Here is a 57,311-nt window from a genome sequence, read left to right on the forward strand (position 1 = left end):
CATCAAGGTCGAGCTGCAGGAGCGCCTCGAATACCTGCGCAGCCAGAACAAACTGGTGGAAGCCCAGCGTCTGGAGCAGCGCACCCGTTTTGACCTGGAAATGATGCTGGAGCTGGGCTACTGCAACGGTATCGAAAACTACTCGCGCTACCTGTCGGGCCGTCCGTCCGGCGCGCCGCCGCCGACCCTGTTCGATTACCTGCCCCCCGATGCCTTGCTGGTGATCGACGAATCCCACGTCAGCGTGCCGCAGGTCGGCGCGATGTACAAAGGTGACCGTTCGCGCAAGGAAACCCTGGTTGAGTACGGTTTCCGTCTGCCATCGGCACTGGATAACCGGCCGATGCGCTTCGACGAGTGGGAGGCGATCAGCCCGCAGACCATTTTCGTCTCGGCGACTCCGGGTAACTACGAGGCTGAGCATGCCGGGCGTATCGTCGAGCAGGTGGTGCGTCCGACCGGCCTGGTGGACCCGCAGATCGAGATTCGTCCGGCGCTGACCCAGGTAGACGATCTGCTGTCGGAAATTCACAAGCGTGCTGCGCTTGAAGAGCGGGTGCTGGTCACCACGCTGACCAAGCGCATGTCCGAGGATTTGACCGACTACCTGAGCGACCACGGGGTGCGCGTACGTTACCTGCACTCGGACATCGATACGGTGGAACGTGTCGAAATCATCCGCGACCTGCGCCTGGGGACGTTCGATGTGCTGGTGGGCATCAACCTGCTGCGTGAAGGTCTGGACATGCCTGAAGTGTCACTGGTGGCGATTCTCGATGCCGACAAGGAAGGCTTCCTGCGCTCCGACCGTTCGCTGATCCAGACCATTGGCCGGGCGGCACGGAACCTCAACGGCCGGGCGATTCTGTATGCCGACCGGATTACCGGCTCGATGGAGCGCGCCATCGGCGAGACCGAGCGACGTCGCGAGAAACAGATCGCCTTCAACCTGGAACATGGCATTACGCCCAAAGGCGTATTCAAGGACGTCGCCGACATCATGGAAGGCGCCACCGTGCCCGGCTCGCGCAGCAAGAAGCGCAAAGGCATGGCCAAAGCCGCCGAAGAAAACGCCCGCTACGAAAACGAACTGCGCTCGCCGAGCGAGATCAACAAACGCATTCGCCAACTGGAAGAAAAAATGTACCAACTGGCCCGCGACCTGGAATTCGAGGCCGCCGCACAAATGCGCGACGAAATCGGCAAACTGCGCGAGCGGTTGCTGGCGGTTTGATTGGCTGGCCGACGCTGCGTCAATCCGCGTTGATCATCGTGCCAATGCTCCGCGTCGGCATGCCGGTCATGGTGCTCTGCGTCACATCTGTGCCGCAGCGCAATGTCCATGCCTTACACGCAGCCGCTGCCGGCGCAATGCTTTTCAATCGCGATGGCACAGACGACGTAGAGTGCGACGTTAGTGACGGCTGAGTCCTGGCGCTGATCCGGGGGTAGCCTGGCAGGACGCCAGGCTAGCCGCACCGCGCCATGGATGGCGCGTTGCGGCGACCCCCGGATCAGTGACAGGGCGAAGGAACCCGACGAAGTCGGGCCGGAAACCGGAGCGAGGGGGTTTGCCTACTTTGGCCCCATCAAAGTAGGTCGCCGAGGGACGAAAAGGTGACCTGAGCCGAACCTCAATCCACCTGACGGCGCATAGCCGTCGTGTGACGCAGAGCGTCACGAACTGCATTACCACGCGGAGCGTGGGAACGATATCCACGCCGAGCAGGGACTTTGCTCACTTTGGTCCCTCAAAGTGAGTCGCCGAGGGGCGAAAAGGTGACCTGAGCCGAACCCCAATCCACCTGAAAAAGAAAAACCGCCGTGTGACGCAGAGCGTCACGAACTGCATGCCAACGCGGAGGATTGGCACGATAATCAGCTGAATTTGTTTACAGCTCCGGGCGCGGAGCATGCGGAACGAGAGGCGTCCGGGCAATTGCCTTTCTTGCTGGAGCCCCATGCCCCCGGCCTGTTAACATTCCGCGCTTGATCGACCTAATTCGGGATTTTCCATGACCACCGTTCGTACCCGCATCGCGCCATCGCCCACAGGCGACCCCCACGTCGGCACGGCCTACATCGCGCTGTTCAACTACTGCTTTGCCAAACAGCATGGCGGCGAGTTCATCCTGCGCATTGAAGACACCGATCAACTGCGCTCTACCCGCGAGTCCGAACAGCAGATCTTCGACGCACTGCGCTGGCTGGGCATCGACTGGAGCGAAGGCCCCGACGTCGGTGGTCCTCACGGCCCCTACCGCCAAAGCGAGCGCGGCGACATCTACAAGAAATACGCGCAGCAACTGGTCGACATGGGCCATGCCTTCCCGTGCTTCTGCACAGCCGAAGAACTGGACGAAATGCGCGCCGAACAGCAGGCCAAGGGCGAAACCCCGCGCTATGACGGTCGCGCCTTGCTGCTCTCCAAGGAAGAAGTCCAGCGCCGCCTGGATGCCGGCGAGCCACATGTGATCCGCATGAAAGTGCCGACCGAAGGCGTCTGCGTCGTCCCTGACATGCTGCGTGGCGAAGTCGAAATCCCGTGGGACCGCATGGACATGCAGGTCCTGATGAAGACCGACGGCCTGCCGACCTACTTCCTCGCCAACGTCGTCGATGACCACCTGATGGGCATCACCCACGTATTGCGCGGCGAAGAATGGCTGCCATCGGCACCCAAACTGATCCTGCTGTACGAATACTTCGGCTGGGACAAGCCGCAGTTGTGCTACATGCCGCTGCTGCGTAACCCCGACAAGAGCAAGCTGTCCAAGCGCAAGAACCCCACCTCGGTGACTTTCTACGAGCGCATGGGCTTCATGCCCGAGGCGATGCTCAATTACCTGGGGCGCATGGGCTGGTCGATGCCTGACGAGCGCGAGAAGTTCTCCTTGCAGGAGATGGTCGACAACTTCGACCTGTCGCGTGTTTCGCTGGGCGGGCCGATCTTCGATATCGAGAAGCTTTCCTGGCTCAATGGCCAATGGCTGCGTGATCTGCCAGTCGAGGAGTTTGCCTCGCGTCTGAAGACCTGGGCGCTGAATCCTGACTACATGATGAAGATCGCACCGCATGTGCAGGGCAGGGTAGAGACGTTCAGTCAGGTTGCACCGCTGGCCGGCTTCTTCTTCTCGGGTGGCGTCACGCCTGATGTGAAGCTGTTCGAACACAAGAAGCTGTCCCCGGAGCAGGTTCGTCAGGTGATCCAGTTGATCCTGTGGAAGCTGGAATCGCTGCGTCAGTGGGAGAAGGAGCGGATCATGGGTTGCATCCAGGCGGTGGTCGAACATCTCGAACTCAAGCTACGTGATGCCATGCCTCTGATGTTCGCTGCGATCACCGGTCAGGCCAACTCGGTGTCGGTGACCGATGCGATGGAAATCCTCGGTCCGGACCTGACCCGCTTCCGGCTGCGTCAGGCCCTCGATTTGCTGGGCGGCGTTTCCAAGAAAGAAAACAAGGAATGGGAAAAGCTTCTGGGCTCTATCGCCTGAGGCGTTACCTGTTCCTGTGAATCGCCCCCGGTTTTCCGGGGGTTGAATGGTAAGTGGTTGTATTACCGACAAAAAAGTTTGCAGATTGTAGAAAATAAATTTGACAGCCCTGTCACTCACGCTTAATATGCGCCCCGTCCACTGATGTGGGGCTTTAGCTCAGCTGGGAGAGCGCCTGCATGGCATGCAGGAGGTCAGCGGTTCGATCCCGCTAAGCTCCACCAAATTTAGCGTTTCAGAGTGCTGCTACACTGCTCTGGAATGATGTGAAACAAGCGGATCCAGCGACCGTTTTTTTTGCGAGAAGGTTTTGTCCCCTTCGTCTAGTGGCCTAGGACACCGCCCTTTCACGGCGGTAACAGGGGTTCGAGTCCCCTAGGGGACGCCAGTTTCACCGAGTGATGCCGGAAGGTTGATCTCCGCCGAGAGGCGTAAATCCGGGGCTTTAGCTCAGCTGGGAGAGCGCCTGCATGGCATGCAGGAGGTCAGCGGTTCGATCCCGCTAAGCTCCACCAATTTTGCCAGGGTTCATCGTTCGATGAACCTGACTGAAGGTTTTGCGTCCCCTTCGTCTAGTGGCCTAGGACACCGCCCTTTCACGGCGGTAACAGGGGTTCGAGTCCCCTAGGGGACGCCACGATTTCCCGCTCTGCGGGACCAAGGGTCATTCGATTATTGAATGGCCCTTTTGTTTTTTCAGGGTTTGAAAACCCCTCCTTTCTGTTTTTATCTATTGCCACACTCAACTGTAACCGACTCTCGTGCCGATACTGCGTTGGCATGCCGTTCAGGACACTCCGCGTCCTCTATGCGTTCGCAACGCAGTGCGCCGCGAACTGCATCCTTGCGCTGCAGCCCTCTTGGTTATACACAAGTCTTGTGGGGGCGAGCTTGCTCGCGAAGAGGCCGGTATAGCCCCCAGGAAATAGGGGTTGGATGCATCGTCTTCGTGAGCAAGCTCACTCCCACAGGTCTGTGACCAGTCTGCACGTACGGTTCCAGGCCTTTTATCCGGGCTTATCCAGACTTGTGTATGACTCTGAGCGCTGTAGCGTGAAGAGCAAAAGGCGTTCGGAGGGGCGCTTTTCATGCCAACGCGTGTGAACGCGCGCCATGACCCGCTACACTCCCGCCAATCACATCCACTCAAGCAGGAGCACGCATGGTCTGGGACCGGGCAACGCCGTTTGTCATCGATCTGAATGTCGCCGCCGAAGACATCGACGGGCTGGGGCACGCCAATAACGCCGTCTATGTGTCCTGGCTGGAACGCTGTGCCTGGCGTCATTCGCAGTTCCTCGGGCTGGACCTCACCGAATACCGACGCCTCGACCGTGCAATGGCGGTGGTCAGGCATGAGGTCGACTACCTCGCCAGCGCCTACGAAAACGACGAACTGCAACTGGCGACCTGGATTGTCGACTGGGACCGCCGGCTGAAAATGACCCGCTGTTTTCAGCTCAAGCGTCCTGCCGACAACCTGACCTTGCTGCGCGCGCAAACCACCTTTGTCTGCATCGAACTGTCCACTGGTAAGCCCAAGCGTATGCCTGCCGAGTTCATTGAGGGCTATGGCGCAGCCATCTCTGACAGCGCCGTTCCCAATCCGCACGTCGGGCAGTAAACTGCCGGACTTTTTTTCGAGTGTGACCCATGCAAATTGCTCTGGCGCCCATGGAGGGGTTGGTCGACGACATCCTGCGTAATGTGCTGACGAAAGTCGGCGGCATCGACTGGTGCGTGACCGAATTCATCCGGGTGTCCGAGCGTTTGATGCCGGCGCATTACTTCTACAAGTACGCATCGGAGTTTCACCAAGGCGCGAAAACTGACGCAGGCACGCCGTTACGCCTTCAATTGCTGGGCTCTGACCCCGTGTGTCTGGCCGAGAACGCCGCGTTCGCCTGCGAATTGGGCGCCCCCGTGCTGGATCTCAACTTCGGCTGCCCGGCCAAGACGGTCAATCGCTCGCGTGGCGGCGCAATCCTGCTCAAGGAGCCGGAATTGCTGCACTCGATCGTCAGCCAGGTACGCCGTGCCGTGCCCAAACATATTCCTGTCACCGCCAAGATGCGCCTGGGTTACGAAAACACCGACGGCGCGCTGGATTGCGCCCGGGCCTTGGCTGACGGCGGGGCAGAGCAAATCGTCGTTCATGCCCGGACCAAGGTCGACGGCTACAAGCCGCCGGCGCACTGGGAGTGGATTGCGCGCATTCAGGAAGTGGTCAAGGTCCCGGTGGTTGCCAACGGGGAAATCTGGACCGTTGAGGATTGGCGCCGTTGCCGCGAAATCTGTGGCGCGCGGGACATCATGATCGGTCGCGGGCTGGTGGCGCGTCCTGATCTGGCCCGGCAGATCGCTGCGGCGCAGAAGGGCGAAGAGGTCGTGTCAATGACCTGGGCCGAGCTGCAGCCGATGCTGCGGGTCTTCTGGCACGACTGTCTGGCGAAGATGACGCTGATTCAGGCGCCGGGCCGGCTCAAGCAGTGGCTGGTGCTGCTGACTAAGAGTTATCCCGAGGCGACCCTGATGTTCAATACGTTGCGCCGCGAGACCGACTGCGATCGCATCAGCGTATTGCTGGGCTGCGCGCCCGGTTGCTTACCCAGAAGCTGACCCCGACGAACGGTCAAAAAAAATCTGAAAAAAACCTCTTGAAAAGCGAATGGCCGTCCCTATTTTCGTGATCAAGCGATGCCGAAAGCGGGTCGCGTAAACCACTCGCTGATAAACAGGAGAATTGTTATGGCTACTGCATTTTCTCTGGCTCCACTGTTTCGCAACTCAGTGGGATTCGACCGCTTCAACGACCTCTTCGAGTCGGCGGCACGAAATGAGACAACCAGCGGCTACCCGCCCTACAACGTCGAGCGGCACACCGATGACCATTATCGAATCGTGATTGCTGCAGCAGGCATGCAAGAGCAGGATCTCGAGTTGCAGGTTGAAAAAGGCGTGCTGACCGTGATCGGCAACAAGCGCGAGCAAGAAGCCGAAAACGTGACGTATCTGCACCAGGGTATTGCCCGGCGTGAATTCAAGCTGTCATTCAGGCTGGCGGACAATATCGAAGTCAAAGGGGCCGATCTGTCTCACGGCCTGCTGAATATTGACCTGGTGCGCAACGTGCCGGAAGAAGCGAAACCAAAGCGTATTCCGCTCAATAGCCAGAAAGCGCTGGAAAACTGATCCGTCAGGTGATGTTGAGTCAGCGGCACGTAACAAAGAAGGCGCCTGCGGGGCGCCTTCTCTTTTTTTAGTCCTGATGTGCGGTTTGCTGCGCAGGCCGCTTGAGCTGCAGCAAGGACTCGAACTGCGGGCCTGGCAGCGGTTCGCTGAACAGATAGCCTTGATAGGTGTAGCAGCCGACTTTTTCCAGAAATGCCAACTGCTCCGAGGTTTCCACGCCTTCCGCGATCACGTTCAGGTTGAGGCTCTGCGCCATGGCGACGATGGCGCGGATGATTTCTGCGTCATTGGGGTCGCTGGTGGCATCCTGGACGAAGGACTGGTCGATCTTCAGCGTATCCACCGGCAAACGCTTGAGATAGGTCAGGGACGAATAGCCGGTGCCGAAATCATCCATCGCAAAGCTGACGCCCAGCGCCTTTAAGCTGAGCATCTTGAGGATGGTGTCGTCCAGGTTCTGGATGACGATACCTTCGGTGATTTCCAGCTTGAGCATGGACGCAGGCAACTGATTCAGGGTCAGGCTGCGTTCCACGCGCTCGATGAAATCGTGCTGGAGAAACTGTCGCGGGCTGATATTGACGCCCATCAGGAATCTGTTTTCCGGGATCAGCCCCTGCCTTAACAGCAGGCCGCCGGTTTTGCATGCTTCGTTCAGAATATGGCTGCCGACCTCCAGAATCATTCCGCTTTCTTCAAGTATCTGCACGAACTGATCAGGCGCCAGCAAGCCGTATTCGGGGTGTTGCCAGCGCAGCAGGGCCTCGGCCCCGGTGATGTATTCGTTGCGACAGTCGACCTGGGCCTGGAAGTGCAGGTGAAATTCGTTGCGGGTGAGGGCCAGGCGCAAGTCATTTTCCAGGCGCAGACGCTGGCTGACGGCCTGTTGCATGGACACATGGAAAAACTGTGAAGCGTTGCGCCCGCAATCCTTGGCCCGATACAGGGCAATATCGGCGCGCTTGAGCAGATCGGCCGGGGTCAGGCCATCATCCGGAATCAGCACCACGCCAATGCTCGGGGTGACCTGCAGGCGATGGCCGTCGAGAAACATCGGTTCGGCCAGCAGGTTGCGCAGGTTGTCGGCCAGCTCCCGCACTTGCCGGGTGACCTCGTCCTGCGAGCCTTCCAGGCCACAGATCAACACCACGAATTCGTCGCCGCCCAGGCGGGCCACGGTGTCTTCCTGGCGCACGCTGGCTTCCAGGCGCGCGGCGATGATGCTCAGGACGCTGTCGCCTACCGGATGGCCGAGCGAGTCGTTGATGTGCTTGAAATGGTCCAGATCGAGAAACAACAGGGCGCCGCGCAGGTTCTGGTGCTGAAGCAGCGACACTTGCTGGCTCAGGCGGTCGAGCAGCAGTGCGCGGTTGGGCAGCCCGGTCAGCGGGTCGTGATAAGCCAGGTGCTGAATCTGCGCCTGGGCATTTTTAAGCGCGCCGATGTCGCGGGCGTTCATCAACAGGCAGGCGGTGTTGTTCAAGGTAATGAACTCGACCGATATATCCAGCACCAGCGGCGCGCCATGCTTGTCTCGACCGTCCATTTCCCGGTGATGCACGCGGCCTTTCTGGCGCAATTCTTCAAGCATGTGTTCGCGCTGCAAGGTGTCGGTCCAGATACCGACTTCATGCGCTGTACGGCCGAGCACTTCCTGGGCGCTGAAACCGGTCAGGCGACTGAAGCCGTCGTTGACCTCGACATAGCGGCCCGAGTCGATTTCAGTGATGGTGATCGAGTCGGGGCTTGAATGAAACGCCTTGGCAAATTTCTCCTCGCTGGCCTCCAGGGCGACCTGAGCACACTGTTGGGTAATGTCCATCAGGGTGCCGGCCAGCCTGACAGGCTGGCCCCGTTCATCCCGATAAATCCGCGCGCGACCTTCAAGCAGGCGTGACGTGCCGTTCTTCAACTGAAACCGGTAGGTGACTTGCAGGCAGTCCTGCCCGGTTTCGAGTGCCGCGGCATAGAGTGCGCGCATTCGACGACGTTCTTCGGCGGGCAGGCTGCCGAAGAACTGCCCGCCAGGCTCATCGAAGGGCCGTGCCGGCATGCCGTGCAACAGCGCCGCGCGTGCCGAAGCCTGCAGCCGGTTGCGGACGATATCCAGATCCCAGGTGCCCATTTGCGCCAGGTCCAGTGCCAGCTCCAGGCGATCACGGGTTTCCTGCAGGGCCTGCTCTGCGTCTTTCAGCGACAGCCTGGCAGAGGCCGTCTGTGCGGTGGCTTTCGGCGCGGCGTTATCCGGTGGGTTGGGCATGGTATCCGAGCCTTTGATCGATGGAGCCGCCAGAGCGATCTGTCTGCGGCCTGCAGCCTCTATTCACTGTGTCTGCGCATCGAGCAGTTTCATGAATGCCCGTGCCGCATTCGATAGCGTGCGTTCGGTGTGCAGGATGTAGCCTAGCTGGCGATTGAGCTGCACGCCCGGCAGCGGAATGCGCGCCACCTGCTCGTCGAGCATGGTGCGCGGCAGAACGCTCCAGGCCAGGCCGATGGAAACCATCATCTTGATGGTCTCCATATAGTTGGTGCTCATGGCGATGTTGGGCTTGAGGCCCTGGGCCTCGCACAAGCCGCTGACAATGTGATGGGTAAACGTGTTACCGCCGGGAAATACCGCCGGATAGCGCACAATATCCTCCAGCTTCATCGGGCCGCTGTTGGCCAGCGGGTGCTCGGGTGCAGCGACGAAATCCAGCGGATCGTCCCAGACGGGCACGGCGCGGATCAGTGCATGCGGCTCGGGCGCCAGTGTAATGACTGCCAACTCGGCGCGCCCGTGAAGAATTTCTTCATAAGCGATTTCCGAATCCAGGAACTGAATGTCCAGTGCAACCTTCGGGTAAGTACGGGTAAAGGCCCGCAATATCGGCGGCAAACGGTGCAGGCCGATGTGATGGCTGGTCGCCAGAGTCAGTCGCCCGGTGACTTCCCCGGTCAGATTGGTCAGTGCCCGGCGGGTGTCATCCAGCACGTTGAGAATCTGGTAGGCGCGCGGCAGCAGGGCGCGTCCGGCCTCGGTCAGACTGACTTCGCGGCCCAGGCGATCGAACAGGCGCACGTTGAGTTGCTGCTCCAGACCGGCAATGCGCTTGCTTATGGCCGGTTGGGTCAGGTAAAGGCGTTCGCCTGCCCCGGAGAAGCTGCCGGTCTCGGCGATGGCGATAAAGGCATTGAGGTTGGCCAGGTCCATGGTCGGATTCCAGTTGGTTATCCAAAGTATGAAAATTATGAATTTGAGTTATTTAAGCATATTCCATAGGATGACCGCACAAGCCAAAGGGTCATCGCCACGATTGCCCAAGGCATAGAAAGAAGCTGATGAGGAAGTACGTCCGATGGCCGGGAAAACGCTCTACGACAAGCTCTGGGATTCGCATTTGGTCAAACAGCGCGACGACGGTTCGGCGCTGATCTACATTGACCGTCATATCATCCACGAAGTGACCTCGCCGCAGGCGTTCGAAGGTCTGCGGCTGGCGAAGCGCAAGCCGTGGCGGATCGACTCGATCATCGCCACGCCTGACCATAACGTGCCGACCACCGCGGAACGCAAGGGTGGCATCGGTGCCATCGAGGATCAGGTGTCGCGCTTGCAGGTGCAGACCCTCGATGACAACTGCGACGAGTACGGCATCACCGAATTCAAGATGAATGACCCGCGCCAGGGCATCGTCCACGTGATCGGCCCGGAGCAGGGCGCAACCCTGCCAGGCATGAGCGTGGTCTGCGGCGACTCGCACACCTCGACCCACGGCGCATTCGGTGCGCTGGCCCACGGTATCGGCACTTCCGAAGTCGAGCACGTGCTCGCCACCCAGTGCCTGGTCGCCAAGAAAATGAAGAACATGCTGGTCTCGGTCGAAGGGCAATTGCCGTTCGGCGTGACGGCCAAGGACATCGTACTGGCGGTGATCGGCAAGATCGGCACCGCAGGCGGTAACGGTTACGCCATCGAATTCGCCGGCAGCGCGATTCGCGACCTGTCGATCGAAGGGCGCATGACCATCTGCAACATGTCCATCGAAGCGGGCGCGCGGGTTGGCATGGTGGCCACCGACGAGAAGACCGTCGAGTACGTCAAAGGCCGTCCGTTCGCACCCAAGGGCGCGGAGTGGGACCTCGCTGTCGAAGCCTGGAAGGACCTGGTGTCCGACCCGGACGCTGTGTTCGATACCGTGGTCAAGCTGGACGCCGCACAGATCAAGCCGCAGGTCAGCTGGGGCACTTCACCGGAAATGGTTCTGGCGGTTGATCAGAATGTGCCGGACCCTGCGCAAGAGCCGGATCTGGTCAAGCGTGGCTCCATCGAGCGTGCGCTCAAGTACATGGGCCTGAAAGCCAATCAGCCGATTACCGATATCCAGCTGGACCGGGTATTCATCGGTTCCTGCACCAACTCGCGCATCGAAGACTTGCGTGCCGCTGCGGACGTTGCCAAAGGTCGCAAGGTGGCTTCAACCATCAAGCAGGCCATCGTGGTGCCAGGCTCGGGGCTGATCAAGGCGCAGGCCGAGAAGGAAGGGCTGGACAAGGTGTTCATCGAAGCCGGCTTTGAGTGGCGTGAACCGGGCTGCTCCATGTGCCTGGCGATGAACCCGGACCGCCTGGGTTCCGGCGAGCACTGCGCGTCGACGTCCAACCGTAACTTCGAAGGTCGTCAGGGGGCCGGTGGCCGCACGCATCTGGTGAGCCCGGCGATGGCCGCTGCCGCTGCGGTGAATGGCCGTTTCATCGATGTTCGCGACCTGATCCAGCACTGAGGAGTCCCGTATGAAAGCCTTTACCCAGCACCATGGCCTGGTCGCTCCTCTGGATCGTGCCAATGTCGACACTGACCAGATCATTCCCAAGCAGTTTCTCAAGTCGATCAAGCGCACCGGCTTCGGCCCGAACCTGTTCGATGAATGGCGTTATCTGGACGTGGGGCAGCCGTATCAGGACAACTCCAAGCGCCCGCTGAACCATGATTTCGTCCTCAACCACGAGCGTTACCAGGGTGCCAGCGTGTTGCTGGCCCGGGAAAACTTCGGCTGCGGGTCGAGCCGCGAACACGCGCCGTGGGCACTGGAAGAGTACGGTTTCTGCGCAATCATTGCGCCGAGCTACGCGGACATCTTCTTCAACAACAGCTTCAAGAACGGCTTGTTGCCGATCATCCTGTCCGAGGAAGACGTCGATCAACTGTTCAAGCAGGTAGAAGCCGAGCCCGGTTATCAGTTGAGTATCGATCTGCAGGCGCAGACCGTGACCCGTCCGGATGGCAAGGTCCTGAGCTTTGAAATCGATGCGTTCCGCAAGCATTGCCTGCTCAATGGTCTGGACGACATTGGCCTGACGCTGATGGACGCCGAGGCCATCGCCGGTTTCGAGAGCAAGCACCGCGCCAGCCAGCCGTGGCTGTTCCGCGACTGATCGATCTCCAGCGGATGCATGTTTGCCAGTAAGGTGCAATTGCCCCTTGCTGGCAAAAGTGTTTTCGCGGCACGCTAAATTTTCTGTGGTATCGAGCGTTTCAAGCAGGCGTTGTCAAAGACGCCGATGCACAAAATCGAGGATGTTATGAGCAAGCAGATTCTGATTCTCCCAGGTGATGGTATTGGTCCGGAAATCATGACCGAAGCGGTCAAGGTGCTGGAACTGGCCAACGAAAAGTATCAACTGGGCTTTGAATTGACCCACGACGTGATCGGCGGCGCGGCCATCGACAAACACGGTGTGCCGCTGGCCGATGAAACCCTGGAGCGTGCCCGTGCGGCCGATGCCGTGCTGCTCGGCGCCGTCGGCGGCCCGAAATGGGACACCATCGAGCGCGACATCCGTCCTGAGCGCGGTCTGCTGAAAATCCGTTCGCAACTGGGCCTGTTCGGCAACCTGCGTCCGGCGATCCTTTATCCGCAACTGGCCGATGCGTCGAGCCTTAAGCCGGAAATCGTCGCCGGCCTGGATATCCTGATCGTTCGCGAGTTGACCGGTGGCATTTATTTCGGCGCGCCACGCGGCACGCGCGTGCTGGATAATGGCGAGCGTCAGGCCTACGACACGCTGCCGTACAGCGAAAGCGAGATCCGCCGCATTGCCAAAGTCGGTTTCGACATGGCCATGGTGCGTGGCAAGAAGCTCTGCTCGGTGGACAAGGCCAACGTTCTGGCGTCCAGCCAGCTGTGGCGCGAAATCGTCGAGCAGGTCGCCAAGGATTACCCTGAAGTCGAACTGAGCCACATGTACGTCGACAACGCTGCCATGCAGCTGGTGCGTGCACCCAAACAGTTCGATGTGATCGTGACCGACAACCTGTTCGGCGACATTCTTTCCGATCAGGCGTCGATGCTCACCGGCTCCATCGGCATGCTGCCGTCGGCCTCGCTGGACACGGCCAACAAGGGCATGTACGAGCCATGTCACGGCTCGGCGCCGGACATCGCCGGTAAAGGCATTGCCAACCCGTTGGCGACCATTCTGTCGGTGTCGATGATGCTGCGTTACAGCTTCAATCTGACCGATGCGGCCGACGCCATCGAAAAGGCTGTCAGCCTGGTTCTGGATCAGGGTATCCGCACCGGCGACATCTGGTCGGAAGGCAAAGTCAAAGTCGGTACGCAGGAAATGGGCGATGCTGTAGTCGCCGCGCTGCGGAATCTGTAATCTCTCTGGCCCGCCGCCTGCTGTGTACGCGCAGAGCGGCGGTCCCACTTTTATTCAAGGTGTAGTTGCGATGAAACGTGTAGGTCTGATCGGTTGGCGTGGCATGGTCGGTTCCGTGCTCATGCAGCGGATGCGGGAAGAGCAGGACTTCGATCTCATTGAGCCGGTGTTCTTCACTACTTCCAATGTCGGTGGCCAGGCGCCTTCGGTGGGCAAGGATGTTGCGCCCCTGAAAGATGCCTACAGCATCGACGAGCTGAAAACCCTGGACGTGGTGCTGACCTGCCAGGGTGGCGACTACACCAATGAGGTGTTCCCCAAGCTGCGCGAAGCGGGCTGGCAGGGTTACTGGATCGATGCGGCGTCCAGCCTGCGCATGCAGGATGACGCGGTCATCGTGCTGGACCCGGTGAACCGCAAGGTCATCGACCAGCAACTGGACGCGGGCACCAAGAACTATATCGGTGGCAACTGCACCGTCAGCCTGATGCTGATGGGCCTGGGTGGTCTGTTCGATGCCGGTCTGGTCGAGTGGATGAACGTCATGACCTATCAGGCGGCCTCCGGCGCCGGCGCGCAGAACATGCGTGAGCTGATCCGGCAAATGGGCGCGGTGCATGCTTCGGTGGCCGATGATCTGGCCAATCCGGCCAGCGCCATTCTGGACATCGACCGCAAGGTGGCTGAAGCCATGCGCAGCGAGTCGTTCCCTACCGAGAACTTCGGCGTGCCGCTGGCGGGCAGCCTGATCCCGTGGATCGACAAGGCGCTGCCAAACGGCCAGAGCCGCGAAGAGTGGAAAGGCCAGGCCGAGACCAACAAGATCCTCGGTCGCTTCAAGAGCCCGATCCCGGTGGACGGCATCTGCGTGCGCATCGGTGCGATGCGCTGCCATAGCCAGGCGCTGACCATCAAGCTGAACAAGGATGTGCCGATTGCGGACATCGAAGGCTTGATCAGCCAGCACAACCCGTGGGTCAAGCTGGTGCCGAACAACCGCGAAGCCAGCATGCACGAACTGAGCCCGACGGCGGTAACCGGCACCATGAGCATTCCGGTGGGGCGTCTGCGCAAGCTGAACATGGGTTCGCAGTACCTGGGCGCTTTCACCGTGGGTGACCAGCTGTTGTGGGGCGCTGCGGAGCCGCTGCGTCGCATGCTGAGAATCCTGCTGGAGCGTTGAGACTTCGGTTTCACAGCAAACCCGCTTTCCGAAAGGGAGGCGGGTTTTTTAATGGCTGATACTTTTGATTGATCGTCCTTTGTCCCTATATATGGGATTGAAATTTACATATTGAGATAAGTGTAACAACAGGTTTATAGTCGTCCTGCACTCACTTCCAAAAAAACAACAGGTGACGCAATGCAGGCGCAATTGATCGCGCTCGATTGGGGGACAACCTCACTTCGTGCTTATCGACTTGGCGAACATGGCCAGGTACTGGAACAGCGCGCATTGAGCGCGGGCATCATGCAGTTGCCAACCACGCCGCGGCTGATCGCGGGGCAGTTCTGCAGTGACGGTTTCGAACTGGCCTTTGACCAGGCGTGCGGCGACTGGCTCGATGCCCAGCCGGATCTGCAGGTGATTGCCTGTGGCATGGTCGGCAGCGCACAGGGCTGGCGCGAGGCGGCTTACCGGGAAACGCCGGCCAGCGTCAACGAACTGAGCGCAGCGTTGCAGACGGTACGCAGCGTGCGCGGCGTGACGGTACACATCATCCCCGGCGTCCTGCAGCGTTCGACCCTGCCCAACGTAATGCGTGGCGAAGAAACCCAGGTGCTGGGTGTGCTGGCGGGGCTCGAAGAAGGGCAGGGCAGCCAGTCTCTGCTGATCGGTCTACCGGGCAGCCACTCCAAATGGGTGCAGGTAGAGCGCGGGCGCATCGTTCACTTCGACACCTTCATGACCGGCGAGGTCTACGCCGCGCTCTGCGCCCACACCATTCTCGGACGCACCATGCAGCCTGCCGAGGCGTTCGACGAGCAGGCGTTTGACCGCGGCTTGTCGATTGCCCTGTCCGACGCGGGCTCCGCGGGGCCGCTGTCGACCATTTTCAGCACGCGAACGCTCGGCCTGACCGGGCAATTGGCTGCCGGTGCGCAACCTGACTATCTTTCCGGCCTGTTGATTGGCCATGAACTGGGCGCCATCGCCAGGCTGCATCTGCACAACCATGAACAATTGCCTGCGGTGATCCTCATCGGCAGCGATTCGCTGTGCACGCGCTATGCACGCGGGCTGGCCGTTTGTGGCTTTCCCGGGGTGACATTGGCCGAGCAGGCGACCGAGCGCGGCCTGTGGCAGGTCGCCGTGCAGGCCGGCCTGGTCGCGCGCCGCTCGTCCCAACACATTCGAGAGGTTTGACATGCTCAAGCAAGCACTGAAAGAAAATGGTCTGGTCGCGATTTTGCGCGGCCTGCGTCCCGAAGAAGCGCCTGCCGTGGGCGATGCGCTGTACGAAGCGGGGTTTCGGGTCATCGAAGTGCCGCTCAACTCCCCGCAACCGTTCGACAGCATCCGCCTGTTGCGTCAGCAATTGCCTGCCGATTGCCTGATCGGTGCTGGCACTGTGCTCACCGCTGAGCAGGTGACTCAGGTCAAGGACGCCGGCGGGCAGGTGATCGTCATGCCGCACAGTGACGCCAAGGTACTGCGTGCGGCCAAGGCGGCCGGGCTGTTCCTGTCGCCAGGGGTCGCAACGCCGACCGAAGCCTTTGCCGCACTGGCCGAAGGCGCCGATGTGCTCAAGTTGTTTCCTGCCGAGCAGATGTCGCCTGCAGTGGTCAAGGCGTGGCTGGCGGTGTTGCCCAAGGGCACGATCCTGCTGCCGGTCGGGGGAATTTCGCCGGACAACATGAAGGTATTTCTCGATGCGGGCGTGAAGGGGTTTGGCCTGGGCTCCGGGCTGTTCAAACCCGGCATGAGCGTCGCAGACGTCACCGAGCGTGCCCAGGCCTATGTGGCGGCCTGGAAGCAGCACAGCGCAGCGCTTGCAAACTGACCGGCGCAGCAGACGCCGCCGTTCAGTAGCCGCTATCCAACAAGAGAATCAACAAGAGAAACCGCACCCATGAAAATCACCAAACTCACCACGTTCATCGTTCCGCCGCGCTGGTGCTTCCTCAAGGTCGAGACTGACGAGGGCGTTGTCGGCTGGGGCGAGCCAGTGGTCGAAGGCCGCGCGCACACGGTCGCTGCCGCTGTGGAAGAGCTTTCCGATTACCTGATCGGCAAAGACCCGCGCAACATCGAAGACATCTGGACCGTGCTGTACCGCGGCGGTTTCTACCGCGGCGGCGCGATTCACATGAGTGCGCTGGCCGGCATCGATCAGGCGTTGTGGGACATCAAGGGCAAAGCGCTGGGGGTGTCGGTCAGTGACCTGCTCGGCGGTCAGGTGCGTGACAAGATTCGCGTCTACTCGTGGATTGGCGGTGATCGGCCCGCCGACACGGCGCGCGCCGCCAAGGAAGCGGTGGAGCGCGGTTTTACTGCGGTGAAGATGAATGGCACCGAAGAGTTGCAGTTTCTCGACACCTTCGACAAGGTCGACCTGGCGCTGGCCAACGTGGCCGCCGTGCGCGATGCCGTGGGGCCGAATGTCGGCATCGGTGTGGACTTCCACGGCCGGGTCCACAAGCCGATGGCCAAGGTGCTGATGAAAGAGCTGGACCCATACAAGCTGATGTTCATCGAAGAGCCGGTGCTCAGCGAGAACTATGAAGCACTGAAGGAACTGGCGCCGCTGACCAGTACGCCGATTGCGCTGGGCGAGCGGCTGTTCTCGCGCTGGGACTTCAAGCGCGTGTTGAGCGACGGCTACGTCGACATCATCCAGCCGGATGCCTCACACGCCGGTGGCATTACCGAAACCCGCAAGATCGCCAACATGGCCGAAGCCTACGACGTCGCGCTGGCGTTGCATTGCCCGCTGGGGCCTATCGCGCTGGCGGCGTGCCTGCAACTGGACGCGGTTTGCTACAACGCCTTCATCCAGGAGCAGAGCCTGGGTATCCACTACAACGAAAGCAACGACCTGCTCGATTACGTCAAGCACCCGGAAGTCTTCGACTACGACAAAGGCATGGTCAAGATCCCCAACGGCCCCGGCCTGGGCATCGAGATCAACGAAGAGTACGTCATCGAACGCGCCGCCATCGGCCACCGCTGGCGCAACCCGATCTGGCGTCATGCGGATGGCAGTTTTGCGGAGTGGTAGAACAGCAAATCCGCTAGCCATCGTTTCGGCGCTCTGCGCTCATCGCCATACATAAGTCCTGAAGAGCCTGGAAAATGGGCGTTCAGGCTTCTGCCCGCAGGGCGTAGGCGAACTTGTTCGCGAACAGGCTTACTTGTTCTCTGAAAATGTTTCGTTTGAACAATTGTCTTCGCGAACAAGTTCCTACGGCCTTCGGCCAGAATCAAAAGCGCACTTGCGTATAACGATGAGCGCTCTGCGTGGGAACGAGAGTCGGCGTGCCTTCAGCTCGGTTATATCGAAACACAGACCTCAATAAATCCAACAAGAGGCTACACTCCATGCGCACTCGAACTCTGGAGGGTGCGGCATCCCTGGTGACGCCGTCCCGCAAACGTTTCTTTATCATGGTGCTGCTGTTCATCACCGTAGTGATCAACTACCTGGACCGCAGCAACCTGTCGATTGCCGCACCAGCGCTGACCTCCGAACTGGGCCTCGACCCGGTGCATGTCGGGCTGATCTTTTCCGCGTTCGGCTGGACCTACGCCGCCATGCAGCTGCCCGGGGGCTGGCTGGTAGACCGCGTGCCGCCACGCATTCTCTATACCGCAGCCCTGCTGCTGTGGTCCATCGCGACCATCATGCTCGGTTTCGCCGCCAGCTTCATCGCCCTGTTCGTACTGCGCATGGCGGTCGGTGCGCTGGAAGCACCTGCTTATCCGATCAACAGCCGCGTTGTCACCACCTGGTTTCCCGAGCGCGAGCGAGCCACCGCCATCGGCGTCTATACCTCCGGGCAGTTCGTCGGTCTGGCATTTCTGACCCCGGTACTGGCCTGGTTGCAGGCGCACTACGGCTGGCACATGGTGTTTGTCGCCACCGGTGGAGTCGGCGTGTTGTGGGCGCTGATCTGGTACACGGTGTATCGCGAGCCACGTGATTTCAAAGGCGTCAATCAGCAGGAAATCGAGCTGATTCAGGAGGGCGGCGGGCTGGTGGACATCCAGAAGGATGTCGAAAAACAGAAGCAGGCGTTCAGCTGGCTGGACCTGGGTATTGTGTTGAGCAGGCGCAAGCTATGGGGTATCTACCTGGGGCAATTCTGCCTGAACTCCACGCTGTGGTTTTTCCTGACCTGGTTCCCGACCTACCTGGTGAAATACCGGGGCATGGACTTCATCAAGTCCGGCCTGCTGGCGTCGTTGCCGTTCCTCGCCGCATTCGTCGGTGTGCTGTGCTCGGGCTTCTTTTCCGACTGGCTGATCCGTCGCGGGCATAGCGTAGGCTTTGCACGCAAGTTGCCGATCATTGCCGGGCTGCTGATCTCGACCTCGATCATCGGTGCCAACTTCGTCGACTCCACGCCGCTGGTGATCACCTTTCTGGCGCTGGCGTTCTTCGGCAACGGTCTGGCGTCGATCACCTGGTCGCTGGTCTCGACCCTGGCACCGGCGCGCCTGCTGGGCCTGACCGGTGGCACGTTCAACTTCATCGGCAACCTCTCTGCCATCGCCACCCCGATAGTGATTGGATTTCTGGCGTCGGGAGACTCGTTCGCGCCTGCCATCACTTACATTTCGGTCCTGGCGCTGCTGGGCGCGCTGTCGTACATCCTGCTGGTAGGGAAAGTGGAGCGTATCGAGCTCTGATGTCGACGCATCCGGACGCAGGCGGCGATAATGCCGCCGGTTTTCGATCCGAACCCTTTTGATCCGAGCAAGGCCTCTCATGCACAACGATTCGATCACCCCTGAAAAGATTACCGGCAAGGACTCCGTACCCACCGGGACTCAGACCTTGCTGCGCGGGCTGGGGGTGGTGCAGGCGGTTGCCGGTGGCGCACGGGACCTCAAGGAGATCGCCCGGCTGATCGGCACCACGCGCAGCACCACGCACCGTCTGGCCAGTTGCCTGGTCGAGGAGCGTTACCTGCGTATCGTTCCTCAGGTGGGCTACCTGCTTGGGCCGAAACTGATCGAGCTGGGGTTTCAGGCGCGTGAAGAGGTGCCCCTGGCGATGCTGGCCCGGCCGTATCTGGATCGCTTGTCCGAGCTGACCGGCGATACCGTGCATCTGGCAGTACGGGAAGGGGACGACGTGCTCTATCTGCACAAGAATCCCGGTCGCAATGGGCCGGAAATGCGTTCGCGGGTCGGGCATAGGATGCCGCTGGTACGCACCGGTATCGGCAAGGCGCTGCTGCTGGACAGTGCTCAGTCCGAGTGGCAACGGCTGTATGACATCAGCATGCCGAGCACAGGCAGACATCCGCTATGGCCTGCTCATGAGCAGCAAACCTGGGAGCAGTTGAAGGCGCGGCGGGAGGAGTACGTAGAAGGAGGGTATGCATTCGATCTGGAGGACAACGAACCGTCGATACGTTGTGTCGCAGCGCCGGTACGTGATGCCAGCAAACAGATCGTTGCCGGCATCAGTGTCGCCAGTACCGTGCCCTACATGCCGCTGGAGAAGATGGCCGAGCTGGTTCCGTTGATCAAAACCATCGCAGCGGAACTCTCGGCCGATCTCGGCGGCTGATCGGCAGTCGATCAGGCCTTCAGCGTGGCCATGTCGATCACGAAGCGGTACTTCACGTCACCAGCCAGCATGCGCTCGTAGGCTTCGTTGATGTTGCGGATATCGAGCATTTCGATGTCGCAGGTGATGTCGTTCTCGGCGCAGAAATCCAGTACTTCCTGAGTTTCCGCGATACCGCCGATCAACGAACCGGCCAGCACGCGGCGGCTCATCACCAGATTGGCTGCGTGTACTGGCGGCTCGATCGGCTCGATCAGGCCGACCAGAATGTGGGCGCCGTCGAAACGCAGGGTTTCCAGGTAGGGGTTCAGATCGTGCTGCACCGGAATGGTGTCGAGCAGGAAGTCGAAGTGCCCTGCAGCAGCCTTCATCTGTTCAGCGTCGGTGGAGACGATCACATGATCGGCGCCTTGACGATGTGCTTCCTGAGCCTTGGCGGCGGAGCGGGTGAACAGGGTCACTTCAGCGCCCATGGCCTTGGCGAACTTGATGCCCATATGGCCCAGACCGCCCATGCCCAGAATGCCAACCTTGTCGCCCGCCTTGACGCCGTAGTGCTTGAGCGGCGAATAGGTGGTGATACCCGCGCAGAGAATAGGCGCAGCAGCGGCTGGGTCGAGTTTTTCCGGGACGCGCACGACGAAGTGCTCGGCGACCACGATGCTGTTCGAGTAACCGCCCATGGTGTTACTGCCGTCCACGCGGTCCGGCGTGGCGTAAGTCATGGTCGGGCCTTCCAGGCAGTACTGCTCGAGGTCCGACTTGCAGGCCGAGCATTCGCGGCACGAATCGACCATGCAGCCGACACCGACCATGTCACCGACCTGGTACTGGGTTGCACTGCTGCCGGTGGCAGTGACGCGACCGACAATTTCGTGGCCCGGCATCAGCGGGTAGACGGCGATGCCCCATTCGTTGCGTGCCTGGTGAATATCAGAGTGGCAGACGCCGCAATAAAGGATTTCGATGGCAACGTCGTCGGCACGCAGAGCGCGACGTTCGAAGGTCATCGGGGCGAGGGGAGCGGTAGCTGACTGTGCGGCGTAACCGATAGCTGTGTACATGTTTGACCTCGCAAGATGTAACGGAAGAGAGGCGAACCATTGTCCTGATACGGGCCCTTCGCGGCTATGGTGAATCCTCCGTGTTTCATGCCTATTCCTCCGGCCTGATATTTCAGGGTCGGCGCTGAGGCGCAAATCTGCGATGATACGGCTGTCTGTTTCTCTGTCAGGCTGTGCCCATGACCTCACCTGTTGTGCCGGATGGCAATGCCACCCTCGTTTCCCTGATCCAGCCGCTGGCGGTGCGGCCCGGGTTTGTCGCTACGCCGTTGCCGGAGGTCCGCGTGCTTTCGGCGTTTGGTTATGTCGCCAGCAGCCCGCAGATCTACGAGCCGAGCCTGATGATCGTGGTGCAGGGCAGCAAGGTCGCGTGCCTGGGGCCGCGCACGTTCGAATACGGCACCGGGCATTACCTGATTCAGGCGCTCTCTGTGCCATTCAAGTGCGAAACCTTCGCCACTCCGGAAAAGCCGCTTTACGGTGTTTCAGTGGCCATCGACCGCGTATTGCTCGGTGAGCTGGTGCAGGCGATGGGCCCGGTCACCGGGCACGAGAGTCAGTTGCAGACGCCGGAGTCCATGACCTCGGTGCGCATCGACAACACCATGCGCGACAGTGTCGAGCGTCTGCTGCGTTGTCTGCATGATCCGCTGGAGTGTCAGGCCATGGGCCAGGCACGGATTCGCGAGGTGCTGTACACCGCGCTGCGCGGACCGCAGTCGGGGGTGTTGCGTGCGCTGGTCGAACAGCAGGGGCAGTTTGCACGAATTGCCTCGGCGGTGACCTACCTGCATGAGCATTATGACCACGCGCTGAACGTCGACACGCTGGCCAGTTGCGCGAACATGAGCACGTCGACCTTTCATGAGCATTTCAAGCGCAGCACGCTGTTGTCGCCGGTGCAGTACCTCAAGCGCCTGCGCCTGCTCAAGGCTCAGCAATTGCTGGTGGCCGAGGGTCTGGGGGTGGCGCAGGTCGCGTTGAAGGTCGGCTATCAAAGCGCGTCGCAGTTCAGTCGTGAATACAAACGTTACTTTGAGCGCAGACCGGGCGAAGAGGGATGTAGGGGTTAGCTGCAAGCTTCAAGCCGCAAGCTTCAAGATCAAAGCTTGTAGCTTGTAGCTTGTAGCTTGTAGCTTGTAGCTTGTAGCTTGTAGCTTGTAGCTTGTAGCTTACAACTTGCAGCTGCTTCACCTCACATATTCGGGTAGGTCGGGCCGCCAGCGCCTTCCGGTGCCACCCAGGTGATGTTCTGCGACGGGTCCTTGATGTCGCAGGTCTTGCAGTGCACGCAGTTCTGCGCGTTGATCTGGAAGCGTTTCTCGCCGTCTTCCTTGGTGATGACTTCATACACGCCAGCCGGGCAATAACGCTGAGCCGGCTCGTCATACAGCGGCAGGTTCTTGCTGATCGGGATGCTCGGATCGGTCAGCTTCAGGTGGCAGGGCTGTTCCTCTTCATGGTTGGTGCTGGAGAGGAATACTGAACTGAGCTTGTCGAAGCTTAGCTTGCCGTCGGGTTTCGGGTAGTCGATCTTCTTCGAGTCGGCTGCCAGCTTGAGGCAGGCGTAGTCCGGCTTGGTGTCATGCAGCGTGAACGGCAGCTTGCCACCGAAAATGTTCTGATCGATGAAGTTGAATGCGCCGCCCTTGATCGCGCCGTACTTGTGGATCGCCACGCCAAAGTTACGGCTGGCGAACAGTTCTTCATGCAGCCAGCTGGCCTTGAAGGCGTCCACGTAGGCGTTCAGCACGTCGCCGCCTTCCTTGCCGGCGAGCAGCGCGTCGGCTACCGAATCGGCAGCCAGCATGCCTGACTTCATCGCCGTATGGCTGCCCTTGATCTTGGCGAAATTCAGCGTGCCCAGATCGCAGCCGATCAGCGCGCCGCCGGGGAAGACCATCTTCGGCAGGGAGTTCAAGCCGCCCTTGGCAATCGCGCGGGCACCGTAGCTGATGCGCTTGCCGCCTTCCAGGTATTGCTTGACGACCGGGTGATGCTTGTAGCGCTGGAATTCGTCGAACGGCGAGAGGTACGGATTGCTGTAGGACAGGTCGATGATCAGGCCGACCACCACCTGATTGTTTTCCAGGTGGTAAAGGAACGAGCCGCCCGGATTGTCATCGTCCAGCGGCCAGCCGGCGGTGTGCACCACCAGCCCCTGTTCATGTTTAGCCGGATCGACTTCCCAGATTTCCTTGAGGCCGATAGCGTAATGCTGAACGTCGGCTTCGTCGTCGAGCTTGAAGCGCTTGAGCAGCTGCTTGCCGATGTGACCACGGCAGCCTTCGGCGAACAGCGTGTACTTGGCGCGCAGTTCCATGCCGGGGGTGTACAGGCCTTCCTTCGGATTGCCTTCGCGGTCGACACCCAGGTCGCCGGTGACGATGCCGCGTACTACACCGTTTTCGTCGAACAGCGCTTCCTGGGCGGCAAAGCCCGGATAGATTTCGACACCGAGGTTTTCAGCCTGCTGCGCCAGCCAGCGGCACAGGTTGCCCAGCGAGATGATGTAGTTGCCATGGTTGTGCATGGTCTTGGGGACGAAAAAGTCCGGTATTTTCTGAGCTTTTTCGGCATCGCGCAGCACGTAGATGTCGTCGCGCTTGACCGGCGTGTTGAGCGGAGCGCCCAGTTCCTGCCAGTTGGGGAACAGTTCATTCAGTGCGCGGGGCTCGAACACGGCACCGGAGAGGATGTGTGCACCGACTTCGGAGCCTTTTTCCACCACGCAGACGCTGATTTCCTGGCCAGCTTCAGCGGCCTTCTGTTTAAGGCGGCAAGCGGCAGAAAGCCCGGACGGGCCGGCTCCGACGATAACGACGTCGAATTCCATGTATTCGCGTTCCACAGGCTATCTCCTACTCTCAAGGCTCACGGTGTTTTTATGGGCACTGCTTTTTTAGTCGCTGCAGGCCGACGCATGGAGGTATTGAACCGCCCCGTCTTTTAATGGTTCGCATTATATCTACACCACTGCGCGGGTCCAATACAAACGTTTGTTTGAATCGGCCGCAGGCCAGATAAATCAAAGACGCCAGACTCGGAACTGGCCGATTTGGCGTATTGACCGGAAAAGGCGTTGCGGTCAATATACGGGCGGTTTTGCGTTTGCCGTAGGCTGAAACGAGGTTCCCGGATTGCGGGCAATCTCTCAAAAGGCATCAGGCAGACGCGCTGCAGGCAACAGGTCAACGTCGCACGGCGCATTTTACACACCCAGCCGCTGCTTGACGGGTGACTCCCGGCTTTTATATGGCTTTTTAAAGCCGTCCGAATGGCCTGCACGCATAGCGATTGCTTGTTGAGGACACATATCGATCGCCTGGTGCCGCCGGGCGACTTCTTTTCACCGGAGAGTGAGGAATCCATGAAGGTTCTTGTAGCTGTCAAACGAGTGGTCGACTACAACGTCAAGGTTCGCGTCAAGGCGGACAACTCCGGCGTCGATCTTGCCAACGTCAAAATGTCCATGAACCCGTTCTGCGAAATCGCCGTTGAAGAGGCGGTTCGTCTTAAAGAGAAGGGTGTAGCCACCGAAATCGTCGTCGTCACCATCGGCCCGACCACCGCTCAGGAACAACTGCGTACCGCCCTGGCACTGGGTGCCGACCGTGCCGTGCTGGTCGAGTCCGCCGAGGAACTGACTTCTCTGGCCGTGGCCAAGCTGCTCAAGGCCGTGGTCGACAAGGAGCAGCCACAACTGGTGATCCTTGGCAAACAGGCCATCGACAGTGATAACAACCAGACCGGCCAGATGCTGGCTGCGTTGAGCGGCTACCCGCAGGGTACGTTCGCATCCAAGGTTGAAGTGACCGGTGACAAGGTCGCCGTAACCCGTGAAATCGACGGCGGCCTGCAGACTGTTTCCCTGAGCCTGCCAGCCATCGTGACCACGGACCTGCGTCTGAACGAGCCACGCTACGCTTCGCTGCCCAACATCATGAAGGCCAAGAAGAAGCCGCTCGAAGTGCTGACCCCGGATGCACTGGGCGTTTCCACGGCCTCGACTAACAAGACCCTCAAGGTCGAAGCGCCGGCTGCACGCAGCGCCGGCATCAAGGTCAAGTCGGTGGCTGAACTGGTCGAGAAACTGAAAAACGAAGCGAAGGTAATCTAAATGACGATCCTGGTTATCGCTGAACACGACAATGCGACCGTAGCCCCGGCTACGCTCAATACCCTTGCTGCTGCCCAGAAGATCGGCGGTGACATTCATTTGCTGGTGGCCGGTTCCGGCGTGAGCGCCGTTGCCGACGCCGCCGCCAAAATTGCCGGTGTGACCAAGGTCCTGGTGGCCGACCACGAAGCCTACGCGCACCAACTGCCTGAAAACATCGCACCGCTGGTCGTGGAACTGGCTGCGGGCCATAGCCATGTTCTGGCTGCGGCAACGTCCAATGGCAAGAACATCCTGCCGCGTGTCGCTGCGCAGCTGGATGTCGACCAGATCTCCGAGATCGTTTCGGTGGTTTCCGCCGACACCTTCACTCGTCCGATCTACGCCGGTAACGCCATCGCCACCGTGCAGTCGACGGCTGCGGTCAAGGTCATCACCGTACGTGCCACCGGTTTCGACCCGGTGGCTGCAGAGGGGGGCTCGGCCGCTGTCGAGGCGGTGTCGGCTGCTCACGATGCCGGCAAGTCCAGCTTCGTCGGTGAAGAGCTGGCCAAATCCGATCGTCCGGAGCTGACAGCAGCGAAGATCGTCGTTTCCGGTGGTCGCGGCATGCAGAACGGTGACAACTTCAGGCACCTGTACACGCTGGCCGACAAGCTCGGTGCGGCAGTGGGCGCTTCCCGTGCTGCGGTCGATGCCGGTTTCGTACCCAACGACATGCAGGTCGGTCAGACCGGCAAGATCGTTGCTCCCCAGCTGTACATCGCGGTCGGTATTTCCGGTGCCATTCAGCATCTGGCCGGTATGAAGGATTCCAAGGTGATCGTTGCGATCAACAAGGATGAAGAGGCGCCGATCTTCCAGGTCGCCGATTACGGTCTGGTGGCTGACTTGTTCGAAGCCATCCCCGAGCTGGAGAAGCTGGTTTAAGCCACGCGCTTCCACTATAAAGAGAACCCGTTCCATTCGGGGTTCGCGCACCGTCGATTTGCGGTGCGCCTGCCCGGATCGAACGGGTTTTTTATTGGGTATCGAAAGGACTTTTCATGGTGCATTCCCGGCTGCTGTCTTCGCTTCTCTTCGGGCTCATCGCGCTGCCGACGCTGGCCTTCGCCGCAGGCAAGTGCGAGCGTCTGATCGTGACTGGCAGCCCGGACGCGCCGCCTTATCTGTGGCGTGATCCCCAGGACCCGCGTCACCTGATGGGCGCCAATGCCGATCTGCTGACTCAGGCAGCGGGCGAGCTGGGTATCAAGGTCGAATTTCTGTATGGCGGCAAGCGCAGTCAGGCACTCGAAGAGGTGCGCACCGGGCGCCTGGACCTGCTGGCTGATGCGCCGTTGAACGCGGCTCAACTCGAAGCGCTGGATTACATTCATCCGCCGATCGTGCAGAACGAGATCATGGTCTGGACGCGTCACGATCACAGTGTGCCGTTCAATGCCGTCAGCGAGTTGCAGGGTCATCCCGGCGCCATGTCGGAAAAGACCCGCCTGACGCCATCCTTTGATGCGCTGGCCAGACAGAGTCTGACCCTGGAGAGGGTGCCTGCACTTACGCCCGCGTTCCAGAAGCTGGCCCTGGGTGAGGTGGATTACGTGCTTGCCGGGCGCTATGCCGGTCTGGTCATGGTGCAGACCCTGGGGCTTTCCAAAGACCTGATAGCGCAGCCTCTACCGGTCGATAAGCCGGGTTTTTATCTGGCCTTGTCGTTCAACTCGGCCTGCAATGAACCATGGTTGCGCGGACAGCTGGCGAAAAAGATGACAGAATCGGCCGCCTCTGGCCTTGCGGGCGATGTCATCAGGCACAACCTGGAGTTGTGGAAAGCCCAACTGCTGCAACCTGCCAGCGCCAGCGCACCCAACAAGTAGGGATGTTTTTGTGAGTATTCGTTTTTCAATTGCCGTCATGGCAATCGCCACGCTGGCCGGTTGCGCCAGTGATCCGGTACCAACCGAGCAGTTCAAACTGACCGAGCAGGCGCTGGAGCAGGCCAAGGCGGTCGGTGCAAGTGACGATCAGCCCGAGATGGAAGTCGCCCAGGCCGGATTCGCCGAAGCCCGCGCCTCCATGGCAAGCCACGCCTACAAGGACGCGCGCATGAAAGCCGAGCAGGCCGAACTTGATGCGCGCCTGGCCGAAGCGCGAGTGCTGACCCTGAAGAGCCAGGAGCAGGTCAATCAGTTGAATACCCGCCTCAATCGCTTGCGCAAGCAGCTGGGGGAGGCGCAATGAACCGTATTCCTAGTGTCCTGAGTGTGTGTCTGTTGCTGGGGTCGGCTGGCCTTTACGGTTGTGCCGGTCACAAGGACAGCGGCCAGGCCTTGCAGCAGGCCAGTGCCGACTTCCAGAAGGTCAGGGAAGATACCGATGTGCTGCGCAGTGCGCCCAAAGATGTCATTCGCGCCGGTGAGTCGCTGGCCCGCGCCGAGCGTCTGTCCAGTTACCTGGGGAGCGGTGCCGATGTCGCTCACTACGCCTACCTCAGCAGCCGTTACAGCGAAATCGCGCGTGAGCACAGCAACCTGATGCTGAGTCAGGAGCGTCTGGCAAAAATGGACATGGAGCGTCAGCGTATGCAGCTGGCACTGCGTGAAGCCAAGCTGGCCAGCGCCCAGCAGCAGGGCCGTTGGCTGGAGGATCAGATCCTCAGCCTGGCCACCACCGAAACCGACCGCGGCCTGGTCATGACCCTGGGTGATGTGCTGTTCGACGCCGGACATGCCGAGCTGAAAAACTCCGCCAGCCGTACCATTCTCAAGGTTGTGCAGTTTCTGCAGATCAACCCGCGCCGAGTGGTCCGGATCGAAGGTTATACCGACAGCACGGGCGATCGTCAGGAGAACCTGAAGCTCTCGAAAGACCGGGCACAGGCCGTCGCTGACGTGCTGATGGACCTGGGTATCGATGAAAAGCGTATTCATGTCGAAGGCTATGGGCAGGAGTTTCCTGTGAATGCCAATACCTCCGAGCGGGGCCGCGCACAAAACAGGCGTGTCGAGATCGTTTTCTCGGACGAAAAAGGTCAGCTGGGCGCAGCTCGCTGATAAAAAGCCGATAAAAAGCCCGACGCCGGAAACGGCCTCGGGCTTTTTTGTCTTTAATCACATTGATTATGGCGTTTCTGCCCGCGTTTATTTTCACTCAGCAATCATCAATGCTGGCCTGATTTCAAACTGTTCCCGTACACTTCCGATCTGTGCCGGTTATTACGCATCTGTATTTTCAAAAATAATAAATCACCGGTCTTTTGAGGCTGTGTCATGACCAATCTCTTGCTCTACCAGCGTATCGCTCAGCAGTTGGCCGAAGACATCCGTCGTGGTGTGTATCAGCCCGGCGAGCGTGTGCCGTCCGTCCGCAAAATGAGTTCGCAGCTCAACGTCAGCCATGCCACTGTATTGCAGGCTTACGCGAACCTTGAAGACCAGGGGCTGATCCGGGCACGGCCCCAGTCCGGCTACTACGTCCATCAAACGCCCGCGCTGACAGCTTCGACCCCGGATATCGCGCGGGTCGAGCGGCCCGGCCTTGTCACGCGCAGCAGCATTATCCAGCAGGTGCTCGAAGAGTCCCGCCGCGAAGGTGTATTCGCCCTCGGGGCTGCGGTGCCTCATGTGGATTACTTGCCGGTGCGCGCGCTGCATCAGCAACTGGCCAAGGTCACGCGTTTTCACAGCCCGCGGGCCTTCAGTTACATGTTCAGTCCTGGCTTCGAACCCTTGCGCAGGCAGGTCGCCATCCGCATGCGCGACGCCGGTGTGGTGGTCGACCCGTCTGAGGTGGTGATCACTCACGGCTGCGTGGATGCGCTGCAGATGGCCCTGCGGGTGCTGACCCGGCCTGGCGATCTGATAGCCGCCGAATCGCCAGCCTATTACGGGCTGCTGCAACTTGCCGACCTGCTGGGTTTGAAAGTCATCGAAATCCCCAGTGATCCGGCCACCGGCATCAGTCTTGAAGCCTTGCAACTGGCGGCCAATCAATGGTCCATCAAGGCTCTGGTACTGACCTCGCGGCTGAGCAATCCACTGGGCGGCACCATGCCGGAGGAGCGGCAGAAAAACCTGCTGCGGCTGACCTCGGATTTCGATATCCAGGTGGTTGAGGACGACGTCTACGGCGAGTTGATGTTCGAAGTAGGGCGGACCAAGGCGCTCAAGGCCTTCGACCGGCTGGGGAGGGTGATTTACTGCTCGAGCTTCTCCAAGACCTTGTCACCGGGTGTGCGCATCGGCTGGATGATAGCCGGCAAATACCAGGCGGAAATTCAGCGCCTGCAGACCTTCAGTACTCACTCGGCGTGCAGCGTGACGCAAATGGCCGTCGCGGCTTACCTCGAAAACGGCGGCTACGATCGGCACCTGCGCTTCATTCGTCTGGAATACCGCAAGAACCTCAGTGCCTACCAGCTGGCGGTGCAGCAGTTCTTCCCCGAAGGCACGCAAATGAGTCGTCCCGCAGGGGGCTTTATCCTGTGGGTCAGTCTGCCGGGCAGGGTCAATACCCAGGAATTGCACGTGCGTGCGCTCGAGCAGGGCATCAGCATCGCGCCCGGGCTGATTTTCAGCAATACCGAGCAGTTCAACCACTGTATTCGTTTGAATTGCGGCATGAAATGGAACAAGGAAGCCGAGCGCGCATTGATGACATTGGGGATTCTGGCCAAGCAGTTGTGTCAGGAGGCTGTTCAGGCTTATTGATTGGCAAAGATATTTGTCAATTCTTCGGAACTCTTGTCTTGTCAGGTTGGCCTCAAAAGGACAGCATGTGTTTCTTTCCGGCTTTTTGCCACTGTCTTGCCTGACTTTTTGCCTATGAATGTTTTTCGCTGTCTCGGATTGCTTGTCGTCGTACTTCTGAGTGGTTGTGACGCTCCGGATACCTCTGTGCCCAAACCCAAGACCGAGGCGGTCATCACCGCGCCGGTATCGCCCGAGGTGCATCTCAAGACTGAGGCACCTGCGCAGGCAGTCGCCACCGATGCCAAGCAAATCAAGGCGCCGGACACCATGCATCAGCTGATGCCGGGCGTGCCAGTCGTGCCCGTGGTGGTCGGAAAGGAAAAATCAGAACCTGCAGCACCTCAGAGCGTCAAATCGGCGACTTCCGAAAAAGCCTCTTCCAGGGTTGCGGCAGCCAAGGCACCTGCGAGCAAGCGCAAGAACGCCAAGGATGCCAAGACCGCCAGCGTCAAGGATGTGCGAATCAAAGCACCCAAGCTGGACCTGAGCCTGCCTCCCGAGCTAGTCAAGGAGCTCGACCCGCCTGCCAAGGTGATTACCAACAAGCGCAAGCCGATATTGCCGCAGATGTTCAGCGACAAGGGCGATTCTGCGAACCCCGGCCCGTTCGAGCTCGAGGGGCGATTGCTGACCAACGAAATGCAATTGCAGATGCGTAATGACAACCGCCGCGATGTAGAAGGCGCTGCGCTGGACTTCAAATTCAAGCAGTAAGTCCTGCCTGTCGTCCGATACGGCGTTTTCAAACAGACGTTTTGACGGTTAATATCCTTTCTCTTTTTCAATTTTTCAAACAAGGGTGTCTGGTCATGGACTGCCGTTCCGGTTGTGGTGCGTGCTGCATAGCGCCTTCCATCACGTCTCCCATACCCGGTATGCCTGACGGAAAGCCTGCTGGCGAGCGCTGTCTGCATCTGTCGGTCGAATTTTTGTGCGCCTTGTTCGGCAGGGCTGAGCGGCCCGCGGTGTGCAGTCAGTTCAAGGCGGCAGAGGATGTCTGCGGTGCCGACCAGGCGGATGCCATTCGCCTGATCGGTTGGTGGGAAAAAGCCACTGCTGTGGCCTGAAAAAGTGTTTTCGAGCACAAATGCTTCTTCGGAACTTCAAAACAAGGAATAAAACAATGGGTCCGCTGTATCGCATGGCTGTTGCTTGTGGCTTCACTGTAATGCTTGCCGGAACGGCGCAAGCTGAAGAGTGGAAAGAGGTCAAGAATCAGGATGGCATCAAGGTCTCGTTGAGCGACGTGCCTGGGTCCGATTACAAGGCGTATCAGGGTATTGCGCTGATCAACGCCAGCGTGAGCAAGTTGCGTGCCCTTCAGGAGGATGTCGCGGGGGCCTGCGCCTGGATTCATGAGTGCAAGTTGCAGAAAGTGCTCAAGCACGAAGGCAACAAGACCTGGACCTACAGCCAGTTCAATACGCCCTGGCCAGTGACGCCTCGCGATTCCGTGTTGTTGATCACCACTCAGGAAGGTGCTGACGGGAGTGTTACCCGTAACCTCGAAGAGCAGCCTTCGTATATCCCCGAGGAGAAGGGCTATGTGCGGGTGACCGAGGTCAAAGGCTTCTGGAAAATGGTGCCGAAGGGGCCGAACCAGACTGAAGTGACCTATCAGGTTCACACCGAGCCGGGTGGCAGTGTGCCGTCGATGCTGGCCAACAAGTTCGTTGTCGATGCACCGTACAACACCTTGAAAGCGCTCAGGGAGCGTGCCGCGCAAACCAAATGATCCGCACTGGATAGCGCGCACAAAAAAGGGCTGCCAATGGCAGCCCTTTTTTTGCGCGTGGCGCTTACTTGCGGTCTTGCAGGGCGACGATGTCGCGTTGCACGTTGCCGGTGTACAGCTGACGAGGGCGACCGATCTTGTAAGGGCTGGAGAGCATTTCCTTCCAGTGCGAGATCCAGCCGACAGTCCGCGCCAGGGCGAAGATCACGGTGAACATGCTGGTCGGAATGCCGATGGCCTTGAGGATGATGCCCGAATAGAAGTCGACGTTCGGGTACAGCGAGCGCTCGATGAAGTACGGATCGGTCAGGGCGATCTCTTCGAGGCGCATGGCCAGTTCGAGTTGAGGATCGTTGGTGATGCCCAGCTCTTTCAGCACTTCGTCGCAGGTCTGCTTCATTACGGTGGCGCGCGGGTCACGGTTCTTGTACACGCGGTGACCGAAGCCCATGAGCTTGAACGGATCGTTCTTGTCCTTGGCCTTGGCAATGAACTTGTCGATGTTAGATACATCGCCGATTTCATCGAGCATGGTCAGTACCGCTTCGTTGGCGCCGCCGTGGGCAGGGCCCCAGAGCGCTGCGATACCGGCTGCGATGCAGGCGAACGGGTTGGCGCCCGAAGAGCCTGCCATACGCACGGTAGAGGTCGAAGCGTTCTGCTCGTGATCGGCGTGGAGGATAAAGATCTTGTCCATCGCCTTGGCCAGCACCGGGCTGATCGGTTTGATCTCGCACGGGGTGTTGAACATCATGTGCAGGAAGTTTTCCGCGTAGCTGAGGTCGTTACGCGGGTACATCATGGGTTGACCCATGGAGTACTTGTAGACCATCGCTGCCAGGGTCGGCATCTTGGCGACCAGGCGGACCGCGGAAATCTCGCGGTGCTGCGGGTTATTGATGTCCAGCGAGTCGTGGTAGAACGCTGACAGGGCGCCGACTACGCCACACATGACGGCCATCGGGTGGGCGTCGCGGCGGAAACCGTTGAAAAAGGTCTTGAGCTGTTCGTGAACCATCGTGTGGTTCTTGACCACGGCCACGAACTGGGCTTTCTGCTCGGCGGTGGGCAGTTCACCGTTGAGCAGCAGGTAGCAGGTTTCGAGGTAGTCGGACTGCTCGGCCAGTTGTTCGATCGGGTAGCCGCGGTGTAGCAGAATGCCATTATCACCATCGATGTAGGTGATCTTCGAATCGCAAGAGGCCGTGGACATGAAACCAGGGTCAAATGTGAAGCGGCCGGTGGCGGTCAGGCCGCGTACGTCGATCACGTCCGGACCCACTGTACCGGTCAGAATTGGCAGCTCGACGGGGGCAGCGCCCTCGATGATCAACTGCGCTTTTTTGTCAGCCATGTGGCCTCCTATTTATGCTTCAAATCATCAGACAGGCCCCCCACGCAGGGCCCGCATCACTATAGTGAGATAAATTCTAAAGTCAATTTGCCTAAAGTCGTGTTCCGCAAGGGCTCGGCCGTGGATTTTGCAGACGGTTTACTGCCGTTTACGCCTTTTGTCGCGGCAACGCAATCCGCTATTGGCGGTACGTCTGCGCGTTGTCATTAGTAACCTAACTGTCTATACTCGGCGTCCGACCGCCAGAGGCTTTTGGCCTGTTTCAAGGGGGTCGTCACTTCCTGGGTGGTGGGTACCTGACCAGTGCACTTCCCAACAACTTGCCCTGATTGTTAGGGGCTCTTCAGTGTGAAAAAAAGCCGTGAATAGCCAACGACCTGTAAATCTAGACCTAAGGACCATCAAGCTCCCAGTCACCGCTTACACGTCCATCCTTCACCGCATCTCCGGTGTCATCCTCTTTGTCGGTATTGCAATCATGCTGTATGCAATGGACAAGTCGCTGGCCTCCGAAGAGGGATTTGGTGAAGTCAAGGCGTATATGACCAGTCCGCTGGCCAAGCTGATCATCTGGGGACTTCTGTCTGCCCTGCTGTACCACCTGGTGGCCGGTATTCGTCACCTCATCATGGACTCGGGGGTAGGCGAGACGCTTGAAGGCGGCAAGCTGGGCTCCAAAATCGTTATCGCGGTCTCCGTGATTCTGATTCTTCTGGCGGGAGTATGGATATGGTAACCAACGTCACCAACCTGTCGCGTTCGGGCCTCTATGACTGGATGGCTCAGCGTGTTTCCGCAGTCGTGCTCGCGGCTTATTTCATTTTCCTGATCGGTTACATGGTCTTTCACCCGGGTCTGAGCTACGCCCAATGGCATGGTCTGTTCGCTCACAACGGAATGCGTATCTTCAGTCTCCTGGCCCTCGTTGCCCTTGGCGCTCACGCCTGGGTCGGCATGTGGACCATCGCGACCGACTACCTGACGCCGATGGCGCTGGGCAAGTCCGCAACTGCAGTACGTTTCCTGTTCCAGGCGGTATGTGGCGTTCTGATGTTCGCCTACTTCGTCTGGGGCGTGCAGATTCTTTGGGGTATCTGATCCATGGCTAACATTAATGCGCTTTCTTTCGACGCCATCATCATTGGTGGTGGCGGTGCCGGCATGCGCGCTGCGCTGCAGCTCGCCCAGGGCGGTCACAAGACTGCCGTGGTCACCAAGGTCTTCCCGACCCGCTCGCACACCGTATCCGCCCAGGGTGGCATCACCTGTGCAATCGCTTCCGCCGATCCGAACGATGACTGGCGCTGGCACATGTACGATACCGTCAAGGGCTCCGACTACATCGGTGACCAGGACGCTATCGAATACATGTGTTCCGTAGGTCCGGAAGCGGTCTTCGAGCTCGAGCACATGGGCCTGCCGTTCTCCCGTACCGAGCAGGGCCGTATCTACCAGCGTCCGTTCGGTGGCCAGTCCAAGGACTTCGGCAAGGGCGGGCAGGCTGCCCGTACCTGCGCTGCCGCCGACCGTACCGGTCACGCGCTGCTGCACACCCTGTATCAGGCCAACCTGAAGGCCGGCACTGTATTCCTCAACGAATACTATGCAGTTGATCTGGTGAAGAACAACGATGGCGCCTTTGTCGGCATCATCGCGATCTGCATCGAGACGGGCGAAACCTCGTACATCCGCGCCAATGCAACCGTGCTGGCGACCGGCGGTGCAGGCCGTATCTACTCGTCGACCACCAACGCCCTGATCAATACCGGTGACGGTATCGGCATGGCGCTGCGTGCCGGTGTACCGGTTCAGGACATCGAAATGTGGCAGTTCCACCCGACCGGTATTGCCGGCGCAGGTGTACTGGTCACCGAAGGTTGCCGCGGTGAAGGCGGTTACCTGATCAACAAGCACGGCGAGCGTTTCATGGAGCGTTATGCTCCGAACGCCAAGGACCTTGCCGGTCGTGACGTTGTGGCGCGTTCCATGGTCAAGGAAATCATTGCCGGTAACGGCTGTGGTCCCGATGGCGATCACGTGATGCTCAAGCTCGATCACCTTGGTGAAGAAGTGCTGCACAGCCGTCTGCCAGGCATCATGGAGCTGTCCAAGACCTTCGCTCACGTCGATCCTGCAACCGCGCCGATTCCTGTCGTACCGACCTGCCACTACATGATGGGCGGCGTTGCCACCAACATTCACGGCCAGGCGATCACCCAGGATGCGGCGGGCGTCGACCAGATCATTCCAGGTCTGTTCGCGGTCGGTGAAGTGGCTTGCGTATCGGTTCACGGCGCCAACCGTCTGGGCGGCAACTCGCTGCTCGATCTGGTGGTGTTCGGCCGCGCTGCGGGTATCCACCTGGAGCAGGCCCTGCGTGAAGGCGTCGATTATGCGCGCGCTTCCGAGTCCGACATCGATGCTGCCCTCGCACGCCTTGCCGGCCTGAACGAGCGCACCACCGGTGAAGACGTTGCGTCGCTGCGTAAAGAACTGCAGAGCTGCATGCAGAACTACTTCGGTGTGTTCCGTACTGGCGAATACATGCAGAAGGGTATTGCCCAGCTGGCTGATCTGCGCGTGCGTATCGCCAACGTCAAGATCAACGACAAGAGCCAGGCGTTCAACACCGCCCGTATCGAAGCGCTTGAACTGCAAAACCTGCTGGAAGTTGCCGAAGCCACGGCGATTGCCGCAGAGCATCGTAAAGAGTCCCGCGGCGCTCACGCTCGCGAAGACTTCGAAGATCGCGACGACGAGAACTGGTTGTGCCACACCCTGTATTTCCCGGGTGACAAGCGCGTGACCAAGCGTGCCGTGAACTTCTCGCCGAAGACTGTTCCGACTTTTGAACCCAAGATTCGGACTTATTAAGGGGTGGCCGATATGTTGCAAGTCAGTGTTTATCGTTACAACCCTGAGCAGGACGCCGCGCCGTTCATGCAGGAGTTTCAGGTCGATACCGGTGGCAAGGACCTGATGGTGCTGGACGTGCTCGCCCTGGTCAAAGAACAGGATCAAGGGTTCTCTTATCGTCGCTCGTGCCGTGAAGGCGTGTGCGGTTCCGACGGCATGAACATCAACGGCAAGAACGGCCTGGCCTGCATCACGCCGCTGTCGGCTGTCGTTGCCAAGAACAAGCTGATCGTACGTCCGCTGCCTGGTTTGCCGGTTATCCGTGACCTGGTCGTCGATATGAGCATCTTCTACAAGCAGTACGAGAAGGTGAAGCCGTTCCTGCAGAACGACACGCCGGCTCCGGCCATCGAACGTCTGCAAACGCCGGAAGAGCGCGAAAAGCTCGATGGTCTGTACGAGTGCATTCTGTGCGCTTGCTGCTCGACTTCCTGCCCGTCCTTCTGGTGGAACCCCGACAAGTTCCTGGGTCCCGCTGCACTGCTGCAAGCCTACCGTTTCCTGGCTGACAGCCGTGATACTCGCACCAGTGAGCGTCTGGCTTCGCTTGACGATCCGTTCAGCGTATTCCGCTGCCGCGGCATCATGAACTGCGTCAACGTCTGTCCGAAGGGTCTTAACCCAACCAAGGCTATCGGTCACGTACGCAACATGTTGTTGCAGAACGGCGTCTGATTCATCGCTTTATCTGTTACACCGTTACACTGAAGTGGCTACGGCGCAGGCTTCAACCGGCGCCGTAGTTTTAACCTGAGCAGTAGCTCGCAAAGCTGCGGCTCTTATTTTGAAGAAATGAGACCAGCAGGGGCATCCGGGCTGGTACCCGGACTATCTGCGTGATCCCTGGTGACTTGATACAGTCGCTGCACACGACTATTTCAGGATTGCTCTGGTGTCTTCGCCGGTGGTGTCCCCTTACCGAGGGTGACCAAGCATGCAAGAAAGCGTGATGCAGCGCATGTGGAACAGTGCCCACCTATCCGGTGGTAACGCTGCCTATGTGGAAGAGCTCTATGAGCTTTACCTGCACGACCCTAACGCTGTGCCAGAAGAATGGCGCACCTACTTTCAGAAGTTGCCAGCAGACGGCAGCTCTGCCACTGATGTATCGCACTCGACCATTCGCGATCATTTCGTGTTGCTGGCCAAAAACCAGCGCCGCGCTCAACCGGTGTCCGCCGGCAGTGTGAGCAGCGAACACGAGAAGAAGCAGGTTGAAGTGCTGCGACTGATCCAGGCATATCGGATGCGTGGCCACCAGGCTGCCCAACTCGATCCGCTGGGCCTGTGGCAGCGCCCTGCGCCTGCGGATCTGTCGATCAATCATTACGGCTTGACCAATGCCGATCTCGATACGACCTTCCGTGCCGGCGACCTGTTCATCGGCAAAGAGGAAGCGAGCCTACGCGAAATTCATGAAGCGTTGCAGCAGACATATTGTCGCACCATCGGCTCCGAGTTCACTCACATCGTGGATTCCGAGCAGCGCAACTGGTTCATGCAGCGTCTCGAGAGTGTTCGTGGCCGTCCGGTGTTCTCGGCTGACATTCAGAGCCACCTGCTCGAGCGTGTTACCGCAGCTGAAGGCCTCGAAAAATACCTGGGCACCAAATACCCGGGCACCAAGCGTTTCGGTCTGGAAGGCGGCGAAAGCCTGATTCCGATGCTCGACGAGCTGATTCAGCGTTCCGGGTCCTATGGCACCAAGGAAGTCGTGATCGGCATGGCCCACCGTGGCCGCCTCAACGTACTGGTGAACACCTTCGGCAAGAATCCTCGCGACCTGTTCGACGAGTTCGAAGGCAAGAAGAAAGTGGAGCTGGGTTCCGGTGACGTCAAATACCACCAGGGCTTCTCTTCCAACGTGATGACCGCAGGCGGTGAGGTCCACCTCGCCATGGCCTTCAACCCGTCTCACCTGGAGATCGTGTCTCCAGTGGTCGAGGGTTCGGTGCGTGCGCGTCAGGATCGTCGCAACGATCCGAACGGCGACAAGGTTCTGCCGATTTCCCTCCACGGCGACGCGGCCTTTGCCGGCCAGGGCGTGGTCATGGAAACCTTCCAGATGTCGCAGACTCGCGGCTTCAAGACGGGCGGCACGATCCACATCGTCATCAACAACCAGGTGGGCTTCACCATCAGCAACCCGCTGGACTCGCGTTCTACCGAGTACGCCACCGACGTTGCCAAGATGATCCAGGCACCGATCCTCCATGTGAATGGGGATGATCCGGAAGCCGTGATGTTCGTGACCCAGTTGGCCATCGATTACCGCATGCAGTTCAAGCGTGACATCGTGATCGATCTGGTCTGCTACCGTCGCCGTGGTCACAACGAAGCTGACGAGCCTAGCGGCACCCAGCCTCTGATGTACCAGCAGATCACCAAGCAGCGCACCACCCGCGAGCTGTATGCCGAGCATCTGATCAAGACCGGCGTTCTCGACGATGCCCGCGTTCAGGCCAAGGTCGACGACTACCGCAGCGCGCTGGACAACGGTCTGCACGTGGTGAAAAGCCTGGTCAAGGAGCCGAACAAGGAATTGTTCGTCGACTGGCGTCCATACCTGGGCCATGCCTGGACTGCGCGTCACGACACCCGCTTCGATCTCAAGACCCTGCAGGAACTGTCCGCCAAGCTCATGGAGCTGCCGGAAGGCTTCGTCGTGCAGCGTCAGGTTCAGAAGATCTACGAAGACCGCCAGAAGATGCAGGCCGGTGGCTTGCCGATCAACTGGGGTTACGCCGAAACCATGGCGTACGCCACACTGGCCTTCGAAGGTCACCCGATCCGCATGACGGGGCAGGACATCGGTCGCGGTACGTTCTCGCACCGTCACGCCGTGCTGCACAACCAGAAAGACGCCGGGACCTATATCCCGTTGCAGAATCTGTACTCCGGTCAGCCACGTTTCGACCTGTACGACTCGTTCCTTTCGGAAGAGGCCGTACTGGCATTCGAATACGGCTATTCGACCACCCAGCCTGATGCACTGGTTATCTGGGAAGCCCAGTTCGGCGACTTCGCCAACGGTGCCCAGGTGGTTGTCGACCAGTTCATCACCAGCGGCGAGCACAAGTGGGGCCGTCTGTGCGGTCTGACCATGCTGTTGCCACATGGCTATGAAGGGCAGGGGCCAGAGCACTCATCGGCCCGTCTGGAGCGTTACCTGCAATTGTGCGCCGAGCACAACATTCAGGTGTGCGTACCGACGACTCCGGCGCAGATCTATCACTTGTTGCGTCGTCAGGTCATCCGTCCGCTGCGCAAGCCGCTGATCGTGCTGACTCCGAAGTCGCTGCTGCGTCACAAGCTGGCTGTTTCGACCCTGGAAGATCTGGCTGAAGGCTCGTTCCAGACCGTCATTCCGGAAATCGATACCCTCGATCCGGCCAAGGTCACGCGTCTGGTGCTGTGCAGCGGCAAGGTTTACTACGACCTGCTGGAAAAACGCCGTGCCGAAGGGCGTGAAGACATCGCCATCGTTCGCCTCGAGCAGCTGTATCCGTTCCCTGAAGATGATTTGATGGAAACCATCGCGCCTTACACCAACCTGCAGCATGTGGTCTGGTGTCAGGAAGAACCGATGAACCAGGGTGCCTGGTACAGCAGTCAACACCACCTGCGTCGCAGCATGGGCAACCACAAACGTGAACTCGTTCTCGAGTACGCCGGTCGTGATGCTTCTGCCGCTCCGGCTTGTGGTTACGCGTCGATGCACGCCGAGCAGCAGGAAAAACTGCTGCAAGATGCCTTCACTGTTTAACGCCTTCGAGCATTAGAAACCGAATTAAGGAATTACAGATAATGGCTATCGAGATTAAAGCCCCCTCTTTCCCGGAATCCGTTGCCGACGGCACCATTTCCAAGTGGTACAAAAAAGAGGGCGATGCGGTTAAGCGTGACGAAATGCTGGTCGATATCGAGACTGACAAGGTTGTCCTCGAAGTGCTGGCCGAAGCTGACGGCGTGATGGGCGCGATCACTAAGGAAGAGGGTGCCATCGTCCTGTCCAACGAGGTGCTCGGGACATTGAATGACGGTGCTACAGCATCTGCTGCTCCGGCACCTGCTGCTGCGCCTGCTTCGGCACCCGCCGCTGCACCGGCTGCATCTGCTGGCGAAGAAGACCCGATTGCTGCGCCTGCTGCGCGTCAACTGGCTGAAGAAAACGGCATCAACCTGGCCAGCCTCAAAGGCACCGGTAAAGACGGCCGTATCACCAAGGAAGACGTGGTTGCTGCCGTTGAAGCGAAGAAATCCGCTCCGGCCGCTGCACCTGCTGCCAAGCCTGCCGCCGCCGCTGCTCCTGTCGTCGCCGCTGGCGATCGCACCGAGAAGCGTGTGCCGATGACCCGCGTGCGTGCAACCGTTGCCAAGCGTCTGGTCGAAGCTCAGTCGAACATGGCGATGCTGACCACGTTCAACGAAGTCGACATGACCGAAGTCATGGCGCTGCGTTCGAAGTACAAGGACCTGTTCGAGAAGTCGCACAACGGCGTACGTCTGGGCTTCATGTCGTTCTTCGTCAAGGCAGCCACCGAGGCGCTGAAACGCTTCCCGGCAGTTAACGCGTCGATCGATGGTTCCGATATCGTTTACCACGGCTATGCCGACGTCGGTGTAGCGGTTTCCAGCGATCGCGGTCTGGTCGTACCGGTTCTGCGTAACGCAGAGCACATGAGCCTGGCTGAAATCGAAGGCGGCATCGCCACCTTCGGCAAGAAAGCCCGCGACGGTAAACTGTCCATCGACGAGATGACCGGCGGTACGTTTACCATCACCAATGGTGGTACTTTCGGTTCGATGATGTCGACGCCGATCGTCAACCCGCCACAGGCTGCAATTCTGGGTATGCACAACATTCTGCAGCGTCCGATGGCGGTCAATGGTCAGGTCGTGATTCGCCCGATGATGTATCTGGCGTTGTCGTACGATCACCGTTTGATCGACGGCAAGGAAGCGGTAACCTTCCTCGTGACCATCAAGAACCTGCTGGAAGATCCGGCTCGTCTGCTGCTGGATATCTGATGGAGTAGCCTCGAGCTGCAAGCTTCAAGCTTCAAGTCAGAAGCGAAAGGCGAGCAGTCGGGGCTGATGTGTTTCACCTAATTCAATAGGTCGCAAGTCGGCCTCGCGATGAAACGCGGACTGACTTGCAGCTTGCAGCTAAAAGCTCGCAGCTATAGAGGAATTCTTTTTTATGTCCCAGAAATTCGACGTGGTAGTGATTGGCGCAGGCCCTGGCGGTTATGTTGCCGCCATCAAGGCTGCGCAACTTGGTCTCAAGACTGCCTGCATCGAGAAGTATCAGGACAAGGAGGGCAAACTGGCCCTCGGCGGTACCTGCCTGAACGTGGGTTGCATTCCTTCCAAGGCACTGCTCGACAGCTCCTGGAAATTCTATGAAGCCAAGAACGGCTTCAGCGTACATGGCATCTCGACCTCTGAACTGAACATCGACGTTCCAGCGATGATCGGCCGCAAGTCGACCATCGTCAAAGGCCTGACCGGCGGCGTCGCCAGCCTGTTCAAAGCTAACGGCGTGACCACTCTGCAGGGCCACGGCAAACTGCTGGCTGGCAAGAAGGTCGAGCTGACCGCTGCCGACGGTACTGTCGAAATCATCGAAGCGGACCATGTGATCCTGGCATCGGGCTCGCGTCCTATCGACATTCCGCCTGCTCCGGTAGACCAGAAAGTCATCGTCGATTCGACCGGTGCTCTTGAATTCCAGCAGGTTCCACAGCGTCTGGGCGTCATCGGCGCTGGCGTGATCGGTCTGGAGCTGGGTTCCGTGTGGGCTCGCCTGGGTGCTCAGGTCACCGTTCTGGAAGCGTTGGAGAAGTTCATTCCGGCCGCTGACGAAGCGGTTTCCAAGGAAGCGCTGAAAACCTTCAACAAGCAGGGCCTGGACATCAAACTGGGCGCTCGCGTGACCGGTTCCAAGGTCGAAGGCGAACAGGTTGTGGTCAGCTACACCGACGCTGCCGGCGAACAGTCGATCACCTTCGACCGTCTGATCGTTGCCGTGGGCCGTCGCCCTGTGACCACCGACCTGCTGGCTTCGGACAGCGGAGTGGATCTGGATGAGCGCGGTTTCATCTACGTTGATGACTACTGCACCACCAGCGTACCGGGCGTATACGCCATCGGTGACGTGGTGCGCGGCCTGATGCTGGCGCACAAGGCCTCGGAAGAGGGCATCATGGTTGTCGAGCGCATCAAGGGCCACAAGGCCCAGATGAACTACAACCTGATCCCGTCGGTTATCTATACCCACCCGGAAATCGCCTGGGTCGGCAAGACCGAGCAGACACTCAAGGCCGAAGGCGTTGAAGTCAATGTCGGTACGTTCCCGTTCGCAGCCAGTGGCCGTGCCATGGCAGCCAACGACACCGGCGGTTTCGTCAAGATCATTGCCGACGCCAAGACCGATCGCGTACTGGGTGTTCACGTTATCGGCCCGAGCGCTGCAGAGCTGGTACAGCAGGGCGCAATCGCGATGGAATTCGGCAGCAGCGCAGAGGACATCGGCATGATGGTCTTCTCGCACCCGACCCTGTCCGAAGCGCTGCATGAAGCTGCACTGGCTGTGAATGGCGGCGCCATCCATATCCAGAATCGCAAGAAACGCTAAGACAACAAGAGAAACCACGGCGCAGTGCCCGTCGTTGGCCTTGCAAGCAGGGCTTACCGCGGAATCTGCGCCGGACTCGACCTCTCAGGCGGCTTCATGAGTGTCCCACGGCACTTGCGGAGTCCACCCGGAGTAGCGGTCACAGGTGGTGCGGCACGCCGACGTGCAGCACCGAATGCGCAGTACCTAAACGAAGACGGTAATAAGCATGAATCTTCACGAGTATCAGGGTAAGCAGCTGTTCGCTGAGTACGGCCTGCCAGTATCCAAGGGTTACGCGGTAGACACCCCGGAAGCAGCAGCAGAAGCCTGCGACAAGATCGGCGGGACCGAGTGGGTCGTCAAAGCCCAGGTTCACGCAGGTGGTCGCGGTAAAGCGGGCGGCGTAAAGCTGGTTCGCAGCAAAGAAGACGCTGCAGCGTTCGCTCAACAGTGGCTGGGCAAGCGCCTGGTGACTTACCAGACTGACGCCAACGGTCAGCCAGTAACCAAGATCCTGGTCGAGTCCTGCACCGACATCGCCAAAGAGCTGTACCTGGGCGCTGTGGTCGATCGTTCCAGCCGTCGTATCGTGTTCATGGCTTCCACCGAAGGTGGCGTGGACATCGAGAAGATCGCTCACGACACTCCTGAAAAGATTCTCAAGGCCACCATCGATCCACTGGTCGGCGCTCAGCCGTTCCAGGGTCGCGATCTGGCATTCCAGCTGGGTCTGGAAGGCAAGCAGGTCACTCAGTTCGCCAAGATCTTCACCGGTCTGGCCAAGCTGTTCCAGGACCATGACCTGGCACTGCTGGAAGTGAACCCGCTGGTGATCAAGGCTGACGGCGATCTGCATTGCCTGGATGCCAAGATCAACATCGACGCCAACGCCATGTACCGTCAGCCAAAGCTGAAGGGCTTCCACGATCCTTCGCAGGACGATCCTCGCGAAGCTCACGCAGCCAAGTTCGAACTGAACTACGTTGCGCTGGAAGGCAACATCGGCTGCATGGTCAACGGTGCCGGTCTGGCCATGGGTACCATGGACATCGTCAACCTGCATGGCGGCAAGCCTGCAAACTTCCTTGACGTTGGCGGCGGTGCCACCAAGGAACGCGTTACCGAAGCGTTCAAGATCATTCTGTCCGACGCCAACGTCGCTGCAGTACTGGTCAACATCTTCGGCGGCATCGTTCGTTGCGACATGATTGCCGAAGGCATCATCGGTGCAGTGAAAGAAGTCGGCGTTAAAATCCCGGTTGTTGTTCGCCTTGAAGGCAACAACGCTGAGCTGGGCGCTAAAGTACTGGCAGAAAGCGGTTTGAACATCATCGCTGCTACCAGCCTGACCGACGCTGCTCAACAAGTTGTCAAAGCCGCGGAGGGCAAGTAATGAGCGTCCTGATCAATAAAGACACCAAGGTTATCTGCCAGGGTTTCACTGGTTCGCAAGGTACCTTCCACTCCGAGCAAGCCATTGCCTACGGCACCAAGATGGTTGGCGGCGTGACACCAGGCAAGGGCGGCACCACGCACCTGAACCTGCCAGTGTTCAACACTGTAAAAGAAGCGGTAGACACCACTGGTGCAACCGCCAGCGTCATCTACGTTCCGGCTCCTTTCTGCAAGGATTCCATCCTTGAAGCAGCGTTCGGCGGCATCAAGCTGATCGTGTGCATCACCGAAGGCATCCCGACCATCGACATGCTGGAAGCCAAGGTCAAGTGCGACGAGCTGGGTGTGGTCCTGATCGGTCCTAACTGCCCAGGCGTCATCACTCCGGGCGAGTGCAAGATCGGCATCATGCCAGGTCACATTCACTTGCCAGGCAAGGTAGGCATCGTGTCGCGTTCCGGCACCCTGACTTACGAAGCTGTGAAGCAGACCACTGACGCCGGTTTCGGTCAGTCCACCTGTGTTGGTATCGGCGGTGACCCGATCCCGGGCTCGAACTTCATCGACATCCTGAAGCTGTTCCAGGAAGACCCGAAGACCGAAGCGATCGTCATGATCGGTGAGATCGGCGGTTCGGCTGAAGAAGAAGCGGCTGCCTACATCAAGGCACACGTGACCAAGCCGGTTGTTTCCTACATCGCTGGTGTGACTGCGCCTCCGGGCAAGCGCATGGGCCATGCCGGTGCAATCATCTCGGGTGGTAAAGGTACTGCAGACGAGAAATTCGCTGCACTGCAGGACGCTGGCGTGAAAACCGTGCGCTCCCTGGCAGACATCGGTAAGGCCCTGGCCGAGCTGACCGGTTGGCCGACCAAGTAAGCCTCGCTTGCTTTTCGGGTAATCGACAAAAGCCACCTTCGGGTGGCTTTTGTTTGGGCGGCTGAAAAAGGCGGCGGGGCGTCCTGGTCCTTTCGTCTATCGATGGTTATTCATCTGCCATTCCTGACGGGTCAACTCCCATATTTGCTCCTGGGTGGTCCCGCAGACAAACTGTGCCTCCTGCATAGCTACAAGGCGCATGCCTTCGCGCCGAGACAGGCGGCAAGACGCTTCATTCAAGGCCGATTTGGCCACACGCAAAACGGGGCGTTTCAGGGTTTCAAACCAGAAACGGTCGATGGCCACGCACACCTCCGACATCAGGCCCAGCCCCTGATATGGTGGGGAGAGCCAGAACCCGCGATTGTTGTCTGGCTCATCCATCATGCACGCGGCACCGATCAGATGATCCTGCTCGCCGCAAAGACGAATCGACCAGTGCCACTCTTCACCGTCCTGCATGGCTGGCAGGGCGTCCTCGCGGATATAACGCAGCGCTTCTCCGTCAGGGTAGGGCCAAGGCACGTGGTGGGTCAGATAACGCACCACTTCCCACTGGTTGAACAGGTGTTGCATCGCCGCGGCGTCTTCAAGCTGCAACGGCCGCAGGACCAGGCGCGGCGTGTACAGGGTCGGCGTGGGTATCGCGCTCAGATGGATGATGTCAGGCATGGAAATAAGCTGCCGGGTATAGAGAGGAGGCCCAATCTATCCGTTAGGAAACGCCTGGTCTGTCAGGCATTTCTGGTTTTACAGCGGCTTTTGCAACTGCCAGTTAAGGGTGCGTCGTCGGGTGGCTCGCCCTGAGACAGTGCATTTTCGAGCGAAGTTGGCTACCCTGTCCGCCGTTTTTGCGTTGCCCTCACGAGGGGCGTTTCGCAAGGTACTGCCACGTCTTACGCCGACGGGCTGCGTCTGCCCCATTCATGGGTGACGTCCCATCCCTTATTTCGATTCCGTGTGGTCCCTCGTAATGAAAGTGTTGAAAGGCCAGGACATCCTGGCACTCGGTTTTATGACATTTGCCCTGTTCGTCGGGGCTGGCAATATCATCTTCCCCCCTATAGTGGGTCTGCAGGCCGGGCCGCATGTCTGGATGGCGGCGCTGGGCTTTCTGGTCACCGCGGTTGGCTTGCCGGTCATTACCGTGATCGCTCTGGCCAGGGTCGGGGGCGCGATGGATGCCCTGAGCAGTCCGATTGGCAAGATCGCCGGCGGGGCGCTCGCTGCCGTCTGCTATCTGGCGGTCGGTCCATTGTTCGCCACTCCGCGTACCGCCACGGTTTCGTTCGAAGTCGGCCTGGCGCCGCTGACCGGCGACACTCCGATGGCGTTGTTCCTCTACAGTCTGGTGTATTTTCTGGTGGTGTTCTGGGTGTCGCTGTACCCGGGGCGCCTGCTCGATACCGTCGGGCGCTTTCTGGCGCCGCTGAAGATCATCGCGCTGGCGGTACTGGGCATCGCGGCATTCGCCTTGCCCGCAGGCGGAATAGGGGAGGCGGAGCCGGCGTACGCCGTAGCGCCGTTTTCCCAGGGCTTCATCAACGGTTACCTGACCATGGATACCCTGGGGGCGCTGGTCTTCGGTATCGTCATCGTCAACGCGATCCGCTCGCGCGGTGTCGAGTCGCCCCGTCTGATCACGCGCTACGCGATCATTGCCGGGCTGATTGCAGGGGTCGGGCTGGCGCTGGTGTATGTCAGCCTGTTTCGCCTAGGCTCCGGCAGCCACTCCGTGGCCGCAGGTGCCAGCAATGGCGCGGCGGTTCTGCATGCGTATGTGCAGCACACCTTCGGTTCGCTGGGCAGCGGTTTTCTTGCCGTGCTGATTTCCCTGGCGTGCCTGGTGACTGCCGTAGGCCTGACCTGTGCCTGCGCCGAATACTTTGCCAAGGTGCTGCCGCTGTCCTACCGAACGCTGGTGATCATCCTCGCCGTGTTCTCGTTGCTGGTGTCCAATCTCGGATTGACCAAACTGATCCAGTTTTCGATTCCGGTGCTCACGGCGATTTATCCGCCGTGCATCGTTCTGGTCGCGCTGAGCTTCTGCAAAGAGCTCTGGCAGAGCCAGGGACGTGTTGTGGCACCTGTGATGCTGGTTTCTCTGGTGTTTGGCCTGATCGATGCGCTGAAGGGTGCCGGTTTTGGCGACGCGCTGCCCGATGTTCTGAGCCATCTGCCGCTGGGTGATCAGGGGCTTGCGTGGCTGGTGCCTGCTGTTGTCACGCTGGCAGTTGCAGTGGTGGTGGACAGGGTAATGGGCAAGCGCAGCGAGGCACTGGCTTGAAGGCCGGGTTTTAGACGATTGCGCAGGCAAAACCGTGTTGCATGAAAAGGCCCGCTATAAGCGGGCCTTTTTAGTTCTGCGAGCGTGTCAGCCTTACTTGGTGGCTGGTGCTGCTTCTGGCGCCTTGTTGGCGTTTTCATTGGTGCGTTGCTGAGCGGCTTCAGCGTTCTTCTGAGCGGCTTCCTGGCTTTCCTTGGCCGCGTCATTCACTTTTTCCTGAGCCTTTTCCATCGACTCCTGGGACTGCTGAGCTGCCTTGTTGGCATCTTGCTGAGTGTTTTCGGACTTTTTGTCACAGGCGGCAAGGCCCAGGGTGGCAGAAAGCATCAAGGCATAGGCTAAAGATTTACGCATGGGGTGTTTCTCCTTATTGATTATTCACGAGCCTAAGAGCCTGCTCCCGAGGGTTAAGTTCCACCCGTGACGACAATAATGGAGGGCGCCGTTTCACGGTCGTTACAGGCTGATGAAAGCGCGCCGATCATCAGCCGTTCCGGCGAGCTCCGAGCAGGCGGGTTCGCCTCGTGCCCGAAGCACGAAACACGCTCCAGGCATCATTGGCTCTTGAAATCCCCGACCCAGCCCCCACCTTGATGACTACCCGCTGTCACACAGGCTGCTGCCTGACCGTGACGGCTTATACCATCCAGATCGGAGTTTGATGATTATGAGTGTGGAAACTCAAAAGGAAACCCTGGGCTTCCAGACCGAGGTAAAGCAACTGCTGCACCTCATGATCCATTCGCTGTATTCCAACAAGGAAATTTTCCTTCGCGAATTGATCTCGAATGCGTCTGACGCGGTCGACAAATTGCGTTTTGAAGCGTTGTCCACGCCCGAGTTGCTGGAAGGCGGCGCGGAGCTGAAAATTCGTGTGAGCTTCGACAAGGACGCGAAGACCGTTACGCTTGAAGACAACGGCATCGGTATGAGCCGTGAAGACGTGATCACCCACCTGGGCACGATCGCCAAGTCCGGCACCGCTGATTTCATGAAAAACCTGTCGGGCGACCAGAAGAAAGATTCGCACCTGATCGGTCAGTTCGGTGTGGGCTTCTACTCGGCGTTCATCGTTGCCGATCAGGTCGAAGTGTTCAGCCGTCGTGCCGGCACGCCAGCGAGCGAAGGCGTGCACTGGTCTTCCAAGGGCGAAGGCGAATTCGAAGTCGCCACCGTCGACAAGGCTGATCGTGGCACCCGTATTGTTCTGCACCTGAAAAACGGTGAAGAGGAATTCGCTGACGGCTACCGCTTGCGTAACATCATCAAGAAATACTCCGACCATATCGCCTTGCCGATCGAACTGCCTAAAGAGCAGGCTCCGGCAGCCGAAGGTGAGGAGGCACCGGCGCTGGAGTGGGAAACCGTCAACCGCGCCAGCGCACTCTGGACCCGTCCGCGCACCGAGGTGAAGGACGAGGAGTACCAGGAATTCTACAAGCACGTCGCACACGACTACGAGAACCCGCTGAGCTGGAGCCATAACAAGGTCGAAGGCAAGCTGGAATACACCTCGCTGCTGTACGTGCCTGCGCGTGCGCCGTTCGATCTGTATCAGCGTGAAGCACCGCGTGGTCTCAAGCTCTACGTGCAGCGCGTGTTCGTGATGGATCAGGCCGAGTCGTTCCTGCCGCTGTACATGCGCTTCGTCAAGGGCGTGGTCGACTCCAATGACCTGTCGCTGAACGTTTCCCGCGAAATTCTGCAGAAAGACCCGATCATCGATTCGATGAAGTCGGCGCTGACCAAGCGCGTGCTGGACATGCTGGAGAAGCTGGCGAAAAACGAACCTGAGAAGTACAAGGGCTTCTGGAAAAACTTCGGTCAGGTCCTCAAGGAAGGTCCGGCAGAAGACTTCGCCAACAAAGAAAAAATCGCCGGTCTGCTGCGTTTCGCATCGACGTCCGACGACAGCGGCGAACAGAGCGTTTCTCTGGCCGAGTACCTGGCGCGTGCCAAGGAAGGTCAGGACAAGATCTACTACCTCACTGGCGAATCCTACGCACAGGTCAAGAACAGTCCGCACCTTGAAGTCTTCCGCAAGAAGGGCATCGAAGTGCTGTTGCTCACCGATCGTATCGACGAGTGGCTGATGAGCTACCTGAGCGACTTCGATGGCAAGGGCTTTGTGGATGTGGCGCGTGGTGACCTGGATCTGGGCAATCTTGACTCCGAAGAGGACAAGAAGGCTCAGGAAGAGATCGCCAAGGACAAGGAAGGCCTGATCGAACGCCTGAAAGCCGCCCTGGGCGATTCGGTGAGCGAAGTGCGGGTTTCCCATCGTCTGACCGATTCGCCTGCGATTCTGGCCATTGGCGAGCAGGATATGGGGCTGCAGATGCGTCAGATTCTGGAAGCCAGCGGTCAGAAGGTGCCGGACTCCAAGCCGATCTTCGAATTCAACCCTGCCCACCCATTGATCGGCAAGCTCGATGCCGAACAGAGCGAAGACCGCTTCGGCGATCTGTCGCACATCCTGTTCGATCAGGCCGCACTGGCCGCTGGTGACAGCCTCAAGGATCCGGCCGCTTACGTGCGCCGTTTGAACAAGTTGCTGGTAGAACTGTCGGTTTGATAGCCGGTTGACAAGAAACCCGCCTCGGCGGTTTTTTTGTTTCAGTTCCCGCGACACGTCCTTCATCTCTCCAACGATCAGGAGTCAGTAATGAGCAGCAATATCGAAATTCGTTCTGTGATCTATCAGATTGATGGTCAGCCTTATGAAAGCCGTCTGGTGTACGACACCAGTGCTACTGCTGCACAGCCAGGTCTGCTGATGGCGCCCAACTGGATGGGTGTCAGCAAGGGTGCCGAAGACATCGCCAAAGCGGTCGCAGCCCAGGGCTATGTAGTGTTGCTGGCTGACCTGTATGGTCAGCAGATTCGCCCCGGTAACAATGACGAGGCGGGCGCTGCCATGACGCCGCTCAAGAACGATCGCGGCCTGCTGCGCAGGCGTATGCAGGCAGGACTCGACCAGTTGTTGGGCCAGGGCGGTGCGTCTCTGGACTCAGGCAAAATCGCAACCTTCGGCTTCTGCTTCGGCGGCTGCTGCTCTCTGGAGCTTGCGCGTACCGGTGCCGAACTGAAAGCCGCGATCTCCTTCCACGGCACGCTGGACACACCCAACCCGGCGGACGCCAAAAACATCAAGGGCTCGGTGCTGGTCCTGCACGGCGCTTCTGACCCATTGGTGCCGAAAGAGCAACTACCAGCTTTCGAAGACGAGATGAACGCCGCTGGCGTGGACTGGCAGCTGTACAGCTATGGCGGCGCATTCCATTCCTTCACCGATCCGCACGCCAACGTGCCGGGCATGATGATGTACGACGCCAAAGTGTCGAAACGCGCGTTCAAGTCGATGCATGATTTGCTGAAAGAAGTGTTCGACTGAAGGAACAACGATCTTCCCCTAAGGCATGCCGGATGACACTACCGTTCCGTGGGCATGCCGTTCCGGACGCTCTGCGTCCTCTTGCGACGCAGAGCGTCGTGAACTGCACTCCCACCCTGGAGCGTGAGGATCGAGAGGTGTTCTGAAGATCCATCGTCCACGCAGATATACCGAAGAGCACTAGCCACGTTTTTCCGACCCACAAAAAAGGCGCCTCGAAAGGCGCCTTCTTTGTTTGTGGCAAAAGCAGTATTACTTGCCTGCCCAGCGCTTCAATACCAGCGTGGCGTTGGTGCCACCGAAACCGAAGCTGTTGCTCATGACCAGATCGAGCTTGGCGTCTTCCTTGGTTTTGAGCAGGATCGGCATGTCGGCAACCACCGGGTCCAGCTCTTCGATGTTGGCCGAACCTGCGATGAAGTTGTTCTCCATCATCAGCAGGCAGTAGATCGCTTCGTGGACACCTGCGGCGCCTAGCGAGTGGCCCGACAGGCTCTTGGTGGAGCTGATCGCCGGAGCGTTGGCGCCGAATACTTCGCGCACACCTTCCATTTCCTTGGCGTCGCCGACCGGGGTCGAGGTGCCGTGGGTGTTGATGTAGTCAATGGCGCCGGAGTCGATGTCGCCCAAGGCCATCTTCATGCAACGAATGGCACCTTCACCGCTGGGTGCGACCATGTCGTAGCCATCGGAGGTCGCGCCGTAACCGACGATTTCTGCGTAGATCTTCGCGCCACGCGCCAGAGCGTGTTCGAGTTCTTCGACCACCACCATGCCGCCACCACCGGCAATGACGAAGCCGTCACGCTTGGCGTCGTAGGCACGCGAGGCTTTTTCCGGGGTTTCGTTGTACTGGGTGGACAGTGCGCCCATCGCGTCGAACAGGAACGACTGGCTCCAGTGCTCTTCTTCGCCGCCACCGGCAAAGACGATGTCCTGCTTGCCCAGCTGGATCTGCTCGACAGCGTTGCCGATGCAGTGTGCGCTGGTGGCGCAGGCGGACGAGATGGAGTAGTTCACACCCTTGATCTTGAACGGCGTGGCCAGGCAGGCAGAAACGGTGCTGCCCATTGTCCGCGTGACGCGGTAAGGGCCGACGCGCTTGACGCCTTTCTCGCGCAGGGTATCCAGCGCTTCCATCTGGTTCAGGGTCGAGGCGCCGCCGCTACCGGCGATCAGGCCGGTACGCACGTTGGAAACCTGCTCGTCGGTCAAGCCCGAATCGGTGATGGCGTCTTTCATCGCCAGGTAGGCATAGGCTGCCGCATGGCCGACGAAGCGGAAGATTTTGCGATCGATCAATTCTTCCAGATTCAGGTCGATGGAGCCGGAAACCTGGCTGCGCAGACCCATTTCGGCATATTCCGGGTTGAAGCGGATGCCAGGGCGGTTAGCACGCAGGTTAGCGGTGACGGTCTCTTTGTCATTGCCCAAGCAGGAAACAATACCCAGACCAGTGATAACGACGCGGCGCATGCGAGTACCCTTAGAAATTTTCAGTGGAAGTGAACACGCCGACCCGGAGGCCTTCGGCGGTATAGATTTCGCGACCGTCGACACTCACTGAACCGTCGGCGATGGCCAGGTTCAGCTTGCCCTTAAGGACGCGCTTGATGTGGATGTTGTAAGTGACTTTTTTAGCGGTAGGCAGAACCTGACCGAAAAACTTCACTTCGCCTGAACCCAGGGCACGGCCACGGCCGGGATTGCCCTGCCAGCCAAGATAGAAGCCAACCAGCTGCCACATGGCGTCGAGGCCCAGGCATCCAGGCATGACCGGATCACCTTCGAAGTGGCAGGCAAAGAACCACAGGTCCGGATTGATATCCAGTTCGGCGACCAACTCACCTTTGCCGAACTTGCCGCCCTCATCGCTGATGTGCGTGATGCGATCAACCATCAGCATGTTGGGGGCGGGCAGTTGCGCGTTACCTGGGCCGAACAGCTCGCCACGACTGCAGCGCAGCAGGTCTTCCCGGGTAAAGGCGTGTTGTTTGGTCATGCGAGCTCCTCAATAATCTTGTGCGGCAGGTTGTGGCGCCACTGGCCCGAACGCCAGTCCTGGCGCTAATTTCGCCAGGACCCTGTCCGGCAGCCTACTCATAGACTGTTGCGTTGTAATGAAAGTCACAGCGCAGGTGAAATCAAGGTACACCTGTACACTGAATTTTGTCATTCAGCCGATTTTGCTGGCCGATCTGGATGCCAAGACTGCCGCAATTTAACATTTATCGCCAGTCACAGGTGCTTCAAAGGACAGCCAGCGCTGCAAAACCTGCTGTAAATCAGCATGTTTGAACGGTTTGGGCAGGTAATCATCCATCCCTGCCTGCAAACAGGCGTCCCGATCACCCTGTAACGCGTTGGCCGTCAGGGCAATGATTGGGATTCGTTCCAGCCCGGAAAGTTGCCTGATTCGACGGGTGGCCTCATAGCCATCCATGACCGGCAGTCGGCAATCCATAAGAATCAGCGCGTGATTGCCTGCGCTTGCCTTCGCCACTGCTTCGGCACCGTCGACAGCGATGTCGACCTCGCACCCCAGATTACGCAACATGGCCTGCACCACGGTGCGGTTCACCGGGTTGTCTTCGACCAGCAAGATGCTGCGCTCCCGGCCATGTGCGTCGAGTATCGACAGCGGCTTGGCAATAGCCACCGAAGCGTCGCGCGAGACGGGCAGGGGGATCTGCAGCGTGAACAACGAGCCTGACCCTTCCTCGCTCTCGGCGTGCAAGGTACCGCCCATGCGTTCGGCCAGGGTCCGCGCAATCGGCAGCCCCAGCCCCGTGCCGCCGTAACGTCTGGAAATAGAGCTGTCGGCCTGCTTGAACGCATCGAACATCGATTCCAGTCGCTCGGCGTCGATACCGATGCCGCTGTCCTGTACCGCACAGCTAAAGTGCAGCAGCTCATCGTCGAGCATTGCCCACTTGGCGTCGACGCAGACCTTGCCTTGCTCGGTGAATTTAAGCGCGTTGCCGATCAGGTTCACCAGAATCTGGCGGATGCGGGTCGGGTCACCGATGACGTTCAAGGTCTCCAGGCCTGGCTGAATGTGCAGTTCCAGCAGCAGATGGCGTTGCGCGGCGCTGTGGTTGAAGGCGTGGGTCGAGGCGCTGACCAGTTCAGCCAGGTTGAACGGTATGCCTTCCATCTGCAGAGCATCACGCTCGATGCGGGAAAAGTCGAGGATATCGTTGATGACCCGCAGCAGATGCTCGGTGGATTCGGTTGCCAGCGTCGCGTATTCGCTCTGCTCGTGGGTCATGTGCGTGGTTTCCAGCAACTGCAGCATGCCCAATACGCCGTTCATGGGCGTACGCAGCTCGTGACTCATCATGGCCAGGAAGTCCGATTTGGCGCGGTTGGCCTGTTCGGCTTCTTCCCGGGTCTGGATCAGCTGGGCTACAGAGCGCTGCTGCTCGAGGCTGGCGCGGTGCAGGTTCTCAGCCAGGTTGTTGATGTGCCGCGCCAGCGCGCCCAGCTCGGCGTCGTCGCTGACCGGCATGGGCGTGTGGTAATCGCCCTGTTGAATCGCCTTGAGCGCTTCGCCCATATCGCTGATGGGTCTGGACAGGCTCAAGGCCAGGCCGCGCGCCAGCAGAAAGGCGAACAGCAAGGCGACCATCGCCAGGACGCCAGCCTTGAGCAGTATCTCCTGCTGACGTCGGCTGAATGCTTCGCTGGACATGCCTACCAGCACCCGCCCCAGATAACTCTGTGAAGCGCCCTGCGCGGGTTGGCTTTTTCCTGGGGCAGGCGTGCCGGGATTGCCGTGAATGGTGGTGCGCTGCGGTTGAACGGGAGCCAGGAACACTTCCATCTGCCGGGTCTGCTGCTCGTTGTCGCGCGGCTGGTCTATGTAGATCACGGCGGTATTGGAGCTGTCCTGAATTTCCACATAGCGAACGCTGGGCATGGACAGGGTGGCGCGCATCAACGCCTTGAGCCCCTCGATATCGCCCGTGGTCACGCCCGGCTCGACAGCGGTCGCCAACTGATTGGCGATCAGCTGCCCGGTGTGATTGAGCTCCTGACGCAGGTCCTGGATACGCACGAAGGTAAAAAAACTGATCAGCAAAGCCGTCAGCAACAGGGCAGGGCCAAGGCTGATGATCTGCGTGCGGGTATTGATGTCCCAGTGCCGAAACTTCATCGGCTGTGCGCCTCGCGCGCAAGGCACGGCGGAGGTAGTTCGATTGATGCGTCCATGCCTGTTCGCCCGGTGGTCGCGAATTGGTCCGGCTGCACAAGGCAATGCCGGCCATCGTGATGATTCATGCTGTGCGCGCATGTTAACCGAGATGGCGCGTGTTTCCAGCGAACTTGTTGATGGATGCCGCCAAGAGTGCGTAACAGATCAGCTTTGTCGCTGGCTGATAACGTGTTGCTCCGTATAATGACGACATCGCCACTTGAATGGCTCTGGATGGATAGTTTTATGACCACACAGCAACCCGTCGCGGTGCTTGGCGGTGGCAGCTTCGGTACGGCCATTGCCAATCTGCTGGCCGAGAACGGCCATCAGGTTCGTCAGTGGATGCGCGATCCGGAGCAGGCTGAGGCCATTCGCGTCAATCGTGAAAACCCCCGTTATCTCAAGGGCATCAGGATTCGCCCTGAAGTCGAGCCGGTCACCGACCTGACGGCGGTGCTCGACGCAAGCGAACTGATCTTCGTCGCCTTGCCGTCGAGTGCCTTGCGCTCGGTGCTGTCGCCTCACGTCGAGCGCCTCAATGGCAAGATGCTGGTGAGCCTGACCAAGGGTATCGAAGCGCAAAGCTTCAAACTGATGAGTCAGATCCTCGAAGAGATCGTCCCGCAGGCGCGTATCGGCGTATTGTCCGGGCCCAACCTGGCGCGGGAAATCGCCGAGCATGCGTTGACCGCGACGGTGGTTGCCAGCGAAGACGAAGCGCTGTGTCAGGAGGTTCAGGCTGCGTTGCACGGGCGCACCTTTCGTGTCTATGCCAGTAATGACCGGTTTGGCGTCGAGCTGGGCGGGGCACTGAAGAACGTCTACGCAATTATTGCCGGCATGGCGGTGGCGCTGGACATGGGCGAAAACACCAAGAGCATGCTGATCACCCGGGCGCTGGCGGAAATGACCCGTTTTGCGGTCAGCCAGGGCGCCAACCCGATGACCTTTCTCGGCCTGGCCGGGGTGGGCGATCTCATCGTCACCTGTTCCTCGCCGAAAAGCCGCAACTATCAGGTCGGTTTTGCCCTGGGCCAGGGGCTGACGCTGGAAGAAGCGGTCACGCGCCTGGGCGAAGTGGCCGAGGGCGTGAACACCCTCAAGGTGCTCAAGGTCAAAGCGCAGGAAGTGCAGGTGTATATGCCATTGGTCGCCGGGTTGCATGCGATTCTTTTTGAAGGCCGTACGCTCAGCCAGGTCATCGAGGCGCTGATGCGGGCCGAGCCCAAGACGGACGTCGATTTCATTTCGATTACCGGCTTTAATTGAATTCAGTCTGATCAGGAGAAGGTCTTGAACGAGTCGAAAATCCAGCACAACGAATCGATCCTGCTGCGCATTCTTTGGATGCTGCTGTTTCTGGGCGTATGGCACGTCGCCCAGATCATTCTGGCGGGCGTGGTGCTGGTGCAATTGGTCTACCGCCTGATTTACGGTGCGCCGAATGGTGGCCTGATGAACTTCGGCGACAGCATCAGCCAGTACCTGGCGCAGATCGGTCGTTTCGGGACGTTTCACAGCGACCACAAACCCTGGCCTTTCGGCGACTGGCCAGCGCCGCGCGCGCCCGAAGGCGAGGCGCCCCATCATGTCCCGCCAGCGGCTCAACCGGTGCGCGATGAGGAGCCAAAGCCATGAAGGTCTGGGTATTGCGTCATGGCGAAGCGCAGTCGCGGGCGCGCAGCGATGCCGAGCGCGAGTTGACTGCACACGGGCGTGAGGAAGTGCTGAAAAGTGCGCTGCAACTGACGGACAAGCCCGTACAACGGATCATCGCCAGCCCCTATGTGCGTGCACAACAGACTGCCGAGCTGGTGCGTCAGTCGTTGGCATTCGATGACTCGATCGTCACCGCGCCCTGGCTTACACCCGACAGCAGCCCGCGTGAGGTGCTGGCGCAACTGGACAAGCTGGGTGTCGATGAAGTGCTGCTGGTCAGCCATCAGCCTCTGGTGGGCGAACTGATCGGGGTACTGGCGCACGGCAGTCCGCAACAGGCCGAGCCGATGAGCACGGCCAGTCTTGCCGAGCTGGAAGGCGAGTTCGTAGTGGCAGGCGGCATGCGCCTCAACAGCGTCAGGCACGTCTGAACGGCCTGTGCGCGCAATGAATGACCGCAGCGAATGCGGCTCTCCCTGGAAAAGGATTCAGCATGAGCATATGGCGTCAGGCTCCCGATATCGAAGCCCTTATGGCGGCTCAAAAAAACACCATCGGCGAAGTGCTGGATATTCGTTTCGAAGCATTCACCGATGACTCTCTGACAGCCAGCATGGTGGTCGATCAACGTACCCATCAGCCTTTCGGGCTGCTGCATGGCGGTGCATCCGTGGTCCTGGCCGAGTCGCTGGGGTCGATGGCCAGTTACCTGATCGTCGACCCGAGCAAGTATTTCTGCGTCGGGCTGGAGGTCAACGCCAACCATTTGCGTGGTGTGCGTAGCGGACGAGTCACCGGTGTGGTCAGGCCCGTGCATATAGGCCGGACCACCCATGTATGGGACATCCGCATCAGCA

Annotated in this window: 50 protein-coding genes and 4 tRNA genes (2 of these 54 cut by a window edge); 44 read left to right on the forward strand and 10 right to left on the reverse strand. The window is 59.4% G+C overall.

Features of this window, described 5'->3' with window-relative positions; all coding sequences use genetic code 11:
* The 9 genes from uvrB to LIX91_RS17145 all read left to right on the forward strand — a co-directional run.
* Positions 1–1,234, forward strand: the 3' portion of a protein-coding gene (gene uvrB / locus LIX91_RS17105) for an excinuclease ABC subunit UvrB (RefSeq protein WP_003345654.1). The gene continues 782 nt to the left of window position 1, outside the view; the window shows 1,234 of its 2,016 coding nt (coding positions 783–2,016); its start codon lies beyond the left edge, outside the window; it ends in the stop codon at positions 1,232–1,234.
* 781 nt (positions 1,235–2,015) lie between these two features.
* Positions 2,016–3,497: a glutamate--tRNA ligase gene (gltX, locus tag LIX91_RS17110; protein WP_226488849.1), complete on the forward strand. Its 1,482-nt coding sequence runs from the start codon at positions 2,016–2,018 to the stop codon at positions 3,495–3,497.
* Between the two features lie 148 nt (positions 3,498–3,645).
* Positions 3,646–3,721: transfer RNA gene (locus tag LIX91_RS17115), tRNA-Ala, on the forward strand.
* Positions 3,722–3,809: 88 nt separating this feature from the next.
* Positions 3,810–3,885 (forward strand) — tRNA-Glu (locus LIX91_RS17120).
* 51 nt (positions 3,886–3,936) lie between these two features.
* A tRNA-Ala gene (locus tag LIX91_RS17125) sits at positions 3,937–4,012 on the forward strand.
* A 46-nt stretch (positions 4,013–4,058) separates the two neighbouring features.
* Positions 4,059–4,134, forward strand: a tRNA-Glu gene (locus tag LIX91_RS17130).
* A gap of 525 nt (positions 4,135–4,659) precedes the next feature.
* Entirely contained in the window at positions 4,660–5,121 is a 462-nt protein-coding gene (locus tag LIX91_RS17135) for an acyl-CoA thioesterase (RefSeq protein ID WP_103695333.1), read from the forward strand.
* A gap of 29 nt (positions 5,122–5,150) precedes the next feature.
* A complete protein-coding gene (locus LIX91_RS17140; RefSeq protein WP_003419878.1) occupies positions 5,151–6,116 on the forward strand; it encodes a tRNA dihydrouridine synthase in 966 nt (321 codons plus the stop codon).
* Positions 6,117–6,245: 129 nt separating this feature from the next.
* Positions 6,246–6,689, forward strand: a complete 444-nt coding sequence (locus LIX91_RS17145) for an Hsp20 family protein (RefSeq protein ID WP_003316521.1) — start codon at positions 6,246–6,248, stop codon at positions 6,687–6,689.
* 67 nt (positions 6,690–6,756) lie between these two features.
* Here LIX91_RS17145 and LIX91_RS17150 read toward each other — a convergent pair whose 3' ends face one another.
* Together LIX91_RS17150 and LIX91_RS17155 are read right to left on the reverse strand one after the other, a co-directional pair.
* Positions 6,757–8,949 (reverse strand): putative bifunctional diguanylate cyclase/phosphodiesterase, encoded by a 2,193-nt coding sequence (locus LIX91_RS17150; RefSeq protein WP_100072602.1) that lies wholly within the window; start codon positions 8,947–8,949, stop codon positions 6,757–6,759.
* 63 nt (positions 8,950–9,012) lie between these two features.
* The gene (locus tag LIX91_RS17155; RefSeq protein ID WP_003345646.1) at positions 9,013–9,885 is read right to left on the reverse strand and encodes a LysR family transcriptional regulator; all 873 of its coding nucleotides are present in this window, start codon (positions 9,883–9,885) and stop codon (positions 9,013–9,015) included.
* Positions 9,886–10,030: 145 nt separating this feature from the next.
* Here LIX91_RS17155 and leuC point away from each other — a divergent pair, with 145 nt between their 5' ends.
* From leuC to LIX91_RS17200, 9 genes are all read left to right on the forward strand, one after another.
* Positions 10,031–11,455 carry a 3-isopropylmalate dehydratase large subunit gene (gene leuC, locus LIX91_RS17160; protein WP_003316525.1) on the forward strand — a complete coding sequence of 475 codons (1,425 nt, stop codon included), beginning with the start codon at positions 10,031–10,033 and terminating at the stop codon, positions 11,453–11,455.
* Between the two features lie 10 nt (positions 11,456–11,465).
* The gene (gene leuD, locus LIX91_RS17165; protein WP_003419882.1) at positions 11,466–12,107 is read left to right on the forward strand and encodes a 3-isopropylmalate dehydratase small subunit; all 642 of its coding nucleotides are present in this window, start codon (positions 11,466–11,468) and stop codon (positions 12,105–12,107) included.
* 147 nt (positions 12,108–12,254) lie between these two features.
* The gene (gene leuB, locus LIX91_RS17170; protein ID WP_003345644.1) at positions 12,255–13,337 is read left to right on the forward strand and encodes a 3-isopropylmalate dehydrogenase; all 1,083 of its coding nucleotides are present in this window, start codon (positions 12,255–12,257) and stop codon (positions 13,335–13,337) included.
* Positions 13,338–13,407: 70 nt separating this feature from the next.
* On the forward strand, positions 13,408–14,520 hold the full coding sequence (gene asd, locus LIX91_RS17175; protein ID WP_002552957.1) for an aspartate-semialdehyde dehydrogenase: 1,113 nt from the start codon (positions 13,408–13,410) through the stop codon (positions 14,518–14,520).
* Between the two features lie 180 nt (positions 14,521–14,700).
* Positions 14,701–15,705, forward strand: a complete 1,005-nt coding sequence (locus LIX91_RS17180; RefSeq protein WP_003419885.1) for a 2-dehydro-3-deoxygalactonokinase — start codon at positions 14,701–14,703, stop codon at positions 15,703–15,705.
* A gap of 1 nt (position 15,706) precedes the next feature.
* Positions 15,707–16,342, forward strand: coding sequence for a 2-dehydro-3-deoxy-6-phosphogalactonate aldolase (locus LIX91_RS17185; RefSeq protein ID WP_003419888.1), 636 nt, complete (start codon positions 15,707–15,709; stop codon positions 16,340–16,342).
* 69 nt (positions 16,343–16,411) lie between these two features.
* Positions 16,412–17,560 (forward strand): galactonate dehydratase, encoded by a 1,149-nt coding sequence (gene dgoD / locus LIX91_RS17190; RefSeq protein ID WP_226488850.1) that lies wholly within the window; start codon positions 16,412–16,414, stop codon positions 17,558–17,560.
* Between the two features lie 320 nt (positions 17,561–17,880).
* The gene (locus LIX91_RS17195) at positions 17,881–19,191 is read left to right on the forward strand and encodes an MFS transporter (protein WP_003316531.1); all 1,311 of its coding nucleotides are present in this window, start codon (positions 17,881–17,883) and stop codon (positions 19,189–19,191) included.
* Positions 19,192–19,270: 79 nt separating this feature from the next.
* A complete protein-coding gene (locus LIX91_RS17200) occupies positions 19,271–20,080 on the forward strand; it encodes an IclR family transcriptional regulator (protein ID WP_003409826.1) in 810 nt (269 codons plus the stop codon).
* Between the two features lie 11 nt (positions 20,081–20,091).
* Here LIX91_RS17200 and LIX91_RS17205 read toward each other — a convergent pair whose 3' ends face one another.
* Positions 20,092–21,144 carry an NAD(P)-dependent alcohol dehydrogenase gene (locus LIX91_RS17205; RefSeq protein ID WP_003406175.1) on the reverse strand — a complete coding sequence of 351 codons (1,053 nt, stop codon included), beginning with the start codon at positions 21,142–21,144 and terminating at the stop codon, positions 20,092–20,094.
* A gap of 179 nt (positions 21,145–21,323) precedes the next feature.
* On the opposite strand from LIX91_RS17205, the gene LIX91_RS17210 reads away from it, so the two are divergent.
* Positions 21,324–22,217, forward strand: a complete 894-nt coding sequence (locus tag LIX91_RS17210) for an AraC family transcriptional regulator (RefSeq protein ID WP_003419894.1) — start codon at positions 21,324–21,326, stop codon at positions 22,215–22,217.
* Positions 22,218–22,339: 122 nt separating this feature from the next.
* Here LIX91_RS17210 and LIX91_RS17215 read toward each other — a convergent pair whose 3' ends face one another.
* On the reverse strand, positions 22,340–23,995 hold the full coding sequence (locus LIX91_RS17215; RefSeq protein WP_003394534.1) for an electron transfer flavoprotein-ubiquinone oxidoreductase: 1,656 nt from the start codon (positions 23,993–23,995) through the stop codon (positions 22,340–22,342).
* 519 nt (positions 23,996–24,514) lie between these two features.
* On the opposite strand from LIX91_RS17215, the gene LIX91_RS17220 reads away from it, so the two are divergent.
* The 9 genes from LIX91_RS17220 to LIX91_RS17260 all read left to right on the forward strand — a co-directional run bounded on the left by LIX91_RS17220 (position 24,515) and on the right by LIX91_RS17260 (position 31,747).
* Positions 24,515–25,264: an electron transfer flavoprotein subunit beta/FixA family protein gene (locus tag LIX91_RS17220; RefSeq protein ID WP_003394537.1), complete on the forward strand. Its 750-nt coding sequence runs from the start codon at positions 24,515–24,517 to the stop codon at positions 25,262–25,264.
* Positions 25,265–26,194: an electron transfer flavoprotein subunit alpha/FixB family protein gene (locus LIX91_RS17225; protein WP_003366683.1), complete on the forward strand. Its 930-nt coding sequence runs from the start codon at positions 25,265–25,267 to the stop codon at positions 26,192–26,194.
* A 116-nt stretch (positions 26,195–26,310) separates the two neighbouring features.
* Complete coding sequence (locus LIX91_RS17230; protein WP_226488851.1) at positions 26,311–27,138, forward strand: substrate-binding periplasmic protein; 828 nt, start codon at positions 26,311–26,313, stop codon at positions 27,136–27,138.
* Positions 27,139–27,148: 10 nt separating this feature from the next.
* A complete protein-coding gene (locus LIX91_RS17235; RefSeq protein WP_003345625.1) occupies positions 27,149–27,502 on the forward strand; it encodes a DUF4398 domain-containing protein in 354 nt (117 codons plus the stop codon).
* Positions 27,499–28,314 carry an OmpA family protein gene (locus LIX91_RS17240; protein ID WP_226488852.1) on the forward strand — a complete coding sequence of 272 codons (816 nt, stop codon included), beginning with the start codon at positions 27,499–27,501 and terminating at the stop codon, positions 28,312–28,314. Before LIX91_RS17235 ends, LIX91_RS17240 begins: the two co-directional genes overlap by 4 nt.
* A 216-nt stretch (positions 28,315–28,530) precedes the next feature.
* Positions 28,531–29,970, forward strand: coding sequence for a PLP-dependent aminotransferase family protein (locus tag LIX91_RS17245; protein WP_003366691.1), 1,440 nt, complete (start codon positions 28,531–28,533; stop codon positions 29,968–29,970).
* Between the two features lie 114 nt (positions 29,971–30,084).
* On the forward strand, positions 30,085–30,726 hold the full coding sequence (locus LIX91_RS17250) for a translation initiation factor 2 (protein WP_074996954.1): 642 nt from the start codon (positions 30,085–30,087) through the stop codon (positions 30,724–30,726).
* A 95-nt stretch (positions 30,727–30,821) separates the two neighbouring features.
* Positions 30,822–31,079 carry a YkgJ family cysteine cluster protein gene (locus LIX91_RS17255; RefSeq protein WP_003406159.1) on the forward strand — a complete coding sequence of 86 codons (258 nt, stop codon included), beginning with the start codon at positions 30,822–30,824 and terminating at the stop codon, positions 31,077–31,079.
* A 56-nt stretch (positions 31,080–31,135) separates the two neighbouring features.
* Positions 31,136–31,747 (forward strand): START domain-containing protein, encoded by a 612-nt coding sequence (locus LIX91_RS17260; protein ID WP_024960476.1) that lies wholly within the window; start codon positions 31,136–31,138, stop codon positions 31,745–31,747.
* 64 nt (positions 31,748–31,811) lie between these two features.
* Here the strand turns inward: LIX91_RS17260 and gltA are convergent, their stop codons facing one another.
* Positions 31,812–33,101: a citrate synthase gene (gene gltA, locus LIX91_RS17265; protein ID WP_002552974.1), complete on the reverse strand. Its 1,290-nt coding sequence runs from the start codon at positions 33,099–33,101 to the stop codon at positions 31,812–31,814.
* A gap of 361 nt (positions 33,102–33,462) precedes the next feature.
* Here gltA and sdhC point away from each other — a divergent pair, with 361 nt between their 5' ends.
* The 9 genes from sdhC (at position 33,463) to sucD (ending at position 44,913) form a co-directional block, all read left to right on the forward strand.
* Positions 33,463–33,837 carry a succinate dehydrogenase, cytochrome b556 subunit gene (gene sdhC / locus LIX91_RS17270; protein WP_003423585.1) on the forward strand — a complete coding sequence of 125 codons (375 nt, stop codon included), beginning with the start codon at positions 33,463–33,465 and terminating at the stop codon, positions 33,835–33,837.
* Positions 33,831–34,199 carry a succinate dehydrogenase, hydrophobic membrane anchor protein gene (sdhD, locus tag LIX91_RS17275; RefSeq protein WP_003316551.1) on the forward strand — a complete coding sequence of 123 codons (369 nt, stop codon included), beginning with the start codon at positions 33,831–33,833 and terminating at the stop codon, positions 34,197–34,199. The genes sdhC and sdhD overlap by 7 nt, the downstream gene beginning before the upstream one ends.
* A gap of 3 nt (positions 34,200–34,202) precedes the next feature.
* The gene (gene sdhA, locus LIX91_RS17280; protein WP_003419913.1) at positions 34,203–35,975 is read left to right on the forward strand and encodes a succinate dehydrogenase flavoprotein subunit; all 1,773 of its coding nucleotides are present in this window, start codon (positions 34,203–34,205) and stop codon (positions 35,973–35,975) included.
* A gap of 12 nt (positions 35,976–35,987) precedes the next feature.
* Positions 35,988–36,692, forward strand: coding sequence for a succinate dehydrogenase iron-sulfur subunit (locus tag LIX91_RS17285; RefSeq protein WP_003343563.1), 705 nt, complete (start codon positions 35,988–35,990; stop codon positions 36,690–36,692).
* A gap of 259 nt (positions 36,693–36,951) precedes the next feature.
* The gene (locus LIX91_RS17290) at positions 36,952–39,783 is read left to right on the forward strand and encodes a 2-oxoglutarate dehydrogenase E1 component (protein WP_003366703.1); all 2,832 of its coding nucleotides are present in this window, start codon (positions 36,952–36,954) and stop codon (positions 39,781–39,783) included.
* A 41-nt stretch (positions 39,784–39,824) separates the two neighbouring features.
* Entirely contained in the window at positions 39,825–41,048 is a 1,224-nt protein-coding gene (gene odhB / locus LIX91_RS17295) for a 2-oxoglutarate dehydrogenase complex dihydrolipoyllysine-residue succinyltransferase (RefSeq protein WP_003419915.1), read from the forward strand.
* Positions 41,049–41,220: 172 nt separating this feature from the next.
* Entirely contained in the window at positions 41,221–42,657 is a 1,437-nt protein-coding gene (gene lpdA / locus LIX91_RS17300) for a dihydrolipoyl dehydrogenase (RefSeq protein ID WP_003409846.1), read from the forward strand.
* A gap of 208 nt (positions 42,658–42,865) precedes the next feature.
* Positions 42,866–44,032, forward strand: coding sequence for an ADP-forming succinate--CoA ligase subunit beta (gene sucC / locus LIX91_RS17305; RefSeq protein ID WP_003316561.1), 1,167 nt, complete (start codon positions 42,866–42,868; stop codon positions 44,030–44,032).
* Positions 44,032–44,913, forward strand: a complete 882-nt coding sequence (gene sucD / locus LIX91_RS17310; protein ID WP_003316562.1) for a succinate--CoA ligase subunit alpha — start codon at positions 44,032–44,034, stop codon at positions 44,911–44,913. Before sucC ends, sucD begins: the two co-directional genes overlap by 1 nt.
* A gap of 96 nt (positions 44,914–45,009) precedes the next feature.
* On the opposite strand, the gene LIX91_RS17315 is transcribed toward sucD, so the two are convergent.
* Positions 45,010–45,585, reverse strand: coding sequence for a GNAT family N-acetyltransferase (locus LIX91_RS17315; protein ID WP_100072598.1), 576 nt, complete (start codon positions 45,583–45,585; stop codon positions 45,010–45,012).
* Positions 45,586–45,886: 301 nt separating this feature from the next.
* Here LIX91_RS17315 and brnQ point away from each other — a divergent pair, with 301 nt between their 5' ends.
* Positions 45,887–47,200, forward strand: a complete 1,314-nt coding sequence (gene brnQ, locus LIX91_RS17320) for a branched-chain amino acid transport system II carrier protein (RefSeq protein ID WP_100072597.1) — start codon at positions 45,887–45,889, stop codon at positions 47,198–47,200.
* 93 nt (positions 47,201–47,293) lie between these two features.
* Here the strand turns inward: brnQ and LIX91_RS17325 are convergent, their stop codons facing one another.
* Positions 47,294–47,554 (reverse strand): lipoprotein, encoded by a 261-nt coding sequence (locus LIX91_RS17325; RefSeq protein WP_002552985.1) that lies wholly within the window; start codon positions 47,552–47,554, stop codon positions 47,294–47,296.
* A 313-nt stretch (positions 47,555–47,867) separates the two neighbouring features.
* Here LIX91_RS17325 and htpG point away from each other — a divergent pair, with 313 nt between their 5' ends.
* Positions 47,868–49,775 (forward strand): molecular chaperone HtpG, encoded by a 1,908-nt coding sequence (gene htpG, locus LIX91_RS17330; RefSeq protein ID WP_004410339.1) that lies wholly within the window; start codon positions 47,868–47,870, stop codon positions 49,773–49,775.
* A gap of 90 nt (positions 49,776–49,865) precedes the next feature.
* The gene (locus tag LIX91_RS17335) at positions 49,866–50,594 is read left to right on the forward strand and encodes a dienelactone hydrolase family protein (protein WP_100072596.1); all 729 of its coding nucleotides are present in this window, start codon (positions 49,866–49,868) and stop codon (positions 50,592–50,594) included.
* Between the two features lie 252 nt (positions 50,595–50,846).
* On the opposite strand, the gene fabB is transcribed toward LIX91_RS17335, so the two are convergent.
* From fabB to LIX91_RS17350, 3 genes are all read right to left on the reverse strand, one after another.
* Positions 50,847–52,070 carry a beta-ketoacyl-ACP synthase I gene (gene fabB, locus LIX91_RS17340; RefSeq protein WP_046236875.1) on the reverse strand — a complete coding sequence of 408 codons (1,224 nt, stop codon included), beginning with the start codon at positions 52,068–52,070 and terminating at the stop codon, positions 50,847–50,849.
* 10 nt (positions 52,071–52,080) lie between these two features.
* Positions 52,081–52,596, reverse strand: a complete 516-nt coding sequence (fabA, locus tag LIX91_RS17345) for a 3-hydroxyacyl-[acyl-carrier-protein] dehydratase FabA (protein WP_003316569.1) — start codon at positions 52,594–52,596, stop codon at positions 52,081–52,083.
* Between the two features lie 219 nt (positions 52,597–52,815).
* Positions 52,816–54,753, reverse strand: a complete 1,938-nt coding sequence (locus LIX91_RS17350; protein ID WP_226488853.1) for an ATP-binding protein — start codon at positions 54,751–54,753, stop codon at positions 52,816–52,818.
* Between the two features lie 285 nt (positions 54,754–55,038).
* Here LIX91_RS17350 and LIX91_RS17355 point away from each other — a divergent pair, with 285 nt between their 5' ends.
* From LIX91_RS17355 to LIX91_RS17370, 4 genes are all read left to right on the forward strand, one after another.
* Entirely contained in the window at positions 55,039–56,064 is a 1,026-nt protein-coding gene (locus LIX91_RS17355) for an NAD(P)H-dependent glycerol-3-phosphate dehydrogenase (RefSeq protein WP_003419927.1), read from the forward strand.
* Between the two features lie 78 nt (positions 56,065–56,142).
* The gene (locus LIX91_RS17360; RefSeq protein WP_229636555.1) at positions 56,143–56,433 is read left to right on the forward strand and encodes a DUF4389 domain-containing protein; all 291 of its coding nucleotides are present in this window, start codon (positions 56,143–56,145) and stop codon (positions 56,431–56,433) included.
* Entirely contained in the window at positions 56,430–56,885 is a 456-nt protein-coding gene (sixA, locus tag LIX91_RS17365; RefSeq protein ID WP_003419928.1) for a phosphohistidine phosphatase SixA, read from the forward strand. The genes LIX91_RS17360 and sixA overlap by 4 nt, the downstream gene beginning before the upstream one ends.
* Before the next feature lie 62 nt (positions 56,886–56,947).
* Positions 56,948–57,311, forward strand: partial view of a hotdog fold thioesterase gene (locus LIX91_RS17370; RefSeq protein WP_004410366.1) — the 5' portion only. It continues 80 nt past the right edge of the window; 364 of the gene's 444 nt are visible here — the first part of the coding sequence; the start codon lies at positions 56,948–56,950; its stop codon lies off the right edge, out of view.

Source organism: Pseudomonas sp. B20 (assembly GCF_020515755.1).
Taxonomy (GTDB): domain Bacteria; phylum Pseudomonadota; class Gammaproteobacteria; order Pseudomonadales; family Pseudomonadaceae; genus Aquipseudomonas; species Aquipseudomonas syringae.

Coding starts and splice junctions, on each gene's coding strand:
- LIX91_RS17240 (WP_226488852.1), top strand. CDS start 27,499: ATGAACCGTATTCCTAGTGTCCTGAGTGTGTGTCTGTTGCTGGGGTCG.
- LIX91_RS17155 (WP_003345646.1), bottom strand. CDS start 9,885: ATGGACCTGGCCAACCTCAATGCCTTTATCGCCATCGCCGAGACCGGC.
- LIX91_RS17325 (WP_002552985.1), bottom strand. CDS start 47,554: ATGCGTAAATCTTTAGCCTATGCCTTGATGCTTTCTGCCACCCTGGGC.
- LIX91_RS17220 (WP_003394537.1), top strand. CDS start 24,515: ATGAAGGTTCTTGTAGCTGTCAAACGAGTGGTCGACTACAACGTCAAG.
- LIX91_RS17135 (WP_103695333.1), top strand. CDS start 4,660: ATGGTCTGGGACCGGGCAACGCCGTTTGTCATCGATCTGAATGTCGCC.
- gltA (WP_002552974.1), bottom strand. CDS start 33,101: ATGGCTGACAAAAAAGCGCAGTTGATCATCGAGGGCGCTGCCCCCGTC.
- LIX91_RS17200 (WP_003409826.1), top strand. CDS start 19,271: ATGCACAACGATTCGATCACCCCTGAAAAGATTACCGGCAAGGACTCC.
- leuD (WP_003419882.1), top strand. CDS start 11,466: ATGAAAGCCTTTACCCAGCACCATGGCCTGGTCGCTCCTCTGGATCGT.
- fabB (WP_046236875.1), bottom strand. CDS start 52,070: ATGCGCCGCGTCGTTATCACTGGTCTGGGTATTGTTTCCTGCTTGGGC.
- fabA (WP_003316569.1), bottom strand. CDS start 52,596: ATGACCAAACAACACGCCTTTACCCGGGAAGACCTGCTGCGCTGCAGT.
- lpdA (WP_003409846.1), top strand. CDS start 41,221: ATGTCCCAGAAATTCGACGTGGTAGTGATTGGCGCAGGCCCTGGCGGT.
- sucD (WP_003316562.1), top strand. CDS start 44,032: ATGAGCGTCCTGATCAATAAAGACACCAAGGTTATCTGCCAGGGTTTC.
- leuC (WP_003316525.1), top strand. CDS start 10,031: ATGGCCGGGAAAACGCTCTACGACAAGCTCTGGGATTCGCATTTGGTC.
- LIX91_RS17255 (WP_003406159.1), top strand. CDS start 30,822: ATGGACTGCCGTTCCGGTTGTGGTGCGTGCTGCATAGCGCCTTCCATC.
- sdhD (WP_003316551.1), top strand. CDS start 33,831: ATGGTAACCAACGTCACCAACCTGTCGCGTTCGGGCCTCTATGACTGG.
- LIX91_RS17245 (WP_003366691.1), top strand. CDS start 28,531: ATGACCAATCTCTTGCTCTACCAGCGTATCGCTCAGCAGTTGGCCGAA.
- odhB (WP_003419915.1), top strand. CDS start 39,825: ATGGCTATCGAGATTAAAGCCCCCTCTTTCCCGGAATCCGTTGCCGAC.
- htpG (WP_004410339.1), top strand. CDS start 47,868: ATGAGTGTGGAAACTCAAAAGGAAACCCTGGGCTTCCAGACCGAGGTA.
- gltX (WP_226488849.1), top strand. CDS start 2,016: ATGACCACCGTTCGTACCCGCATCGCGCCATCGCCCACAGGCGACCCC.
- LIX91_RS17205 (WP_003406175.1), bottom strand. CDS start 21,144: ATGTACACAGCTATCGGTTACGCCGCACAGTCAGCTACCGCTCCCCTC.
- LIX91_RS17140 (WP_003419878.1), top strand. CDS start 5,151: ATGCAAATTGCTCTGGCGCCCATGGAGGGGTTGGTCGACGACATCCTG.
- sixA (WP_003419928.1), top strand. CDS start 56,430: ATGAAGGTCTGGGTATTGCGTCATGGCGAAGCGCAGTCGCGGGCGCGC.
- LIX91_RS17355 (WP_003419927.1), top strand. CDS start 55,039: ATGACCACACAGCAACCCGTCGCGGTGCTTGGCGGTGGCAGCTTCGGT.
- LIX91_RS17210 (WP_003419894.1), top strand. CDS start 21,324: ATGACCTCACCTGTTGTGCCGGATGGCAATGCCACCCTCGTTTCCCTG.
- leuB (WP_003345644.1), top strand. CDS start 12,255: ATGAGCAAGCAGATTCTGATTCTCCCAGGTGATGGTATTGGTCCGGAA.
- LIX91_RS17230 (WP_226488851.1), top strand. CDS start 26,311: ATGGTGCATTCCCGGCTGCTGTCTTCGCTTCTCTTCGGGCTCATCGCG.
- LIX91_RS17335 (WP_100072596.1), top strand. CDS start 49,866: ATGAGCAGCAATATCGAAATTCGTTCTGTGATCTATCAGATTGATGGT.
- LIX91_RS17350 (WP_226488853.1), bottom strand. CDS start 54,753: ATGAAGTTTCGGCACTGGGACATCAATACCCGCACGCAGATCATCAGC.
- brnQ (WP_100072597.1), top strand. CDS start 45,887: ATGAAAGTGTTGAAAGGCCAGGACATCCTGGCACTCGGTTTTATGACA.
- LIX91_RS17185 (WP_003419888.1), top strand. CDS start 15,707: ATGCTCAAGCAAGCACTGAAAGAAAATGGTCTGGTCGCGATTTTGCGC.
- LIX91_RS17150 (WP_100072602.1), bottom strand. CDS start 8,949: ATGCCCAACCCACCGGATAACGCCGCGCCGAAAGCCACCGCACAGACG.
- LIX91_RS17145 (WP_003316521.1), top strand. CDS start 6,246: ATGGCTACTGCATTTTCTCTGGCTCCACTGTTTCGCAACTCAGTGGGA.
- sucC (WP_003316561.1), top strand. CDS start 42,866: ATGAATCTTCACGAGTATCAGGGTAAGCAGCTGTTCGCTGAGTACGGC.
- LIX91_RS17360 (WP_229636555.1), top strand. CDS start 56,143: ATGCTGCTGTTTCTGGGCGTATGGCACGTCGCCCAGATCATTCTGGCG.
- asd (WP_002552957.1), top strand. CDS start 13,408: ATGAAACGTGTAGGTCTGATCGGTTGGCGTGGCATGGTCGGTTCCGTG.
- sdhA (WP_003419913.1), top strand. CDS start 34,203: ATGGCTAACATTAATGCGCTTTCTTTCGACGCCATCATCATTGGTGGT.
- LIX91_RS17260 (WP_024960476.1), top strand. CDS start 31,136: ATGGGTCCGCTGTATCGCATGGCTGTTGCTTGTGGCTTCACTGTAATG.
- LIX91_RS17225 (WP_003366683.1), top strand. CDS start 25,265: ATGACGATCCTGGTTATCGCTGAACACGACAATGCGACCGTAGCCCCG.
- LIX91_RS17250 (WP_074996954.1), top strand. CDS start 30,085: ATGAATGTTTTTCGCTGTCTCGGATTGCTTGTCGTCGTACTTCTGAGT.
- LIX91_RS17285 (WP_003343563.1), top strand. CDS start 35,988: ATGTTGCAAGTCAGTGTTTATCGTTACAACCCTGAGCAGGACGCCGCG.
- LIX91_RS17180 (WP_003419885.1), top strand. CDS start 14,701: ATGCAGGCGCAATTGATCGCGCTCGATTGGGGGACAACCTCACTTCGT.
- LIX91_RS17290 (WP_003366703.1), top strand. CDS start 36,952: ATGCAAGAAAGCGTGATGCAGCGCATGTGGAACAGTGCCCACCTATCC.
- LIX91_RS17315 (WP_100072598.1), bottom strand. CDS start 45,585: ATGCCTGACATCATCCATCTGAGCGCGATACCCACGCCGACCCTGTAC.
- dgoD (WP_226488850.1), top strand. CDS start 16,412: ATGAAAATCACCAAACTCACCACGTTCATCGTTCCGCCGCGCTGGTGC.
- LIX91_RS17195 (WP_003316531.1), top strand. CDS start 17,881: ATGCGCACTCGAACTCTGGAGGGTGCGGCATCCCTGGTGACGCCGTCC.